The following is a 56,805-nucleotide window of genomic DNA, read 5'->3' as shown; positions in this document are numbered from 1 at the left end:
GCAGGAGGGACGGGGCGGCACCGCTCCGTATGGATGGACGTGAAGCGATACTTCCGTGGGCCGGTCATGTGGATCGTGCTGGCCGTCCTCGCCGTGGTCGTGTTGATGCAGGTCGTCGGCTCGTCCGGCGGCTACAAGACGGTGGACACCGGCGAGGTCGTCCAGGCGATCAACGAGAACAAAGTCGAGTCGGCCAAACTGACCACCGGCGACGAGCAGATCATCAAGGTCCAGCTCAAGGACGGCGAAGAGGTCAAGGACAGCTCGAAGATCCAGGCGAGCTACATCGGTGACCAGGGCGTCACCATCGCCAACACGCTGCAGGACAAGTTCCAGAACGAGCAGATCCCGGACGGCTACACCGTCTCGCCGTCCAAGCAGAACGCGTTCGTGGGCATTCTGCTGTCGCTGCTCCCCTTCGTCCTCATCGTGGTCGTCTTCCTGTTCCTGATGAACCAGATGCAGGGCGGCGGCTCCCGCGTCATGAACTTCGGCAAGTCCAAGGCGAAGCTCATCACCAAGGACACGCCGAAGACGACGTTCTCCGACGTCGCCGGATCGGACGAGGCGGTCGAGGAACTCCACGAGATCAAGGAGTTCCTGCAGGAGCCGGCCAAGTTCCAGGCCGTCGGGGCCAAGATCCCCAAGGGTGTGCTGCTGTACGGCCCGCCCGGCACCGGCAAGACCCTGCTCGCGCGCGCCGTCGCGGGCGAGGCCGGCGTCCCCTTCTACTCGATCTCGGGTTCCGACTTCGTCGAGATGTTCGTCGGTGTCGGTGCCTCCCGGGTCCGTGACCTCTTCGAGCAGGCCAAGGCCAACGCTCCGGCGATCGTCTTCGTCGACGAGATCGACGCGGTCGGCCGCCATCGCGGCGCCGGCCTCGGCGGCGGTCACGACGAACGTGAGCAGACCCTGAACCAGCTCCTCGTCGAGATGGACGGCTTCGACGTGAAGGGCGGCGTGATCCTCATCGCCGCCACGAACCGGCCCGACATCCTCGACCCGGCTCTGCTGCGCCCCGGCCGGTTCGACCGGCAGATCGCGGTCGACCGCCCGGACATGCAGGGCAGGCTGGAGATCCTCAAGGTCCACCAGAAGGGCAAGCCGGTCGCCCCGGACGTCGACCTGTCGGCCGTCGCCCGCCGCACCCCCGGCATGACGGGTGCCGACCTGGCCAACGTGCTGAACGAGGCCGCGCTCCTGACCGCGCGCAGCGACCAGAAGCTGATCGACAACCACATGCTGGACGAGGCGATCGACCGAGTGGTCGCGGGCCCGCAGAAGCGGAGCCGGATCATGTCGGACAAGGAGAAGAAGATCACCGCGTACCACGAGGGCGGACACGCCCTGGTCGCGGCGGCCTCACCGAACTCCGACCCCGTTCACAAGATCACGATCCTGTCCAGAGGCCGCGCCCTCGGCTACACGATGGTGCTGCCGGACGAGGACAAGTACTCCACCACACGCAACGAGATGCTGGACCAGCTGGCCTACATGCTGGGCGGCCGCGCGGCCGAGGAGCTCGTCTTCCACGACCCGACCACCGGTGCGGCCAACGACATCGAGAAGGCCACCGGCCTGGCCCGCGCGATGGTCACGCAGTACGGCATGACCGAGCGTCTCGGCGCGATCAAGTTCGGCGGCGACAACTCCGAGCCGTTCCTCGGACGTGAGATGGCTCACCAGCGCGACTACTCGGAAGAGATCGCCGCGCTGGTCGACGAAGAGGTCAAGAAGCTCATCGAGACCGCGCACAACGAGGCGTGGGAGATCCTGGTCGAGAACCGCGACGTGCTCGACAACCTGGTCCTCGCACTCCTCGAGCGGGAGACGCTGGGCAAGGAGGAGATCGCCGAGGTCTTCGCCTCGATCGTCAAGCGTCCGCCCAGGCCCGCCTGGACCGGATCCTCCCGCCGTACGCCGTCCACCCGCCCGCCGGTGCTCTCCCCCAAGGAGCTGGCACTGACGAACGGGGCGAACGGCGCGACGCCGGCCATCTCCACCGTGAAGAGCACTGCGGCGGAGCCCGCCCCGGCGCCCGAGCCGATCCCGGAGGACCGCCCCGAGAGCTGACCGGCTCTCCCGGCGGCCTTACCGGGCCCGGAATGTATGCCGCGCCCCCCTGGTTCTAGCCTGGGGGGCGCGGTTTTTTTGTGTATCCGCAGTGGAGAGCGCGTGCATCAGGTCCGACACGCGCGCAGGCACAGGAACGAGGCACCCCATGACCGACCCGGTGACGCTGGACGGCGAGGCCACGATCGGCGAGTTCGACGAGAAACGAGCCGAGAACGCCGTCCGCGAACTGCTGATCGCGGTCGGCGAGGACCCGGACCGGGAGGGCCTGCGGGAGACGCCGGGCCGGGTGGCACGGGCGTACCAGGAGATGTTCGCGGGCCTGCGGCAGAAGGCCGAGGACGTGCTGACCACGACCTTCGACCTCGGCCACGACGAGATGGTGCTCGTGAAGGACATCGAGGTGTACTCCACCTGTGAGCACCATCTGGTGCCGTTCCGCGGGGTGGCCCATGTCGGTTACATCCCGGCCACCAGCGGAAAGATCACGGGGCTGTCCAAGCTGGCCCGGCTCGTGGACGTCTACGCCCGGCGCCCGCAGGTGCAGGAACGACTCACCACCCAGATCGCGGAGTCCCTGATGGAGATCCTGGAGCCGCGCGGGGTGATCGTGGTGATCGAGTGCGAGCACATGTGCATGTCGATGCGGGGCATCCGCAAGCCCGGCGCGAAGACCCTCACGTCGGCCGTGCGCGGGCAGCTGCGGGACGCGGCGACGCGCAACGAGGCGATGAGCCTCATCATGGCGCGCTGAGAGCGCGCTGAGCGGGCGTCAGGCGGCCGGGGCGGTGCCCCTGCCGTTGTGGTCGTCGTCGTCCTCCGGGAGCTTGCAGACGCGCTCCAGGAAGAGGGCCGCCCCTATGACGGCGACTCCCGCCAGGACCGAGAAACCGGCGTAGAAGGCCTGGTCGCGGCGGGCGGGGATGTCGAGGGACTCCAGGAGGAAGACGCCCGTGCCGCCGTACATCCCGGCGACGAGGGCGGCGACCAGGGCACTGGCCTGGCCGAAGACGACCGCGCGGGCCGCCATCATCGGGTCGACGCCCTTGGCGTCGGGGCGGCGCTCGCGCTGGTCCTTGAGACGGGCGCGCAGGGAGAGCGCCGTGGCCGTGAGGACCACGGCGATCAGGGCGAGGACGACGGGCGCCGCCAGCGGGACGCTCGGCAGGGTGCCGAGGGAGTTCCAGAGGCGGGCGCCGGCCCAGGACAGGATCCCGGCCACGACGAAGACGCCGGCCAGCACCCTGATGCGCAGCTCTCTCACGGTGTCCCTTCGGTTCCCCCGGTGCCCGGGTGTGCGGTCCTGTCGACCTTAACGGCTACTCGGGCAGCCGGAGTTCCAGGTCGCTGCGGGAGGTGACGCCCTCGTGGGTGACCGCGGCGAGCAGGGTGGCGACGGGGCCGCGTCCGGGGAGTTCGGCCTCCGGGTCGACGTCGTGCCACGGGGCCAGCACGAAGGCGCGTTCGTGGGCGCGGGGGTGGGGGAGGGTCAGCTGCGGGTCGTCGGAGAGGAGGTCCGCGTAGGAGACGATGTCCACGTCCAGGGTGCGCGGGCCCCAGTGCTCGTCCCGCACCCGGTGGAAGGCCTCCTCGACCGCGTGGGCCCGCTCCAGCAGGGAGGACGGGGGCAGGGTGGTCCTGAGGACCACGACCGCGTTGAAGTACGAGGGCTGGCTGCCGGGCTCGACTCCCCACGGCTCCGTCTCGTACACGGGCGAGACCGCCTTGACCCGGACGCCGGGGGTGTCCTCGAGAGCGTCGACGGCCCCCTGGAGGGTTTCCAGCCGGTTGCCGAGGTTGGCGCCCAGGGAGACGACGGCCCGCTTCGGGTTGTGCAGGGTGGTGTCGGCGGCGTCGACCTGCTCGACCACGGAGGCGGGGACGGGCTGGACGGTCGGGTCGGTGTGGCCCGGGGTGGACGGCCTGGTCATGCGCGGCTCCGGATGATGGTGATGGTCACGTCGTCGAAAGGCACGGTGATCGGAGCGTCCGGCTTGTGGACGCGGACCTCGACCTCCTGGACCACGTCGTGCTTGAGGCAGACCTGTGCGATGCGTTCGGCGAGCGTCTCGATGAGGTTGACGGGCTCGCCCTGGACGACCGCCACGACCTCCTCCGCCACGATGCCGTAGTGCACGGTCTTCGTCAGGTCGTCGTCGGTCGCGGCCGGCCGGGTGTCCAGGCCGAGGACCAGGTCCACGATGAAGGTCTGGCCTTCCTCGCGTTCCTTGGGGAACACACCGTGGTGCCCACGGGCCTTCAGGCCGTGCAGCGCGACACGATCCACACGAATCCACTCCTGTCAGTCGTCGGTCCGGCCGGTCGGTGCCGTGTGCGGACGGCACCCCTGTCCCGGTCGAATCTACCCGCGGGTGCCGTCCGGGCGGGTCCCGAGGCGGGCGGGTCGGTCCGGGCCGGGAGGTTTCACCGTGCGTTTCCCCCGGGAAGGCCCGGGGCTCACGGACGGGTAGCGGCCCCTACCCGCACGGGGGTGATGCCAATCGCCCTCCGGGGACGGGAGAAGAGGACGGGGGCCGCGGCCGGCCCGTTCGCTCAGGAGGGGGCCCCGGTGTCGTCGGGGGTTTCGGAGTCGTCGGTCTCGTCGTTCTCGGCGAGGACGGGAGAGGCGTGGTGGGACCAGAGCTTCCAGCCCCCGGGAGTGCGCCGGTAGATGTTGGTGGCGACGACCAGCTGGCCCAGCAGGGGGCCGAGTTCCTCGCCGGCCTTCGGGGCGGGGCCGCCGCTGAGGATGTTCTCGGTGCAGGTCACGACGGCGGTGTCGCCGGTGACGGAGACGTGCACGTCGGTGAGGAAGAACTGGATGTAGTCGGTGTTCGCCATGATCAGGGCGTACGACCGGAGCACCTCGCCGCGTCCCGTGAGCACCGGCCAGCCGGGGTGCACGCAGGAGATCACTCCGGCGTCCGCCGGGTCGTGGTAGGTCTCGTCGATGCCCAGGTCGGCCGGGGTCAGCCAGAGCGACGCGACCTCTTCGAAGTCACCCTGCTCGAGCGCCTCGTAGAAGGCGGCGTTGGTGGCTTCGACCTGCTCGACATCGGTGTGCGGGGCGCTCAACGGGTTCCCTCTGAGCCGTGTGCTGCGCCGTGTGCGCCGGGTACGGGGGGTGCGCCGTCCGGGGTGCGGGCCAGTTCGACGGCGCGGGCGACGCGTACGGCGTCCGCGGTGGCGCGCACCGCGTGCACGCGGACCGCCCAGGCGCCGCCCTGGGCGGCGAGCGCGGAGACGGCGGCGGTGGCCGCGTCGCGTTCCCGGGCGGGCGGGGGCGCGCCGTCGGGACCGGCCAGGACGTGACCGAGGAACCTCTTGCGGGACGCGGCGACGAGCAGCGGGTGGCCGAGCGCCCGGAGGCGGTCGAGCCGGGCCAGGAGGGCGAGGTCGTGGTCGGCGCCCTTGGAGAAGCCGAGCCCGGGGTCGACGATCACGCGGCCGGGGGCGATGCCGCCCTCCAGCACGGCGTCCACGCGGGCGCGGAGTTCGTCGACGACCTCGGTGACGACGTCGCCGTAGGTGCCCTGCACGTTGCCGCCCTCCAGCAGGCCGCGCCAGTGCATGACGACGAAGGGGGCGCCGGCGTCGGCGACCACGGGGATCATGCCGGGGTCGGAGAGACCGCCGCTCACGTCGTTGACGAGCGCGGCGCCCGCCGCGAGGGACTGCTCCGCGACGGAGGCGCGCATGGTGTCGACGGAGATCGTGACGCCCTCGGAGGCGAGGCCCCGGACCACGGGTATGACGCGTTTGAGTTCCTCGGCCTCGTCGACACGCGTGGCACCGGGGCGGGTGGACTCGCCGCCGACATCGATCAGGTCGGCACCCTGGGCGACCAGGTCGAGGCCGTGCTTGACGGCGGTCGTCGTGTCGAACCAGCGGCCACCGTCGGAGAAGGAGTCGGGCGTCACGTTCACGACGCCCATGACCGCGCAGCGGTCCCAGTGGGGGAGGCCCGAGACGTGAAGGTGTCCGCTGCTGTTGCTCATATGTTCAGCGTAGGCGTTGGGCGGGGCGGGGGAGTACCTGGACCAGGGGGCACCGACGGAGGCCGGCTCCGAGGTCTCGTAGCCCGGGGTCCGGAGTCCGTAGCCCGGAGTCCGTGGCCGGGAATCGGGAGCCGGGGAGTCGGGAGCCCGTGGCCGGGAGCCGGGAGCCGGGAGCCGGGAGTCCGTAGCCCGGGGCCGTAGCCCGGGGCCGTAGCCCGGGGCCGTGGCCCGGACTGTGGTCCGGTATTTCCGGCAAGGGTGGGACGGGCGGCGGGTGTATCGCGATCCCGCCGGTCGTCCGCGAAAGCGGCGGGGCGATTCGGGCGCCTCGGGATGTGCCCCGGGACGCGCCCCGGGATGCGCCCCGGGCGCGACTTCCTCACCCGGAAGCAGGTTTTCCGGGCGGGAGCCGGAGGGGGACCGGCGGGTGCCGAAGGAGCGGTGCGGGCCGGGGCCGGGGCGGGCCCGGCAGCCGGTGCGGGAGGCGGCCCGGGGCGTACCGGAAGCGGCTTACCGCCCGAAAATGATCTTGATAATTGCGGCGCGGGTCTATTCACGGTTCGGTGGAGTTCCCTGACGCCCTGTGAAAGCCCCGGTGCTGCTTTGTTTTTTTACGGGGCGGGGCTCCATCATTCGCCTACGCGCGGTAAGTTTCTGGCCATGTCACGTGGACGTCACCGCCATTCCCCGCCCCTGCACAGGATGTTGCCCCCGTCGGCGATCGCAGGCGTCTCGCTCGTCTGCGCCCTGGCTCCCTGGGTGTTCACACAACCGATGACGCTTCGCCTCCTGGCCGCCGCGGCGGCGGCCACGGCGGTCCTCGGTGCGGTCGTGATGCGGCACTGGGACGCCCAGGCCGGCAAGCAGGTCGCCGAACTCACGCGCGCGCGGGCCAGTGACGAGTGGCGTTTCGAGGAACGGGTCGCCGAACTGGAGTCCGACCTCGACGAGTCGCGCGAGCTGCGCGTCAAGCTGGAGCAGCGGTTGCGCGCCAAGCGCGCGGAGCTCGCCGGACTGCGCAACGAGCACGCGGCACTGCTCAGGCGGTACGCCGCGGCGGAGACCGACCGGGCGACCGTCCTGGAGGAGCGCCGGGTGCTCGAGATCGAGGCGGCGGTTCCGGCCCGCGCGTTGACGGCGGGGCCGTCGGCCGCCGGGACCGGTGGCGGGCCCGACGACAAGGCGACCGTGCCGGCGGCCAGGACCGGGGGCGGGACCGGAACCGGGGGCGGGACGACGACCGGGCCCGAGGCAACCGCGGACGGTGAGGAGGAGGCCGGCCGGACCACGGCTTCCCGGGCCTTCTCGCAGGCGGGGGCCACACTGTTCCTGCGGGCCGACGAGGCACTGGCACGGCTCGCCGGCCACGGTGCGGGCGACGCGGACGGAGCCGGCGACGACCGTCCCGTGCGGGACGTCGCCGGTGCCGGCGCCGCGGCCGGGGAGGTCGCCACGGAGGCCGTGGAGACCTCGGCCGGCGATGTGCCGGCCGACGCCGGCACCCCCCGGGGCGGCCCCCTGGCCGAGGGCGGTCCCGCACCGGCCGAGGGCGACACCCGGCCCCGTCACACCGCCGGCTCCCTCCGGAGCGGTGGCACCCGCAGCGGCAGCACCCCCGAGGACGACGGCCCCGGGCCCACCACGGCGGGGAAGCCGGAGCAGTCGCCGGAGGACGAGGCCCAGGGGCGGCCCGAGGCGGTCGCCGAGGACGGGAGCGCGACCGCCTCCCCCGGCCCGGACACCGGCACCACGCCCGAGCAGTCGGGCCGGCCGGCCGAGTCCGCGGAGTCCGCCCCGTCGGCCCCGCCCGGAAGTTCCGTGCGGAGGCCCTCCGGACACTTCACCGTGCCGACCGCGGTCGCGGTGGTACCGCAGACGGAGCCCGTGCGGCGCCCGGTGTCCGACGGCACCTTCGACTTCTTCGGTACGCAGAAGGAGGCGGAGGACGACGCCGACGCGGCCGAGGAGGAGGCGCCGGCCTCCCGCACGGCCCAGGACGAGCCGGAGTTCGGGCCGGCCGGCGAGGCGCGGGGCGCCGGCCGGGTCATCGACCTGACGGCGCACGACGAGCCGGAGCCCGCGGACGGGGAGACCGCGGACGGGGAGACCGGGGCCGGGGCCGGAACCGGGACGCGGACCGAGACCGGCACGAAGGGGCTGCGCAGCGCGGTCTCCTGACGGAGGGCGGCGAGAGCACACGGCACCACGACGTGGCCACGCGAACGGGGTCCCGCACGGAGGACGTGCGGGACCCCGTTCGCGTGGCAGGGCAAGGCCGGGCCGGGCCTCCGAGCGCCCGGTGGCCGGGTCAGGCCATCCACCGGTCCGGGCGGGCGTCCCGGCGGCCGGTCCGGGACCGTTCGGCCTGGGCCCGCAGCAGCTCCGCCGCCTCGCCGGTGTCCCGGAGCCGGGCCACCACGGACTTGTTGGCCCCGGTGTCCACATGGACGTCCGCGAGGCCCCTGGCGCGCTGCCAGGGCCCCTGGACCAGCCGTACGCTCTGCACCTTGGCGTGCGGCACCAGGGCGACGGTCCGGGTCAGCCGGCCGTGCCGGGCGGTGAACACGGTGTCGGTGACGGCGAGTCCGTAGCCGCGCCACCACACCGGCACGCACCACCGCGCGCGCCGCGGCGGCCGGGACAGTTCCGCGTGCGACGGCACCCCGACGCCGGGCAGCACCCGCGCGACGACGGACTCGGCGATCTCGCGCGGGGCGACCGGCAGCAGCAGGGAGTTGGACGAGCCCGCCACATCGAGTTCCACCCGTACCCAGCCCCGGCGCCGCCACAGCAGCGGCTCCACGATCCGCACGGTCTGCACCCGCCCCGGCGGCACTGTCTCGTGGGCCCGGTCGAGGAGTCCGTGGTCGATGCGCAGCCCGTCGGGCGACTCGCCCAGCGTCCAGTCGTACTCGGAGACGAACCGGCCGACGCTGCTCGCGCCCGCCGCGCCGAGCAGCGGCACGGCGGTGGCGAGGATCGTCCACAGGCTGTCGGTGACCATCCACAGCGGCGGCAGCACGACGGCGGCGACGATCAGCCACACCCAGGTCGTGCCGGTCAGCACGAGGGACAGGGCGAGGACGCCGGGCGGCACGCGCAACAGCTGCCGGGACGGTGCCTCGCCCACCTCGTGCGCCGTCTCGGGCGCGAAACCGGCCGCTCGCGCGAGCAGTTCGGCCCGCAGCGCGCGGGCGTGGTCGGCCCCCAGGAAGGCCAGCTCGTCCTTCTTGTCGGTCCCGATGACGTCGAGTTTGAGCTTCGACACGCCCGCGACCCGCGCGAGCAGCGGCTGGGTGACGTCGATGGCCTGGATCCGCTCCAGCCGGATGTGCGCGGTGCGCCGGAAGAGCAGACCGGTGCGGATGCGCAGTTCGCTGTCGGTCACCGCGAAGTGGGTGAACCACCAGGTCAGGAAGCCGTAGAGGGCGGCGGCCGGGATCAGGACGCCGATACCGACGAGCAGGGTGGTCGTCGTCAGCCGGGTCAGCTGGCGCTGCGCCTGGTCCGGGTCGTGCAGCGCCCACCCGATGACGACCGCGACGGGCGCCCACGCCCGCCTGAGCGGTGTGACGGGGTGCAGCCGGCGCTCGATCACGGGCCGCCGCCCGCGTACCTCCCCGGGGGCCTCCTGGGCGGTCACAGCCCCGCCGATCGGGCCTCGCCCAGCTCCGTGAGCCGGTCGCGCAGTCGTTCGGCCTCGGCCGGGACGAGGCCGGGGATGGTGGCGTCGGTCGCCGCGGCCGCCGTGTGCAACTGCACGCTGGCCAGTCCGAAGTGCCGTTCGACGGGTCCGGACGTGACCTCGACCAGCTGCATCCGCCCGTACGGCACGACCGTCTCCTGACGCCACAGGACGCCCCGGCTGATCAGCAGGTCGTCGGAGCGCTCGGCGTACCGCCAGGAACGCCAGTTGCGCTCCAGCATCACCCAGCCCCAGACCGTCACGGCCAGCGGCAGCAGGGCGAAGGCAGCCCAGCCGGGCCCGGCCAGCAGACCCGGGACCAGCCCGGCGGCCAGGGTGAGCAGTCCCAGCCACACCACCAGCATCAGTCGGCGCACCTTCAGCAGCCCCGGCGGCAGCGCGATCCACCGCGGCTCGTCACCGGGGGCCGCCGGCGCGCCGACGGTCACCGCCTCGGCGGCCGTGGTCGCCGCCTCGGCGGCCGTGGTCGCCGCCTCGGCGGGCTGTTCCGGCTGTCGCGGTCCCGCTGTACCCGTGTCGTGCGGGTTGCCCGTCTCCATGGCCCCAGCGTACGTAGGGGAGACTGTGTTCATGACTCCTACGACGGAGACCATGGTCGGCATCGGCGGCGCCGCGGAGAGCACCGACATGGTGCTCAACATCGGGCCCCAGCATCCGTCCACGCACGGCGTGCTGCGGCTGAAGCTGGTTCTGGACGGCGAACTGATCACCAGCGCGGAGCCCGTGATCGGCTATATGCACCGGGGCGCGGAGAAGCTGTTCGAAGCGCGGGACTACCGGCAGATCATCATGCTGGCCAACCGCCACGACTGGCTGTCGGCGTTCTCCAACGAGCTGGGCGTGGTCCTCGCCGTGGAGCGGATGCTCGGCATGGAGGTCCCCGAGCGCGCGGTGTGGCTGCGCACACTGCTCGCGGAGCTGAACCGGGTGCTCAACCACCTGATGTTCCTCGGCTCCTATCCGCTGGAACTCGGCGGCATCACCCCGATGTTCTACGCCTTCACGGAGCGCGAGGAACTCCAGCACGTGATGGAGGAGGTCTCCGGCGGGCGCATGCACTACATGTTCAACCGCGTGGGCGGCCTCAAGGAGGACCTTCCGGCGGGATGGACCACACGCGCGCGCGGCGCCGTCGCCGACGTGCGCTCCCGCATGGACCGCTTCGACGACCTGGTGCTCGGCAACGAGATCTTCCGCGGCCGCACGCGCGGTGTCGGCGTCCTGTCGCCGAAGGCCGTGCACGCGTACGGCGTGAGCGGGCCGATCGCCCGTGCCTCCGGCGTCGATCTCGACCTGCGCCGCGACGAGCCGTACCTCGCCTACGGAGAGCTGGCGGACGTCCTGAAGGTCGTGACCCGTGAGGAGGGTGACTGCCTCGCCCGCTTCGAATGCCTCCTGGAGCAGACGTACCACGCCCTCGACCTCGCCGAGGCCTGCCTCGACCGGCTCGCCGACCTGCCCCCCGGCCCCGTCAACCAGCGGCTCCCCAAGGTGCTCAAGGCGCCCGAGGGGCACACGTACGCGTGGACCGAGAACCCGCTCGGCATCAACGGGTACTACCTGGTCAGCAAGGGCGAGAAGACGCCGTACCGGCTGAAGCTGCGCTCGGCGTCCTACAACAACGTCCAGGCGCTCACCGAACTGCTGCCGGGGACGCTGGTCTCGGACATGGTGGCGATCCTGGGGTCGATGTTCTTCGTCGTGGGGGACATCGACAAGTAGGCGACGAGGAGTCGACGAGGAGTGGTCGACGAGCGGGGGAGCGGGGCGTGGGAACGGGGAGCCGCAGGGGGTCAGACGGGGCCCGGGGCCGCGAGCACGTCCGGGACCCCGACCGGCTGCAGCAGCCACCCGAAGTCGCCGAGTCCGCCCGGCGCGACGAGTTCGGCGGCCTCCGAGGCGGCCGCCAGGGCCCGCACGTAGCCGGCGGGGTCGGTGGACGCGAGGGCGAGCGGTGGGCGCGAGCCGGTGAGACCCAGGGCGCGCAGGGCGGCCCGCTGCGGGATCAGGCGTGCGCCGGGGAGCGCGCAGGCTGCCGCGCAGGCGTCCAGGGCGACGTGCGCGGTGATGTCGCACGACCCGTCCGGCACGGGTGCCGTCTCCCGCCCCTCCCGGAATCCCGTCAGCGTCCCGAACGGCGGGCGCGCGTCCGCCGTGTGCGCGTAGTCCACGGCGACGGCGAGCCCGCGCGCCAGCACCCCGACCGCCGACGCCCAGGCCAGGTCCCGGGGCAGTCCGATCTCCGCCCGCAGCCCCACTCCGCTCGCGGCCTCGGCGGCGGCCTCCGGGCCGGCCTCCCCGACCGCCACGGCCTCCTCGCCGCCCCGCGCGGATCGTTCGGCCGTCAGCGGCCACCACCGGGCGAGCCACTCCGCCTCCGGGCCCGTGACCGGCGGTCCGAGCCGCTCCGTTCCGTCGTCGGCCACCAGGACCAGGTGCAAGACGCCCGCCGGGCCGACCTCGGCGACCTCCAGCGGCACGTTGTCCAGCCACTCGTTGGCGAACAACAGCCCCGTGATCCGCTCCGGTGGCTCGGCCCGCCACTCGATCCGCCGGTCGAGACCGCCGGGACGGCCGGCGAGTTCGACGGCGTACGGACGCGTGCGTGCCGCCACGTCGGCGGGCAGTGCGGCGAGCACACCGGCGGCGAGTTCGCCCCGGCCCGCCGCCATGTCCACGAAATCGAGCACCGCGGGCCGGCCCAGCGCCTCGTCGACCCGGCACAGCAGACGCGCCACGGCCCCCGCGAACAGCGGGGAGGCGTGCACCGACGTACGGAAGTGCCCGGCGGGGCCCTCCGGCCTGCGGTAGAAGCCGTCCGGCCCGTACAGAGCCGCCCGGGTCGCCGCCCGCCACCCGCGCGGGCCGCCGTGCGCCCCCGCCGTCGTCGCCGTCGTCATCGGCCCAGGCTACGTGTGAGGTCGTGCCGGGCCTCCACCTTGCGGAGTACGTGTGCGGACCGGGGATCGACCCTCCGGTTGACCCCTGCACGCACGGGGCTTCCCTACGCTGGGTCACGTGCAGCGCCTCTACGATTTTCTCCGCAGACACCCGGCATGGGTCGACGGCTTCTGGGCCCTCGTCCTGTTCGGGATTTCGGTGGTCAGCGGACCGGCCGTGGAGGAGGCCGAGGGGACCGCTCCGACGGCCGTGGCCGTGCCGGTCATGCTGCTGCTGTCGCTGGTCGTCGCGCTGCGCCGCCGGATGCCGGAGCGGATGCTGGTCCTGGCCGTCGCGGTGGGCATCCTCCAGGTGGTCCTGGACATGGCACCGGTGCCGGCCGACTTCGCGATGCTGGTGATCGCCTACACGGTCGCGGCCGTCGGGGCCCGCTGGGCGTCCCGTCTCGCGCTGGGTGCCGGTCTGTGCGCGGCGCCGGTCGCGCAGGCACGCTGGCCGCTCGACGACGTGAGCGTGGCGGGCAACATCGCCATGGTGATATTCCAGACCGTGCCCTTCGTCCTCGCCTGGGTGCTCGGTGACTCCATACGCACCCGGCGTGCCTACTTCGCCCAGCTCGAGGAGCGCGCCGCGCGGCTCGAGAAGGAGCGCGAGGCACAGGCGAAGGTCGCGGTCGCCGCCGAACGCGCCCGCATCGCGCGCGAACTGCACGACGTGGTCGCGCACAACGTGTCGGTGATGGTGGTGCAGGCCGACGGCGCCGCCTACGTCCTCGACGCGGCCCCCGACCAGGCGAAGAAGGCCCTGGAGACGATCTCCTCCACCGGCCGCCAGGCGCTGGCCGAGATGCGCCGCCTGCTCGGCGTGCTGCGCACCGGAGAGCACCAGGAGGCCGGGGAGTACGTACCGCAGCCCGACGTGCGGCAGATCGAGGACCTCGTCGAGCAGTGCCGGGGGTCCGGACTGCCGGTGGACTTCAAAATCGAGGGCACCCCGCGCCCGCTGCCCAGCGGCCTCGAGCTCACCGCGTACCGCATCGTGCAGGAGGCGCTCACCAACACCCGCAAGCACGGGGGGCCCAACACGGGCGCCAGCGTGCGCCTGGTGTACTTCGACGACGGCCTCGGCCTGCTCGTCGAGGACGACGGCAAGGGCGCCCCGCACGAGCTGTACGAGGAGGGCGGGTTCGACGGCCAGGGCCACGGTCTGATCGGCATGCGCGAGCGGGTCGGTATGGTCGGCGGCACCCTGGACGCGGGTCCGCGGCCCGGCGGAGGATTCCGGATCAGTGTCCTGCTGCCCCTCAAACCCGTTCACTGACACCTGAACGCTTGCGCACGCCCTTTATTGACACCTGTAACACCTTCTGAGACGGAAGAGGCCCCGATGGCGATCCGCGTGATGCTCGTCGACGACCAGGTGCTGCTGCGCACCGGGTTCCGGATGGTGCTCGACGCCCAGCCGGACATGGAGGTCGTGGCGGAGGCGGGCGACGGCGTGGAGGCCCTCCAGGTGCTGCGGTCCACCGCCGTCGACGTGGTGCTCATGGACGTCCGGATGCCGAAGCTGGACGGGGTGGAGACCACCCGCCGGATCTGCGCGGACACCGACCCGCCGAAGGTGCTGATCCTGACCACCTTCGACCTCGACGAGTACGCCTTCTCCGGCCTGAAGGCGGGAGCCTGCGGCTTCATGCTCAAGGACGTGCCGCCCGGCGAACTGCTCGCCGCGATCCGCGCGGTGCACAGCGGCGACGCCGTGGTCGCCCCGTCCACCACCCGCCGGCTCCTGGACCGCTTCGCCCCCATGCTGCCGAGCACCACCGAGCAGCCCCGGCACAAGGAACTGGAGCGGCTCACCGGGCGGGAACGGGAGGTCATGGTGCTGGTCGCGCAGGGCCTGTCCAACGGTGAGATCGCGGCCCGCCTGGTGCTGTCGGAGGCGACCGTGAAGACCCACGTGGGCCGCATCCTGACCAAGCTGGGACTGCGGGACCGGGTGCAGGTGGTGGTCCTCGCCTACGAGACGGGACTGGTCCGGGCCGGCGGGCAGGACTGACCCTGCCCACAGGGCTGACCGGGAGTCCCCGCGCCGGTAGGGTCTGCGCATGCTGCTCTGGATCAACGGCCCCTTCGGGGGCGGCAAGACGCAGACCGCGTACGAGGTGCGGCATCGTCTCCCGGGCAGTGTCGTCTGCGATCCGGAGCACGCCGGATTCGGGCTGCGCCGCATGCTGCCGCCCGAACTGCGGGGGGACTTCCGGGAACTGTCCTCCTGGCGGCAGGGTGTCGTCGAGGTCCTCGACCTCGCGCTGACCCGGCACGACGGCGTCGTGATCGCGCCCATGACGGTCACGGACTCCCGCTGTTTCGCCGAAACCGTCGGCCGGCTGCGCGAACGCGGCCACGAAGTCCACCACTTCACCCTCCTCGCCGAACGGGAGACGGTGCTGAGGCGGCTGCGTGAACGCGGCCTCGGGCGCCTCCTGCGCCGCGTCGTCGGAAGGAAAGCGGACCCGAGCCGGGACAGTTGGGCCGTGGACCGGCTCGACCACTGTCTGGAGCGGCTCGCCGGGCCGGAGTTCACCGAGCACCTGTGGACGGACCACACGACCGTCCCGAAGACGGCGGACCGCATCGCCGTACTGGCCGGGCTGGAGCTGTCCCCCCACCAGGGGGGACAGCTCCGGACCCGGCTGCGGCAGGCGCGTGTCGGCGTCCGGCACATCCGCTTCGACTGAGGCGCCGTCGTCCGCGGACCGGCCGCGTCCGGCCGGGGACGGTGAAGGGGGCCGACGCCCCCACGACGTGTTCCCGGCCCCTCACGCCCTCACGGCTTCGTCAGCCGTCAGCCGTCAGCCGTCAGTCGTCGTGCGAAGTCCGAGGCCGCGGCCCGCACGTCGTCGGCCGCCCACTCCAGGGCCGCGGCCCGCACGTACACCTCCGTGGACGACAGGCCCGGCCCCTTCGAGCCCCAGTGGTTGGCGAACAGGACGGTCCCCGTCTCCTCGGCCGCCCGGATCGCCGCCTCCGCGACGACACCGGCGTCGTACGGCAGCCAGACCTGGAAGTCGTGGGTGTGCGGCACCTCGGGGTGGACGCGGAACCAGGGCAGCCCTCCCGCCTCCAGGCCCTCGCGCAGCGCGGCGGCCACCACGCGCGCGTGGGTGACGTACTCGGGCAGCCGGGGCAGCTCTCGCTCCAGGCCGATCAGCGCCGACAGCGCGGTCGGGAACTGCTGGAAGACGTTGCCGCCGTACCGGTGCCGCCAGGCCTTCGCCTCCTCGGTCAGCGTCGCCGGACCGGCGAGCGCCGCGCCGCCGAAGCCGTCGAGGGACTTGTAGAACGACACGTAGACGCTGTCCGCCAGGGCGGCGATCTCCTCCAGTGGACGGCCGAAGTGCGTCGTGCACTCCCACAGCCGGGCCCCGTCGAAGTGGACCACGGCCTCGCGTTCCCGCGCGGCGTCCACCACCTCGGTCAGCTCCTCCCAGGTGGGCAGTACGAAACCGGCGTCCCGGAGGGGAAGTTCCAGCATCAGCGCGCCGAAGGGCTCGTCGAAGTCCCGCACCTCGGCGGCGGTCGGCATCCGGGGCTCGCTGGTCACCCGCACCGGACGCAGGCCGCCGACCCGGCTGAACGCGTTCCGTTCATGGACCTCGGGGTGGCTGAGTCCGTGCAGCGCGACCACGGGGCTGCCGCTGCGGCCCGCCCAGCAGCGCAGGGCCACCTGCTGGGCCATCGTCCCGGTCGGGAAGAACGCGGCGGCCTCGGTGCCCAGGAGCCCGGCGACCCGCTCCTCCAGCGCCTCGACGACGCCGCCGCCGTAGAGGTCGGCCGTCTCGTCCAGGTCGTACACGCTGCCCGCCGCCTCCAGCAGGGCCAGCCGCTCCCGGAGCGGCCCGAGGAAACCGAGGCGCGCGAGCACGCGCGGGGCGCTGCGCCAGGCGGCGACCCGCCGCTCCCGGAGCTTTTGACCCGGTTCCCGGTCTGTCTCCAGGTCCAGGTCCGGGTCCGGGTCCGGTCCAGGTCCCGGTCCCGGCCCGGTCCGCCGTCCGTCCTGTGCTGCGGTGCGGTTCTCCGCCGTATCGCCCATGCCCGGGATCATCCCGCGTACGGGCGGGTCCGGGCACCCGGGTTTTCCCTGCGGGACCCACACCCTGTGGACACGCACCGTGGACAAGTGTGCGCCCGGGAGCCGCCCGCGTTTCGCGTTAACATGACGAGAAATCGTCCGGTACCCCGAGCGGACTGGAACGGGAAGGCCGTCGCCGCGTGAACACAAGCCCACAGCCGGATCCCAGGGACCGCCCCGCGCGGCTCAGCGTCGGTGTGGTCGGCGCCGGGCGCGTCGGCCCGGCCCTGGCCGCGTCCCTGCGGCTCGCCGGACACCGTCCGGTGGCCGTGTCCGCCGTGTCCGCCGCCTCCCGAGGGCGCGCCGGGCAACTGCTCCCCGACGTGCCGGTGGTCACGCCCGCCGAGGTGCTGGCGCGGGCCGAACTGGTGCTGCTGACCGTCCCGGACGACGCGCTGCCGGGGCTGGTGGCCGGGCTCGCCGAGACGGGTGCGGTACGGCCGGGCCAGCTCCTCGTGCACACCTCCGGCCGGTACGGCGCGAAGGTGCTGGACCCCGCCCTGCGGGCCGGCGCGCTGCCGCTGGCCCTGCACCCGGCGATGACGTTCACCGGCACCCCCGTCGACGTGCAGCGGCTCGCCGGATGCTCCTTCGGCGTCACCGCGCCGGAGGAACTGCGGTTGGCCGCCGAGGCCCTGGTGATCGAGATGGGCGGCGAACCGGAGTGGATCGCCGAGCAGAACCGCCCCCTCTACCACGCGGCCCTCGCCCTGGGCGCCAACCATCTGGTCACCCTGGTCGCCCAGTCCCTGGAGCTGCTGCGCACCGCCGGGGTCGGGGCCCCCGACCGGATGCTCGGCCCGCTGCTCGGCGCCGCCCTGGACAACGCCCTGCGCTCCGGCGACGCGGCCCTCACCGGCCCCGTCGCGCGCGGTGACGCCGGCACCGTCTCCGCCCATGTCACCGAGCTGCGCCGGCACGCCCCGCAGACCGTCGCCGGCTATCTGGCGATGGCCCGCGCGACCGCCGACCGCGCCCTCGCCCACGGCCTGCTGAAGCCGGAACTCGCCGAGGACCTCCTCGAGGTACTCGCCGACGGGACGACGGGCACCACCGGCGAAACGGGCACCACCGGCGACGGCGAAGGGAACCCCCGATGACCACCACCCTGCTGCGCACCGCCGACGACCTGCACGCACGCACGCGCACGGGCCGCCGCGCCGTCGTGATGACCATGGGCGCCCTGCACGAGGGCCACGCCACCCTGATCCGCGCCGCGCGCGACCTCGCGGGCCCCGCGGGCGAGGTCGTGGTCACCGTCTTCGTCAACCCGCTGCAGTTCGGCGAGGGCGAGGACCTCGACCGGTACCCGCGCACCCTGGACGCCGACCTCGGGCTCGCCGGGCAGGCGGGCGCGGACGTGGTCTTCGCCCCGTCGGCCGACGAGGTCTATCCGGGCGGCGAGCCCCAGGTCCGGGTCAGCGCCGGTCCCATGGGCGAACGTCTGGAGGGCGCCGCCCGCCCCGGTCACTTCGACGGCATGCTCACCGTCGTCGCCAAACTGCTGCACCTCACCCGTCCCGACGTCGCCCTGTACGGCCAGAAGGACGCCCAGCAGCTCGCGCTGATCCGTCGCATGGTGCGCGACCTGGACTTCGGCGTCGACATCGTCGGTGTCCCCACCGTCCGCGAGGCCGACGGGCTGGCCCTCTCCAGCCGCAACCGCTACCTCTCCGCCCCGGAGCGGCGCACCGCGCTCGCCCTGTCCGGCGCCCTGTTCGCCGGACGGGACCGGCACGCCGCGCAGGAGGCGCTGCACGCGCGGGCCCGCGAAGTGCCCGCCACGCGTGCGCGTGCCGAGGCGCTGAGCGCGCTCGGGGAGCCCCGCGCGGCGGCCGACGCGCACGCCGTCGCCTCGGCCGGCGGCCCCGGCGCCGTCCGCGCCGCCGCCCGCCAGATCCTCGACGCGGCCGCCCGCCTCACCCCGCCGCTCACCCTGGACTACCTGGCTCTGGTCGACCCCTCGGACTTCACCGAGATCGGCGACGGCTTCGCCGGCGAGGCCGTCCTCGCCGTGGCCGCCCGGGTCGGCACCACCCGCCTGATCGACAACATCCCCCTGACCTTCGGCACCCTCGGAGCCTCCTCGTGACCAGCACCGGCATACGACTGCACGCCCCCGCGCCCGGGTGGTCCATCGAGGCGGACGTCGTGGTCGTCGGCTCGGGCGTGGCCGGACTGACCGCCGCGCTGCGCTGCGAGGCCGCCGGGCTGGCCACGGTCGTCGTGACCAAGGCCCGGCTCGACGACGGTTCCACCCGTTGGGCCCAGGGCGGCATCGCCGCGGCCCTCGGCGAGGGCGACACCCCCGAACAGCACCGGGACGACACCCTGGTCGCCGGGGCGGGCCTGTGCGACGAGGAGGCGGTCCGCCTCCTCGTCACCGAGGGCCCCGACGCCGTACGCCGTCTCATCGCCACCGGCGCCCACTTCGACGAGTCCGAGGAGGGCAGCCTGGAACTCACCCGCGAGGGCGGTCACCACCGCCGGCGCATCGCGCACGCGGGCGGGGACGCCACCGGCGCGGAGATCTCCCGCGCCCTGGTCGAGGCCGTACGGGCGGTCAGGAGGGGGGAGCGCGAAACGCTCTCGGGCAAGGGCGGCGACGGGCGACGGGCGGGACTGCGCACGATCGAGAACGCGCTCGTCCTTGACCTGCTGACCGACGCCGAAGGGCGCAGCGCGGGCGTGACCCTGCACGTCATGGGGGAGGGCCAGCACGACGGCGTGGGAGCCGTGCACGCTCCCGCGGTGGTGCTCGCCACCGGCGGCATGGGGCAGGTCTTCAGCGCGACCACGAACCCCTCCGTCTCGACCGGCGACGGGGTGGCCCTGGCCCTGCGCGCGGGTGCCGAGGTCAGCGACCTCGAGTTCGTGCAGTTCCACCCGACCGTCCTGTTCCTCGGCCCGGACGCGGAGGGCCAGCAGCCCCTGGTCTCCGAGGCGGTACGCGGCGAGGGCGCCCACCTGGTCGACGCCGACGGCGTGCGCTTCATGGTGGGGCAGCACGAGCTCGCCGAGCTCGCCCCGCGGGACATCGTCGCCAAGGGCATCATGCGCCGGATGCGGGAGCGGGACGCCGAGCACATGTACCTCGACGCCCGGCACTTCGGCGCCGACATGTGGGAGCACCGTTTCCCGACGATCCTCGCCGCCTGCCGCGCCCACGGCATCGACCCGGTCACCGAGCCCGTCCCGGTCGCCCCCGCCGCCCACTACGCCTCCGGCGGGGTCCGCACCGACTCCCACGGCCGCACCACCGTCCCCGGCCTCTACGCCTGCGGGGAGGTCGCCTGCACCGGCGTGCACGGAGCCAACCGGCTCGCCTCCAACTCGCTCCTGGAGGGCCTGGTCTACGCGGAGCGCATCGCCGCCGACATCGCCGCGAGCCGCACCGGGAACGCCCTCCGCGCAGGTGCGCCGCAGCCCCTCCCGGACGCCGAGCGCCCCGGGCACCCCCTCCTTCCCGCGGAGGCCCGCTTCACCATCCAGCGGATCATGACCGGGGGAGCCGGGGTCCTGCGCTCCGCCGCATCCCTCGAGCAGGCCGCCGACGGGCTCCAGCGGCTGCACGCCGACGCCCGTGACGCCCTCGACGAGCAGGGCAAGACCGCCGAGCCCGGCGTCGACACCTGGGAGGCGACGAACCTCCTGTGCGTCGCCCGCGTCCTGGTCGCCGCCGCGCTGCGGCGCGAGGAGACCCGGGGCTGCCACTGGCGCGAGGACCGGCCCGAGCGCGACGACGCCGCCTGGCGCCGCCACATCGTCGTACGGCTGAACCCGGACCGCACGCTGGCGGCGCACACCACCGACGCCACGGACTTCCCCCCGACTCTCCCCGACGCCCCGAACGCCCCGAACCTCCCGCCCCAGGCCCCTCAGGAGCAGTGACAGCAGTGACCACACCAGACCTTCCCCTCGCCCCGTCCGGCGGCTGCGGCGACGGCTGCGCCTGCGGCGCGGACGGCGACGAGAGCTACGACGAGACCTACCTGGAGTGCGGCCTCGACCCCGCGCTCGCCCAGCTCCTGGCCGACGCCGGTCTGGACCCGGTGGAGGTCGAGGACATCGCCCACGTCGCCCTCCAGGAGGACCTCGCCCACGGCGTGGACGTGACGACGGTCGCGACCATCCCCGAGGACGCCGTCGCCACCGCCGACTTCACCGCGCGGGAGGCGGGTGTCGTGGCGGGCCTCAGGGTCGCCGAGGCGGTCGTCTCGGTGGTCTGCACGGCGGAGTTCGAGGTCGAGCGGCACGTGGAGGACGGAGACCGGGTGGAAGCCGGCGACAAGCTCCTCTCCGTCACCACCCGCACCCGCGACCTCCTCACGGCGGAGCGCAGCGCCCTGAACCTCCTGTGCCGCCTCTCGGGTGTCGCGACGGCCACGCGCGCGTGGGCGGACGTCCTGGAGGGAACGAAGGCCGAGGTCCGCGACACCCGCAAGACCACTCCGGGCCTGCGCTCCCTGGAGAAGTTCGCCGTGCGCTGCGGCGGCGGCGTCAACCACCGCATGTCGCTCTCCGACGCCGCCCTGGTCAAGGACAACCACGTGGTCGCCGCGGGTGGTGTCGCCCAGGCCTTCCAGGCCGTCCGGGAACGCTTCCCCGAGGTGCCGATCGAGGTCGAGGTCGACACCCTGCACCAGCTCCGCGAGGTCCTGGACGCGGGCGCCGACCTGATCCTGCTGGACAACTTCACCCCCGGCGAGTGCGAGGAGGCGGTGGCTCTCGTCGCCGGCCGCGCCGCCCTGGAGGCGTCCGGCCGGCTCACCCTCGACAACGCCAGGGCGTACGCCGACACGGGGGTCGACTACCTCGCCGTGGGCGCCCTCACCCACTCCTCGCCGATCCTGGACATCGGCCTGGACCTGCGAGCGGCTGAGTAGGGGCCGGCCATGCTGCTGACGATCGACGTGGGCAACACGCACACCACCCTGGGCCTGTTCGACGGCGAGGACATCGTCGAGCACTGGCGGATCTCCACGGACGCGCGCCGCACCGCCGACGAGCTCGCCGTCCTCCTCCAGGGCCTGATGGGCACGCACCCCCTGCTCGGCGACGCACTGGGCGACGGCATCGACGGCATCGCCATCTGCGCGACCGTCCCCTCCGTCCTGCACGAACTCCGCGAGGTGACCCGCCGCTACTACGGCGACGTCCCCGCGGTCCTGGTCGAGCCGGGCGTCAAGACCGGCGTGCCGATCCTCACCGACAACCCCAAGGAAGTCGGCGCGGACCGCATCATCAACGCGGTCGCCGCCGTCGACCTCTACGGGGGGCCGGCCGTCGTCGTCGACTTCGGCACCGCCACCACCTTCGACGCGGTCAGCGCGCGCGGGGAGTACGTCGGCGGCGTCATCGCCCCCGGCATCGAGATCTCCGTCGAGGCGCTCGGCGTCCGCGGTGCGCAGCTCCGCAAGATCGAGGTGGCCCGGCCCCGGAGCGTGATCGGCAAGAACACGGTCGAGGCGATGCAGTCCGGCATCATCTACGGCTTCGCCGGCCAGGTCGACGGCGTCGTCCGCCGGATGGCCCGCGAGCTCTCCGACGACCCCGACGAGGTGACCGTCATCGCGACCGGCGGACTCGCGCCGACGGTCCTGGGTGAGAGCACCGTCATCGACGAGCACGAGCCCTGGCTGACCCTGGTCGGCCTGCGCCTGGTCTACGAACGGAACGCGTCGCGGCTGTAGCGCCTCCCGGGCGCGGCGCTCCGGGACCGGGGCCGGGACGCGGGTGGGGCCCCGGTCCCGGGCCGTACGGGGGCGACCGGCCTGCGCAACGCCCCGTGGAGCGGGCCGGGGCCCGTGGGCCCGCGCCCTGCGGCCCCGGGTGCTCCGGCCGCGGGTGCTCCCGCCGCGGACCGTGACACATTCCCGGAAAGCGCCACGGGCCGCGGAGCCGGTCCGCGGCCCCCACCCGGGTGGACCCGCACGCCGTACCCGCACGCCACACCCGCACGCTATGCGTTGTTTGTCCGATTAGCGCGTATCGTCGCCTTATGCCCACGCCCTACGGATCCCGCGGCGGCATGGCGTTCGGTGCGCAGGAGCTGCGTGTGCTCCGCCGCGCCCTCGCCCTCGCCCTGCACCCCACGTCCGCCTCGGCCGAAGACGTCCAGGACTGCCTCCGCCTCGCCGAATCCCTCGACGAGGCGACGCGGGAGAGTGTCCGGCTGCGCGCCTTCCTGGTAGCCGACCTCGGCCGCTACCGCGCAGCCCTCCCCGGCACCGTCGTCGGCTACCTCAGGCTTCTGGAGGAGGCGCTGGGCGCCGGTTACCGTCCCGACGCCGACGACCTCGCCGCCCTCCGGGCGCTGCGCGGCAACCCCGCCGCCGCCGCTCTCCTGGACCGCTGCCGGCTCCTCGCGGAGGAGGACGTACGCGCCCGCCTCGCCGGCCGTACCGTCCGAGTGGGCTCCGTGGGCTCCGTGGGCTCCGCGGGGTCCCTGTCCGGCGGCCCGTCCACCGGCCCGCTGCCCAAGGGCCCCCTGTCCGTCGTCCCCGCCTCCCGCACCCGCCTCCTCGCCCTGCCGGGCGGCCAGGCCGCCGAGGACCCGGAGGGGGAGCCGGAGCGCAAGCCGTCCGCTCCCCGGCCCGAACCCGCGCGGGACCCCGCCGCCCCCGCACCCGGCCGTCCGAAGCCGGGCCGCCCCGTCCCCACCCCGGGCGAGGTCTTCCCCCGCCGCAAGCCGGCCCCGCCCCCGCAGGGCCGGCGGCTCGCCGCGGGCTGAGAGGCCTGCCGCGGAGCCGCCGCCCGCCCGTCCGCCGCACGCCCACCCCCGCCCGGCCGTCGGCCGGGCCCTGGCTACCCTGGATCCATGGACTATGTCTCCGCGCTCCTGCCCCCGGCCGTCATGGCCGTCCTCTTCATCGGCGTGATCCGGGTGATCGTGAAGACCCAGGGCGGCGCCAACAAGACCAAGGAGGACGCCGCCGTGGACGCGGCCCTGGCCCGCGCGGAGGCGCCCCGGCAGGCCCCCGCCAAGACCGAGGCCTGACCGGCGGCCGTCAGGCGGCTGTCCGGCCGTCCGCTGCTCGGCCGGCCGCGGGCGGCACGGAGGCGGACCCGGCGTACGGATCGAGCGCGGCCGAGTGCGAGTCGTGTGCCCTTTTTGTTCGCCTTCGCTGCCCTTCGTGCATGATCGGCACGCCGTGGTGCGGATTTCACACTATTGTTACGAGGTGTGCCTCGCCCATTGGGAGAACTCGAAGACGCGGTCATGACGCGGGTGTGGAAGTGGAACCGCCCGGTCACTGTCAGGGAAGTCCTCGAAGATCTGCAGAAGGAACGGTCCATCGCCTACACCACGGTGATGACCGTTCTGGACAATCTCCATCAGAAGGGCTGGGTGCGCCGCCAGGCGGAAGGCCGGGCCTACCGGTATGAGGCGGTCTCCACCCGTGCCGCGTACGCCGCCGCGCTGATGAACGAGGCCTGGTCGCAGAGCGACAACGCCGCCGCCGCACTCGTCGCCTTCTTCGGGATGATGAGCGAGGAACAGCGCCAGGCCCTCACGGATGCCGTACGCGTCACACCCCTTCCGGAAACCACGGAACAACGCCGGCCGGCGGAACAGCCGGGAGCGGCGGAACAGCCTGGAGCGGCGGAAGGGCCTGGAGCGGCCGAACAGGCCGGATCGCCCGAACAACCCCCGCCCGCGGAACCCTCCGTCGAGAACCCCGCCTCGGCCGAGGGACCGCGCGGGCGATAGCGTCCGCTCATGTCAGCAGACAGCCCGGATGTCCCCGCAAAAGCCATCACCGTCCGACGGGCCCGCACCGGCGATGTCCCCGCCGTGCGCCGCCTCCTCGACGCCTACGCCCACAAGGGCATCCTGCTCGACAAAGCAACGGTGACGCTTTACGAGGCCATCCAGGAGTTCTGGATCGCGGAACGGGACGACAACGGGGAGGTCGTCGGCTGCGGCGCGCTGCACGTGATGTGGGAAGACCTCGCGGAAGTCCGCACTCTCGCGGTGAAGCCCGGGCTGAAGGGCGCCGGTGTGGGGCATCGCTTGATGGAGAAGTTGCTGCAGACCGCCCGTCGGCTCGGTGTTCGCCGTGTTTTCTGCCTGACCTTCGAAGTCGAGTTCTTCGGCAAGCACGGCTTCGTGGAGATCGGTGAGACGCCCGTCGACACCGATGTGTACGCCGAGCTGCTGCGTTCCTATGACGAGGGTGTCGCGGAGTTCCTCGGTCTCGAACGAGTGAAACCGAACACCCTGGGCAACAGCCGGATGCTTCTGCATCTGTGATCGTCCGCGTTCCGTACCCGGCACCTTGCGGCGGAGCCCCTCGGCGGGCGACGCCATGGCATATTCCGCACCCGCTTCCGTAGGCGCTTCGCCGCCGCGGGCCTTGCCCGGTGCCCTATGTCCGAAACGCGCACGTTTCCGGACCGTGCGCGGGCAGCGTGTCACTCCCCGGGGTTTGTGTTTTTCCGGCAAAAGCGGTTTGCTTTCCGACGTACTGCAGTAGTGGATATAACAGGGGACGGCGATACGGCGGACGCCGGTACACCCAGGCCCTGACGTTATCGACGAAAGGAAATCCGGTGGCACAGAAGGTTCAGGTCCTTCTTGTCGACGACCTCGACGGCGGCGAAGCGGACGAGACCGTGACGTTCGCGTTGGACGGCAAGACATACGAGATCGATCTCACCACCGCCAATGCGGACAAGCTCCGTGGCCTTCTCGAGCCTTACGTGAAGGGCGGCCGTCGTACGGGAGGCCGTGCTTCGGGCGGGCGTGGAAAGGCGCGTGCCGCTTCCGGCGGCGGCCAGGACACCGCGGCGATCCGCGCCTGGGCGAAGGAGAACGGCCACGAGGTCAACGACCGCGGCCGGGTCCCCGCGGCCATTCGCGAGGCCTACGAGCAGGCCAACGGCTGACTGTCGGCCCGTCCCGCCTCGCGCACCCCGGCCGGCGGCCGGGCGCGGGCGCGCAGGAGCCGGATCCGGTGGCACTGTGTGGCCGCCGTGTTCACCAGTCGTACGAGATCGGGGGCGCCCGCACGGCCCCCCGTCGCCGACAGTGTCGGCAGCGAGGCCTCGACCTCGCGCCCCGGCTCGGGGGGCCGCAGCCACACGGCGGCCCCCTGTGCACCGGGGTGGTCCGGTGGGAGCGGCCGGACGGCACCGCGGCCGACGGGCCCCGGGGGCGGCGGAGCGTCGATGAACCCGCCCGCGCCGACCGCGGCCAGGTCGAGGGCCAGCGTGCCCCACTCCAGCCAGGCGAGCAGCCCCGGCAGTTCCTCCGCGCTGCCCGCGGCCACCAGCAGCCGCATCCGGCCTCCCTGCAGGGCCACCGGCCCCGGGAGCTCCAGACGCTCCAGTGCCGCACGGCCGGCTTCGGCGGGGACGTCCAGGACGTCGAAGCGCACTCCCACCGGGAGGCGCACCGGGGGACCGGGCAGCGTCGGCCACCCTTGTTCGTCCTCGTACCAACGCCGGACGGGGTCACCCGGACTGCCCGGACTGCCCGGACTGCCCGGACTGCTCGGATCACCCGGATCACCCGGACCGCCTGTCTCGTTCGCCCCGGCCGGATCCCGCGCTCCGGTCGGCCGAGGTCGGCCCGGGGCCTCCTCGGCCGGGGCGACGGAACGGTGCGCGGGGGCGGACGGATCCGAGGCGACGGGGAGGGTGGAGGGAGCGGTGCCGGCCATGCCAGGCGCAACCGCCGTAAGACCGTTGGGGTTACGCTGAGTTCTCACTTGCATGCGAAGAGTCTCGAACACGGAGGCGTGCGCGGACCGGGGGAGGCGCGAGGTTGTTCGCCCGTAGCGGAGGGAACTCCTGTATTCGGCATGGACTGTCGGTCGCAGCGGGTAAGACATCCCTAGTGGGAGGGGGGCGACACACGGGGTGGCACATCTCGCGTTCGCCATCGGCGTACTGGCGATAGGGGTAACCGCCTGGTCTGCGGGAACATCGTCTCGCACCATCGGGTTGGAGCATATGTCGGCGTTCGGGGTCAGGAGGCCATCGACGGTGTCGGCAGTTGGAATGAGCGGTCCCCGCTTGCGGGACTAAGCTGCGGAAGGACAGGGAGGGGAAGTTCCCCCCACTGCCTGACCGCTCTGAGGAGCGATTAACGATGTTCGAGAGGTTCACCGACCGCGCGCGGCGGGTTGTCGTCCTGGCTCAGGAAGAAGCCCGGATGCTCAACCACAACTACATCGGCACTGAGCACATTCTCCTGGGCCTGATCCACGAGGGTGAGGGTGTCGCCGCCAAGGCCCTTGAGAGCCTCGGGATTTCGCTCGAGGCGGTCCGCCAGCAGGTGGAGGAGATCATCGGACAGGGCCAGCAGGCCCCGTCGGGTCACATCCCCTTCACCCCCCGTGCCAAGAAGGTGCTCGAGCTGTCGCTCCGCGAGGCGCTGCAGCTGGGTCACAACTACATCGGCACGGAGCACATCCTGCTCGGCCTGATCCGTGAGGGCGAGGGCGTCGCCGCCCAGGTCCTGGTCAAGCTGGGCGCAGATCTGAACCGCGTGCGGCAGCAGGTCATCCAGCTGCTCTCCGGTTACCAGGGCAAGGAGACCGCCACCGCCGGCGGTCCTGCCGAGGGCACCCCCTCCACGTCCCTGGTCCTCGACCAGTTCGGCCGGAACCTCACCCAGGCCGCCCGTGAGTCCAAGCTCGACCCGGTCATCGGGCGCGAGAAGGAGATCGAGCGGGTCATGCAGGTGCTGTCCCGCCGCACCAAGAACAACCCGGTGCTGATCGGTGAGCCCGGCGTCGGCAAGACCGCCGTCGTCGAGGGCCTCGCCCAGGCCATCGTCAAGGGCGAGGTGCCCGAGACCCTCAAGGACAAGCACCTCTACACCCTGGACCTCGGCGCCCTGGTCGCGGGCTCCCGCTACCGCGGTGACTTCGAGGAGCGCCTGAAGAAGGTGCTCAAGGAGATCCGCACCCGCGGCGACATCATCCTGTTCATCGACGAGCTGCACACGCTGGTCGGTGCGGGAGCCGCCGAGGGCGCCATCGACGCGGCCTCCATCCTGAAGCCGATGCTGGCGCGTGGTGAGCTCCAGACCATCGGCGCGACCACGCTGGACGAGTACCGCAAGCACCTGGAGAAGGACGCGGCCCTCGAGCGCCGCTTCCAGCCGATCCAGGTCGCCGAGCCGTCGCTGCCGCACACCATCGAGATCCTCAAGGGTCTGCGCGACCGGTACGAGGCGCACCACCGTGTCTCGATCACCGACGAGGCGCTGGTGCAGGCCGCCACCCTGGCCGACCGGTACATCTCGGACCGCTTCCTCCCGGACAAGGCGATCGACCTGATCGACGAGGCCGGCTCGAGGATGCGCATCCGCCGGATGACCGCGCCGCCGGACCTGCGCGAGTTCGACGAGAAGATCGCCGGTGTCCGCCGGGACAAGGAGTCCGCGATCGACTCGCAGGACTTCGAGAAGGCCGCCTCCCTGCGCGACAAGGAGAAGCAGCTCCTCGCCGCCAAGGCCAAGCGGGAGAAGGAGTGGAAGGCCGGCGACATGGACGTCGTCGCCGAGGTCGACGGCGACCTGATCGCCGAGGTCCTCGCCACGGCCACCGGCATCCCGGTCTTCAAGCTGACCGAGGAGGAGTCCTCGCGCCTGCTGCGCATGGAGGACGAACTCCACAAGCGGGTCATCGGCCAGAAGGACGCCGTCAAGGCGCTGTCGAAGGCGATCCGCCGTACGCGTGCCGGTCTGAAGGACCCGAAGCGTCCCGGTGGCTCGTTCATCTTCGCCGGCCCGTCCGGCGTCGGTAAGACCGAGCTGTCCAAGGCCCTCGCCGAGTTCCTGTTCGGTGACGAGGACGCGCTGATCTCCCTCGACATGTCGGAGTTCAGCGAGAAGCACACGGTCTCGCGCCTCTTCGGTTCGCCCCCCGGCTACGTGGGCTACGAGGAGGGCGGTCAGCTGACGGAGAAGGTGCGCCGCAAGCCGTTCTCGGTCGTCCTCTTCGACGAGGTCGAGAAGGCCCACCCGGACATCTTCAACTCGCTGCTGCAGATCCTGGAGGACGGTCGCCTGACCGACTCCCAGGGCCGGGTCGTGGACTTCAAGAACACGGTCATCATCATGACGACCAACCTCGGCACCCGGGACATCTCCAAGGGCTTCAACCTGGGCTTCGCCGCCGCCGGCGACAAGAAGTCCAACTACGAGCGCATGAAGAACAAGGTGTCGGACGAGCTGAAGCAGCACTTCCGTCCCGAGTTCCTCAACCGTGTCGACGACGTGGTCGTGTTCCCGCAGCTGTCCCAGGAGGACATCCTCGCGATCGTCGACCTGATGATCGAGAAGGTGGACGAGCGACTGAAGGACCGGGACATGGGCATCGAGCTCTCCCAGTCCGCCAAGGAGCTGCTGTCCACGAGGGGCTACGACCCCGTGCTGGGCGCCCGGCCGCTGCGCCGGACCATCCAGCGCGAGATCGAGGACTCGCTGTCGGAGAAGATCCTCTTCGGTGAGCTGCGTCCCGGCCACATCGTGGTCGTGGACACCGAGGGCGAGGGCGAGAGCGCGACCTTCACCTTCCGCGGTGAGGAGAAGGCGGCCCTGCCCGACGTCCCGCCGATCGAGCAGGCGGCCGGCGGAGCCGGTCCGAACCTCAGCAAGGAGGCGTAAGCGCCTCAGCGCGTAACGCGTCAGCGTCACGGCAGCCGAAAGGGGCCGGTGCCCGGGAGGGCACCGGCCCCTTTCGCATGTCGTGTCCCGGGTTACGAGAGCTGGCCGTCGTAGTCCGGCAGCTTGTAGGTCCTCTCGGCGTGGCCGCCCGAGAGGTCGGTGTCGTTGTTGCCGATGTTGGCGATGATCGTGTAGCCCTTCGACTCGATGTCGACGCGCTTGGCCGTCTTGTACGCGGCCACGTTCCGGAACAGGTCGGTGAGGCTGCGGACGTACAACCCGGCGGACTCGTATCCGGCGTGGTCGAGGTTGTACTCGGTGAAGGCCTCGATGATGCCCGGCCGGGCGGTCACGAAGAACACCGCGACCCCGCGCTCCTGGGCGTACTGCGCGACCTCCAGGACCGGCTCGTTGGCCGGTGCCGGGAAGCTGAAGCCGAAGTCGGACTCCAGGGCGGTGTTGTCGATGTCGAGGACGATCGCCTGCTTCTCGCCCGGCCGCGGGTTCGCGATCCGCTGCTGCAACTGCGGCAGGGCCTGATCCATGACCGCCTGGCAGTCCCGCTGCCAGGTGTCGTAGTCGACGTCTGCGGAGGCTGCCGTGGCCGTCACGGCGGCCGTCGCGGAGGGGCCGGTGTCGGTCGCTGCCTGGGCGGGGACGGCCAGGGACACCAGGGCCGCGGTGGAGACGGCGGTGACCGATGCGCGGCGCAGCCAGGGGCGTCGGCTTCTCATGTGGTGGGGGGTCCTCTCGGGCTCGTAACGCTGCCAACGGGGCGATGTGTCGTGTGCATGTTCGTGGTGGAGGGTGACGCGGGGTGAACCGTAGGGTTACCGCGCGGTAGGCAGCTAGAGAGGCGCACGCCACATTTATGGAATGTCCGAACCCCGCCCCCGGTGACATGCTCCACAGGCGTTTCGTCCGGTACTAGCCGGAATAGTGGCGAAGTGTCGAAACGCAAAACGGACATTTGATGTGAAACCTCGATCGGTCGACCTCGAATGGGGCTTTCGTCCGGTACGGGCGGGGTGTCAAGAGACATCCATCTCACTGGGGAAGTACGAAGGTCTGTCGTAGATAACCCTTTTTGTGCCTTTGTGGGCGGAGGGGTTACCAAGGGATGGCCACTTCGGAGCGGACCTGTTCGCCCGGTGGTTTTCCTTTGCTCCCTTCCTCGCGAGGTTCAGATGTCCCAGCGCGTCACGCCCCGTTCCTTCCTCACGTCCCACCTCCGCACCCGTGCGGCCGTCATGGCCGCCGGTATGGGAGTCACGGCCGTCGTGGGAGCCGGGATCGCGGCCGCCGCCGACACCACGGCCGTCGGCAGCGGCACCGCCAAGGCCGTGCAGGCTCAGGCGGACGCCCAGGCCGAGGCCGCGAAGACCGAGGCAGCCGAGAAAAAGAAGGCAGCCGCGGCGAAGAAGTCCGCCGCGGCGAAGAAGTCCGCCGCGGCGAAGAAGTCCGCCGCGGCGAAGAAGGCCGCGAAGGCCGAGAAGCCGGCTCAGCCCGCCAAGAAGAAGGCTTCCTGGGTCGACCCGGTGAAGAAGTACAAGATCTCCGCGAGCTACGCCCAGGCCGGCGGCATGTGGCAGTCCGCCCACAGCGGGCAGGACTACGCGGTCCCGAACGGCACCAAGGTCATGGCCGTGCACGGCGGCACGGTCGCCAAGGCGGGCGGCAACGGCGCCGGTGACGGCCCGGCCTACGGCAACGCCGTGGTCATCAACCACGGCAACGGGACGTACTCCCAGTACGCCCACCTCTCCGAGGTGAACGTGCGGCCCGGTCAGGTCGTCAAGACCGGCCAGAAGATCGCCGCGTCCGGCAACACCGGCAACTCCAGCGGTCCCCACCTGCACTTCGAGGTCCGGACCAGCCCGAACTACGGCTCCGCGATCGACCCGGTCAAGTTCCTGCGCGGCAAGGGCGTGCAGTTCTGAGGACTCCGGCCCGGCAACCGGGTCCCGGCTCCGGGCCCCCCGGCCGGACATCCTAGGGAAGTGCCGGATAACTCCCGGTGTTCGTCGGCGCGTGTTCCGGCAGCCCCCCCCCGCCCCCCCCCCCCCCGGGCGGGGGCCCCCCCCCCCCCCCCCCCGACCGCACGGTGCGGAAGGTCAGCCGCGCCCCCAGCACCCGGGCCTGCCCGGCCGCGATGGTCAGTCCCAGACCGTGGCCGCGTCCGGCCCGGTCCGTGCTGCCGGTGCGGAACCGGCTCGGTCCCTCGGCGAGCAGGTCCGCGGGGAAGCCGGGCCCGTGGTCGCGGACCCGGACGACCCGCCCCTCGACGGAGACCTCGACGGGCGGCCTGCCGTGCCGGGAGGCGTTGGCCAGCAGGTTGAACAGCACCCGCTCCAGGCGCCGCGGGTCGGTGGTGACCTCCGACTCGTGCACCACGCGCACCGCGACGTCCGGGTCCTTCGCCGCGACCCGCCGGGCGACGAACTCGCCCAGCAGGATGTCCTGCAGCTCGGCCCGCTCGGACGCGCCGTCCAGCCGGGCCACCTCCAGGACGTCCTCGACCAGGGTGCGCATGGCCTTCGCCCGGTCCAGCACCAGCTCGGTGGGCCGGCCGGGCGGCAGCAGTTCGGCGGCGGTCAGCAGACCGGTGACCGGGGTGCGCAGTTCGTGCGCGATGTCGGCGGTGACCCGGCGTTCGGCCTCCAGCCGCTGACGCAGTGCGTCCGCCATCGCGTCCACCGCGCTGGCCAGGTCGTCGGTCTCGTCCCGGACGACCCCGCCGATGGCCTCGCGCACCCGGACCTCCGTCTCCCCCTTGGCGACCCGGTTGGCGGCGCTCGCCGCCTTGCGCAGCCGGCGGGACAGGTGCCCGCCGATCAGCACCCCGAGCGCGCTGCCGCCCAGGACGACCGCGATGGAGCCGATCACCAGGGCCTGGTCGAGGTCCTTGAGGATGTCCGAGCTGCGGTCCGTGAAGCCTGAGTGCAGGGACATCACGTGGCCGTTCTTCAGTGGTACGGCCGCCCAGATGTCCGGCGCCCCGCCCGGCCGGTCGGCCACGTAGGTGGCCCGCCGGCCCTCCCTCACCTTCGCCCGCAGCTCCGCCGGCAGTTCGGGGTCGTCGACCTTGGTGTTGGGGAAGTTCAGCCGCCCGGACAGTTCGTAGTTGCGCTGGGCGATCATGATGCGCTCGTCGGCGAGATCGCGCGCGTTGTCCAGCATCGACACCCGGGCCGCGTTGTGCACGACCAGGCTCAGCGCGACCGCCACCAGCGCGCCGACCAGGGCGATGGCGGCGCTGAGCTTCCATCTCAACCCGGTGAGGACACCCGCCCGCTCGAGCCCCGCGCCCACCAGTCGTCCGACGTGTCGCCGCATGTCCCTGCTCAGGCCTTCAGCTTGTAGCCGAAGCCGCGGACCGTCTCGATGCGGTCCTGGCCGATCTTCCCGCGCAGCCGCTGCACATGGACGTCGACGACACGGGTGTCGCCGCCCCACCCGTACTCCCACACACGTTCGAGCAGTCGGTCGCGGGAGAGGACGGTGCCCGGCGCCGAGGAGAACTCCAGCAGCAGCCGCATCTCGGTCGGGGTCAGCGCCACCGGGCTCCCGGCCCGCCGCACCTCCATGCCCACGGTGTCGATCTCCAGTTCGCCGAAGGCCAGCGCGCCGGCAAGGGCCCCGGCCTCCGCTTCCTCCCGGCTGCCGTTCACCCGGTCGAACCGGCGCAGCACCGCCCGGATCCGGGCGACCAGGACGGCACCGTCGAACGGTTTGGTCACGTAGTCGTCGGCGCCCGCCTCCAGTCCCAGGACCACGTCGATGGCGTCCGCCCGCGCCGACAACATGATCACCGGCACCATCGACTCGTCGCGGATGCTCCGGCACAGGCTGACGCCGTCGAGGCCGGGCACCATGACGTCGAGCAGCGCGATGTCCGGCCGGTCGGCGCGGAACGCCTCCAGGCCCGACAGCCCGTCGGGCATCGCGGTGACCGCGAAGCCGTCCCGCTCCAGGGCGAGTTGGGTGGCCTCACGGATGACGTCGTCGTCCTCGACGAACAGGACGTGGGTCTGGTCTGCCATCCCGGTGATCTCAGCTCTCAGTTCTCGTGCTCGGTGCTCGGTACTCGGTGCTCGGTACTCGGTGATCAGTGCTCGGCGTCTGTGCGGTCTCTGTGCGGTGTCGGACCGGTGGAAGGGTTCCGCCCCGCCCACCGGACGGACGCGGGGGCCGCGCGGAGGGTTCATCCCCTTCATCGGATCACGCGGCCAGCCGGTTCACGCCGCGCGCCCTCACCTGTGGTTCGGAACCCGCGTGCCGGTGCCGGATATCAGCTGTCCGGCACCGGGGTCGGCTCCGTGCCGGACACCTTGCCGTAGTCGTTGTGGGTGCGGAACTCCTCGGCGAACCGGCCCGCGGTCCAGCGGTAGGTGATCACGTTCTCGCCGGACGGGCTCGACACCGGGTCGCCCCGGTCGTACACCTGCATCGTCACCACCAGGTCCCCGCGGTCGATCTCCGCGTACACGGGGGGCTCCTCGGTCTGGAACACGTTCACGTACGCACCGCCTCGGTCGCGGTACACGTACGAACCGACGCCCACCGCGTCTCCGCAGGTCAGCACGTTGACGACGACGTCGTTCGAGGTGCCCCCGGTGAGGTTGCCGTAGCTCACGTCGACGGGGTACTCGTCACCCACACACGGCTCCAGCTCCCGCTTGACCGCCGCCGAGACGGCCGGGTCCTCCTTGATCAGCCGCACCGCGTCCACCCGGCCCCCGGCCCCGGTCGAGGCCTCCGCCCGCGAAGGCGCGGGCAGGGAGGAGGACGAGGAGGTGGGCAGCGGGCTGACCACCGAGTCCGCGTGCGCGGGGCCCTCGTCACGGGCGCCGGTGCCGCCCGTACCGCAGGCGGTGACGAAAAGGGCGAGGGCGACGAGCACGGACGTCGCCGTGGTCGCCGCCTGGGCGGTTCTCCGGACCCGCGTGGGTCCCGCGCCGGTCAGGCCGCGCAACGCTCCCGCTCCTCACGCTCCAGCGCGCGTGCGTCCAGCTCGCGGGCTTCCAGCTCCTCGCGGAGCCGGGCGAGCGCCCGGTGCAGCGTGCTCTTGACCGTTCCGGCCGACATGCCGAGTGCGGCGGCCGTCTCCTCCGTGGACATCTGCTCCCAGTGTCGCAGCACCACCACGCTGCGCTGCTTGGGGGCGAGCACCTTCAGGACATCCATCAGGAGGGCGCGGTCGGCGTGCTGCTCGGTGGCGTCGTCCACGCAGGCGTCCGGGAGCTGCTCGGTGGGCACCTCCTCCAGCTTGCGGGCGCGCCACCACTCGGTCCGGGTGTTGATCATGACGCGGCGCAGGTAGGCGTCGGCCAGCCGCTTGTCGGCGATCCCGTCCCAGCGCCCGTACGTCCGGGCCAGTGCGGTCTGCAGCAGGTCCTGCGCGTCGACGGGGTCCGGCACCAGACGGCGGGCGCTGCGCAGCAGCGCGTCCTGCCGGGTGCGGACGTACTCCTCGAACCCGAGCACCTCGCCCTGCGCCATGGTGAACCGCCTTCCGCTCCCCGTACCGGCCCGCCCGTGCGGCCCGGTCCACTGCCGTGATCCGTGGTGGTCGCGCCCCGGTGCGCTGTGCGCTGCGTCCTGTTCTCGCGTGCGGGGCACGGGAACGAAGGTACGGAGGCGTTGTCACGGCACTGTGCGGAGCAGCCTGCGGCCTGCCCTCGGCTCTCCGACGGTTGTGTAACGGAAGTAGGAACGAGGTAAAGCGGTGGGGGGTTTGGGCGGCTTACGGGGAGATGCGTGTCGTCCGGGCGGGAACGCGGAACAGTCGAGCCGGAGCCGGAGCCGGAGCCGGAGCCAGGCCGGAGCCAGGCCGGAGCCGGGCCGGTGGCGGTCAGGTCAGCGGCAGCCGGTAGAGCCCGCCGGGCAGCGGTTCGACCAGACCGTCGGCGACCAGGCCGTCCAGTGCGCGGGCGCGCTGCACCGGCTCCTGCCACACCCGGTCCAGGGCCGCCTGCGGTACGGGACCGTGCGCCTCCCGGAGCACGGCCAGCAACCGCCCGCGGACCTGACGGTCCGTGCCGGCGTACGTCTGCCCCCGGCGCGGCGGGCCGTCGTGCGCCGGCTTGTCCGCGAGCCGCCAGGCGCACTGCGCGGCGATGGGGCAGCGATGGCACGACTCGTTCTTCGCCGTGCACACCAGGGCCCCCAGCTCCATGGAGGCGGCGGCCCACCGCGCGGCGGTCGACTCGTCCTCGGGCAGCAGTGCTCGGGCGAGCCGGCGCTCGGCAGCCGTGGTGGCGTTCGGCGGGTACTGGACACCGGTCACCGCACGGGCGAACACCCGGCGCACGTTGGTGTCCAGCACGGCGTGCCGCTGCCCGTACGCGAACGACGCCACGGCGGCGGCCGTGTACTCGCCGATGCCGGGCAGCGCCAAGAGCTGCGCGTGGTCGGCGGGTACGTCGCCACCGTGCCGTTCCGTTATGGCGGCCGCGGCGCCGTGCAGCCGCAGCGCACGACGCGGGTAGCCGAGCCGGCCCCAGGCGCGGACGGCCTCACCGGGCGCCTCGGCGGCGAGGTCGGCGGGGCGCGGCCAGCGGGCCAGCCACTGCTCGTAGACGGGCAGGACCCGGTTCACCGGGGTCTGCTGGAGCATGAACTCGCTGACCATCACCCCCCATGCGCCGGCCTCCGGGCGCCGCCACGGCAGATCCCGGGCGTGCTCGTCGAACCAGTCGATGACGGGGGAGTGGAGCGCCGCTCCGGGGGCACGCTCGGACGAGGGGTCGGCGGTGTCGTCGGGCTGGGGCTTCGTGAGAGCAGTCATGGCCTCTCGATCCTGCCATGACCACCGCCGCGAACGGCGTCACCGCCACCCCGTCGTGCCGCCTGACGGTCCGATCCATGGCCAGAGCTGCAAGGGACGCGATCGCGAACACGGAGGTGCCGGAGCGCGGAGCCCGCGGCGGCCGGGCTGCCCTGAACCCCTCGGTCACGGACCGTGAGATGGGCGTCCCCGTGATCACACTCCGCGACTCTCGCGTGTCGTGCCTGACGAAGAGCGGGAACGGGCGGCGGTTTCCGGGATGATGATCCGGAAAAGTTGGGCTCTCAGCGGCGGGTGGGACCAGCGAAGGCCCGGATTTCTCGTACAGTTTGCGCCGTGGGATCTCTGCGCAATCCGGTCGGGCCGCTTCCCTCCTCCATCTACTGGCGTAGGAGGGCCGTACTGCTGTCCTTGCTCGGCGTGTTGGCGTTGCTGGTCACCTGGGTCGTCGTCTCCGGCGGCGGGGACGACGGCGGGCACGACAACGGGGCCAACGGCAAGAATCCCACGCCCTCCACCATCACCCCGGGTCCGTCGAGTTCGGGGCCGGCGATCAGCCAGGCGCCGGGCGGCCGTGACGAGTCCGGTGACGAGGACTCGGGAGGCTCCTCGTCCGGCAGGGGCACGGGGGAGGGGGACGACGGGGCGAACGGCGACCCCGGTGACTCCGGTGGTTCGGACTCCGGTGGTTCGGACGGGGATGGTTCGGACGGGGATGGTCCGGACGGGGACGGGGGCGGCGAGGCCGGGGGCGGTTCCGGGGGCGGTACGGCGGGGGTCGGTGCGAGCGATGCGCTGCCGGCCGGCTCCGGGCTCCCCAACTGCACGGCGACCGCCGTCAAGTTCAGCCTGAGCAGCGTCCGCAACTCCTACGAGCCCGACGGGACGCCCACTTTCCGACTGACCGCGCGGAACATCTCCGGCAGCGACTGCAAGGTCGACCTCGGTCCGAAGAGCACGGTGCTGACGATCACTCAGGCGACCGCCGACGACACGTACTGGGCGTCGGACGACTGCCCCAAGGGCGCGGGGCGCCTGGTGTTCCGGGTGCCCGCGGACGACAGCATCACGTACACCGTGAAGTGGGACCGCAAGCCGAGCGCCCCGCAGTGCGCGACGCCGCCGGCCGGGGCGGCCGGGGCGGGTACGTACCTGGTCGAGGCGAAGACACCGGGATTCACGAAGGTGCAGACCTCCTTCGTGCTGAAGAGCGCCTGACACCCGTCCGAGCCGAAGTCGCGGGGCCGGCACGGCCCGCCGGCAGGCCGGAGGCCGTGCCACAGGTCCCGGGGCCTGTGGCGAAAGGGGTGCCTGCCGCGCGGCGCCCGGTACGCGCTCCCGCCGTACCGGACGAGAGCCCGGGCACGCCCGCCCGGTACGAGGGCTTCCGGGCGGCACGCCCCGAGCACGCTCCCCCGAGCTCTCGGCTTCGCCCGAGCGGGGTCCATGACGCCGCGCGGCCGCCTCTCGGGCGACGACGCTTCCGCTCCCACGCCCTAGACGTACCGTTCCAGGATCGAGCTCTCCGCCAGCCGCGACAGGCCCTCCCGGACGCTGCGGGCGCGGGCCTCGCCGACGCCGTCCACCGCCTGGAGGTCGTCCACGCTGGCGGCCAGCAGCTTCTGCAGGCCGCCGAAGTGCTCCACCAGACGGTCGATGATCGCGCCGGGCAGCCTCGGCACCTTGGCGAGGAGCCGGAAGCCGCGCGGGGACACGGCCGAGTCCAGGGTCTCGGGGGAGCCGGTGTAGCCCAGGGCCCGGGCGACCGTGGGCAGGTCCAGCAGTTCCGCCTGGGGAAGACCGTTCAGGTCGTGCAGGGCCTGGTCGACCGTGCGGGAGCGCTTGGCGGTGGGCTCGGGCACGTAGTCCCGCACGACCAGCTCGCGCTCCGGCTCCACCCCCGCGATCAACTCGTCCAGCTGAAGGGAGAGGAGGCGGCCGTCGGTGCCCAGTTCCACCACGTATTCGGCGATTTCGGTGGCGATGCGGCGCACCATCTCCAGCCGCTGTGCGACCGCCGAGACGTCCCGCACGGTCACCAGGTCCTCGATCTCCAGTGCCGACAGCGTGCCGGCGACCTCGTCGAGACGGAGCTTGTAGCGCTCCAGCGTCGCGAGTGCCTGGTTGGCGCGGGACAGGATCGCCGCCGAGTCCTCCAGGACGCGGCGGTGGCCGTCGACGTAGAGCGCGATCAGGCGCATCGACTGGGAGACCGAGACGACCGGAAAGCCGACCTGCCTGGAGACCCGGTCGGCGGTGCGGTGCCGCGTGCCCGTCTCCTCGGTCGGGATCGTCGGGTCCGGCACCAGCTGGACGCCCGCCCGCAGGATCTTCGACAGGTCGGACGACAGGACTATGCCGCCGTCGAGCTTGCACAGCTCGCGCAGCCGGGTCGCGGTGAACTCGACGTCCAGGACGAAACCGCCGCTGCACAGTGTCTCGACGATCTTGTCGGAACCGAGCACGATGAGGCCGCCGGTGTTGCCCCTGAGGACCCGCTCCAGGCCGTCACGCAGGGCGGTACCGGGCGCCACGGCGCTCAGCGAGGCGCGCATCAGGCGATCGGAGCCGGTACTCCCGCCGGACTTTCCGGGAGTTGCTGCCCGGTCGTTGGCTGCCACTGCACTCCTCCGGTCGCGGTGTCTGGGGCGCCCCTGTCCGGGGTCTCCCGCTTGGATCATGCCCCGCTCCCTGTCCGGCCTGGTCCGAACGGGAGATCCCCACGCACTCGGTTCGTACGGACGGGCGAGACCAGGGCAAAGTCTACCGGCGGTCCTCCTCGTCCCGTGGGGCGTCCCGGCGAGGCGAACGCGGAAGGACGCGCAGAGCATCCCCTATGTCCGCGACTTCCAGAACCTTCATGCCTGACGGGATCTTGCCCGGATCGCCCGGCACGAGCGCGTGCGTGAAGCCCAGACGGTGTGCTTCGGAGAGCCTGCGCTGCACCCCCGTCACCCGTCTGACCTCGCCCGCGAGGCCGACCTCGCCGATCGCGACCAGGTTCTTGGGCAACGGGGTGTCACTCGCCGCCGACGCCAGGGCCAGCGCGATCGCCAGATCCGCCGCCGGCTCGGAGAGCCGTACCCCGCCGACCGTCGCGGAGTAGATGTCCCGCTTGCCCAAGGCGCTGATGCGGCCGCGCTGTTCCAGCACGGCGAGCATCATCGAGACGCGCGAGGTCTCCAGCCCGGACGTGGTGCGGCGGGGGGAGGGGATCTGCGAGTCGACGGTGAGCGCCTGCACTTCCGCGACCAAGGGGCGGCGGCCCTCCAGCGTCACCGTCAGACAGGTGCCCGGCACCGGCTCCGCGCGGCGGGTCAGGAACAGCCCGCTGGGGTCGGCCAGGCCCGTGATGCCCTCGTCGTGCAGTTCGAAGCAGCCCACCTCGTCGGTGGTGCCGTAGCGGTTCTTGACGCCTCGGACCAGACGCAGGCGCGCGTGCCGGTCGCCCTCGAAGTGCAGGACGACGTCCACCAGATGCTCCAGCAGGCGCGGGCCCGCGATCGCGCCGTCCTTGGTGACATGGCCCACCAGCAGCGTGGACATCCCGCGCTCCTTCGAGGCGCGGATCAGCGCGCCCGCCACCTCCCGCACCTGGGCCATGCCGCCCGGTGCGCCGTCGAGCTCCGGGGAGGCGACCGTCTGCACCGAGTCGAGGATCAGCAGGGACGGCTTCACCGCGTCCAGATGGCCGAGGACGGCGGACAGATCCGTCTCGGCGGCGAGATACAGGTGGTCGTCGATGGCGTGGATCCGGTCGGCGCGCAGCCGGACCTGGCTCGCCGACTCCTCGCCCGTGACATAGAGCGTGCGGTGCTCGTCGCTCGCCGACTTGGCGGCGACGTCCAGCAGGAGTGTGGACTTGCCGACACCCGGCTCGCCCGCGACGAGCACCACCGCGCCGGGGACCAGCCCGCCGCCGAGCACCCGGTCCAGCTCGGGGACGCCGGTGGAACGGGCCGTGGCCTGCCGGCCGTCGACCTGGCCGATGGGCACGGCGGAGGTGGTGACCCGCCCCGGCGCCGTCGTACGGACCGCGGGCACGCCGTACTCCTCGACCGTCCCCCAGGCCTGGCACTCGGGGCAGCGGCCGAGCCACTTCGCCGTCTGCCAGCCGCACTCGGTGCAGCGGTAGGACGGTCGGTCCTTGGTGGTCTTGGAACGGGCAGCCATGGTGGGAACCGTAGCGCCCGGCACTGACAGTCCGGCGCCCGGAGTCCGGTGACCGGCCCGGTCGCCGCGCCCGGGGCCGGGTCGATCGCCCCGCCCCGTCCGTGGAGCGAAGGGTTTCCGTCCTCGATTGAGGGATCGTTTCACCCGTACGGATTAAAAGTGCGCAGGGCTCCGGAAGGTGCCGCCCCCGGCCGCCTACGGTCGCCGAATGACGAGCAGTGGCCCGGAGATCCCGACCCGCACGACCGGCGCACACCGGGCGCACCGGGAGGTGCGCGACCGCGGGGCCGCGCGCGCGCTGGCACACCGGCCGTCCACCTGCCACGAACCGTATCTGGACGGCCTGTTCACCTACTGCCTGTCGGTGCTGTGCGACCACGACGCGGCGACCGCCGCCCTGGCCGACGCCCTCACGCTCGCGGAGCGCCGCGGCCGGCACGTCCCGGAGGCGCCCGGGGACCGCAGGGCGTGGCTGTACGCGCTGGCCCGCTGGGCCTGCCTGCGCAAGCTGGCCGAGGCCCGGCAGAAACACCAGGTCACCCACGTGGTGGGCCGGACCGGCCGGCAGCGGGCGGCGCGGACCGCCGCCGCCCCTGTCGTCTCCGAGGAGGTGCGGGAGCAGCGCCGCCGTGACCTGTCCCTGCTCGCCTGGCCGGAGGCCGCGGGCACCACGCCGCAGCAGCGCGAGGCGCTCGAACTCGCCGTCCGGCACCACCTCGGGGCCCACGAGGTCGCCGCCGTGCTCGGCATGCAACCGGGCGCAGCCCGCGAGCTCCTCGCCTCCGCCGCCTGCGAGGTCGAGCGCACCCGCGCGGCGCTCGCCGTCGTCGAGACCGGCGCCTGCCGGGGAGTGGCGCATCTCACCGGCGACAGCCGGCTCGTCCTCAGCAGCGCACTGCGCCGCGAACTCGTCCGGCACGTCGACGACTGCCCGCACTGCCGCCGCACCGCAGGCCGCGCCATCCCCGGCCGCTGGCCCGGCAACTGCGTCACCCCCGACGCCCTGCCCGTCCTTCCGGCCCCCGGAGCGGCCCTGCGCACCGCCCTCGCGCACCATCCGCGCGCGCGGCGCGGCGTGCCGCGCTTCGACCGGCGCGGCTTCCCGATGGACCCCAAGGACCGCGTCGCCCGCCGGGACCGGCTGCGCGCGCGTGCGGTCACCACGACCGTCGTCGCCACCGTCGTCGCCGCGCCCGTGCTCGCGCTGTACGCCGCCCACCGGAGCACCCCTGTCGGCGAGGCCCGGGACGGCCGGTCGGCCTCCGCGCGGGAGGACGACTCGCCCGTCCGCCTCGACGGCCCGGGCGGCTACGAGAACACCGGCAACGCGGGCACGCGGCCCCGGGGCCCCTTCGGCAGGGACGGCAAGAGCGGCAGGAGCGGCGAGAACCGCGGGAACGGCAGGGCGGACGTGTCCGTGGAGGTCGTCGGGGTCGCCGGCGTCGGCCACCAGGGTGCCTCCGTGCTGGTCGTCACCGCCGGTCACGGCGGCGACACCACACTGATCACGCTCACCGCGGGCGCCGCGCCGGTCCACTGGTCCGCGTCGGCGGGGGCGCCCTGGCTCTACCTGAGCCAGTCGTCGGGAACGCTCCGGGCGGGACAGTCACTGACGGTCAGGGTGCACGTCGACCAGTTGCGCGAGCCGTCCGGCCGCTGGAGCGCGCGGGTGGCGTTCTCGCCCACCGGCGCCGTGGTGACCATCGACGGCCACGGCGACGCCTCCGGCCCGTCCTTCCCGGACCCCCCGCTCCCCGGTCACTCCGAAGGCGCCGGCAGTCCCGGCGGCCCCGGCAGTCCGGGAACGGTGCACCCCGGTCCCCCGGGCAATCCGAGCCCGAGCCCGAGCCCCGGAGACCCGGGCGGCCCTGCGCCGTCGTCCCCGGCACCGACGCCCGCGGCACCGCCCCCCTCGGAGCCCGCCCCGAGCGACCCGCCCCCGTCACCCGGCCCGGCGCCGACGGAACCGGCGCCCGGAGGCCCGGCAGTCCCCGCCCGCCCGGCGGACACGAGGCCCCCGCCCACCGGGGACGAGAGGGACGACGCCGGTGGTGACAGGGGCGGCGGCGACGCTCCGAGTCCGTCCGCGTCGTGACCGGCGTGGCTTTCGCGCCCGTGACCGGTGGCCCGTGTCCCGCGCGTCGGCGGGTGGATCAGGCGGGATCCGCCGGATGCGGTGCCAGCAGCGGGAGCTGCGAGGCCAGCCGCTCCTCGCACAGCTCGGCCAGCCGGTCGTAACCGGCCTTGCCCATCAGCTCGGTCAGCTCCGCCCGGTAGGACACGTACACGGGGTCGCCCGCGCCGTGCGCCGAGGTCGCCGACGTGCACCACCAGTGCAGGTCGTGACCGCCCGGGCCCCAGCCCCGGCGGTCGTACTCGCCGATCGACACCTGCAGTACGCGCGTGTCGTCGGGCCGGTCGATCCAGTCGTAGGTCCGCCGGACGGGCAGCTGCCAGCACACGTCCGGCTTGGTCTCCAGCGGCTCGCGGCCCTCCCGTACGGCGAGGATGTGCAGCGAACAGCCCATGCCGCCGGCGAAGCCCGGCCGGTTCTGGAAGATGCACGAGCCCTCGAAGGGGCGCGTCTGGCGGTCGCCGTCCTCGTCCTCGAAGACCCAGCCGCCCCGGGTGCCCTCGTCGTGGTGCTGCCAGATGTCCGGCGTGAGCCTCGCCACATGCGCCGCGACCCGCTTCTCGTCGTCCTCGTCCGAGAAATGCGCCCCCAGGGTGCAGCATCCGTCGTCCGCACGGCCCGCCTGGATGCCCTGGCAACCGCTGCCGAAGACACAGTTCCAGCGAGAGGTCAGCCACGTCAGATCGCAGCGGAACACCTGCTCCTCGTCCGCCGGATCGGGGAACTCCACCCACGCCCGGGCGAAGTCGAGACCCTTCTCGTCGTTCGGCGGCACCCCTGGCGGGCCGCCGACCGATTGGGCGGTCTTGGCCTGTTCGGTCTTCTTGTCCGTCTTCTCGGCCTTCGCCTTTTTCGTCTTTGGCACCCGTCCAGGGTAAGTCGCCCGGATCACCGTCCCGTACCGGACCAAGTGCTCCGGAGCAGGGTTCCGGCCGTGCGACGGGCAGTAGCGTTCCGCACATGAGACTCGGTGTCCTCGACGTGGGTTCGAACACGGTGCATCTGCTGGTGGTGGACGCGCACCCCGGCGCGTGTCCACTGCCCGCGTACTCCCACAAGGCGGAGCTGCGCCTGGCCCAGCTGCTGGACGCCGACGGCGCGATCGGCCCCGGCGGTCTGGACCGGGTGGTCCGGGTCATCCGCGACGCGCTCCGGGCCGCCGAGGACAAGGGCGTCGAGGAACTGCTGCCGTTCGCGACCTCGGCGGTGCGCGACGCCCGCAACGCCGGTGAGGTCCTGGAACGCGTGCGGAGGGAGACCGGAGTCGAACTCCAGGTCCTCACCGGCCCGGAGGAGGCCCGGCTGACCTTCCTCGCCGCCCGCCGCTGGTTCGGCTGGTCGGCGGGAAAGCTGCTGGTCATCGACATCGGCGGTGGCTCACTGGAGATCGCCTTCGGTATGGACGAGGAACCCGACGCCGCGGTGTCGCTGCCGCTGGGCGCCGGCCGCCTCACGGGCACCCGGCTGCCCGGCGACCCGCCGGCGCCGGACGACGTCCGGGCGCTGCGCCGGCACGTCCGCACGGAGATCGCCCGTACGGTCGGCGAGTTCAGCCGCCTCGGCCCGCCGGACCACGTGGTGGCCACCTCCAAGACCTTCAAGCAGCTCGCCCGCATCGCGGGAGCCGCCCGCTCCGCCGAGGGCCCGTACGTCCCGCGCGAGCTGAAGCGCCAGTCACTGGAGGGGTGGGTGTCGAGGCTGTCCGCGATGACCACCGCCGAGCGCGCCGAGCTGCCGGGTGTCTCCGAGGCGCGCGCGGGCCAGCTGGTCGCCGGGGCGCTGGTCGCGGAGGCCGCGATGGACCTGTTCAGGGTGGAGTCCGTGGAGGTCTGCCCCTGGGCGCTGCGCGAGGGCGTCATCCTGCGCCGCCTGGACCACATGGGGCCCGCGTAGGGGCATTCCGTGCGAGGGGGCGGCGTACCGGCGCGAGGTGGACACCCACCGCGCGGGGCCGGCGGGCCGGAGCCTTCGCCGGTGTGCGGTGGGTCGGGCCGTGTGGCGGTGGCCGGTGGGTCGGGCCGTGCGGTGGGTCGGGCCGTGTGGCGGTGGCCGGTGGGTCGGGCCGTGCGGTGGGCCGGGCCGTGCGGCGGTGTGCGGTGGGCTCGATCACACGGCGGCCGTCCGGGCCAGGGGTCCGTCGGACGGCCGAAGCGCCCCGTGCCCTGCGGACACGTGGCCGCGGCCACGCCGGACGGACCCCGGCCGAAGCCCGCCGTCCACGTCCCGCCCGTCGAACACACCCCGTACGCTGTCCCTCGTGGCAGATCCAGCGGTGCGCATCCCGGATGCGAAGGTCGCTCTGTCGACGGCCTCCGTCTATCCGGAGTCGACGGCGACGGCCTTCGAGATCGCCGCACGCCTCGGGTACGACGGTGTCGAGGTCATGGTGTGGACCGATCCGGTCAGCCAGGACATCGAGGCGCTGCGCCGGCTCAGCGACTACCACCGCATTCCCGTCCTCGCCGTGCACGCCCCCTGCCTGCTCATCACGCAGCGCGTGTGGTCCACCGACCCCTGGACCAAGCTCCAGCGGGCCCGTTCCGCCGCCGAGAGGCTCGGCGCCGCCACGGTCGTCGTCCATCCGCCGTTCCGCTGGCAGCGCCAGTACGCCCGTGACTTCGTCGACGGAATCTGGCGGATGGCGGACGAGACGGACGTGCGGTTCGCCGTCGAGAACATGTACCCGTGGCGCTACCGCGACCGCGAGATGCTCGCCTACGCCCCCGACTGGGACGTCACCAAGGACGACTACCGCCACTTCACGATGGATCTCAGCCACGCCTCGACATCCCGCACCGACACCCTCGGGATGCTCGACCGCATGGGCGACCGCCTCGGTCACCTCCACCTCGCCGACGGCCGGGGCTCGGCCAAGGACGAGCACCTCGTGCCCGGCCGCGGTGACCAGCCCTGCGCCGAGGTGCTGGAGCGCCTCGCCCTTGGCGGTTTCGACGGACATGTCGTCGTCGAGGTCAACACCCGCCGCGCCATGTCCGGCGCCGAGCGCGAGGCCGACCTGGCGGAGGCGCTGGCGTTCACCCGTCTGCACCTGGCGTCGGCGGCCTCGGCGCTGCGGACGCCGCGCCGATGACCGGCGTCGGCGTGCCCGGCGGCCAGGAGGTGTCTCCCGGCGGCCCGGACGCGCCAGGCCCTGTCCCGTCCCCTGGCGGCAAGGTCACCGCCCCCCGGCGCCGCGGCCGGCCCCCGCGCACGGAGTCGGCCGGCACCCGTGACCGCATCCTGGACGCGGCCCGCGAGGAGTTCTCCGAACGGGGGTACGACAAGACATCCGTACGGGGTATCGCCAAGTCGGCCGGGGTCGACTCCGCGCTCGTGCACCACTACTTCGGCACCAAGGAGCAGGTGTTCGAGGCGGCCGTCGAGGTCGCCTTCGCCCCGGCGCTCGAGGGCCGCCAGGCGGTCCTCGACGCTCCGTTGGAGGAGGTCGGGGAGCGGATGACCCGGATGATCCTCGGGTTGTGGGAGAACCCGGTGACCCGGGCCCCGCTGCTCGCGATCATCCGGTCCGCCGTGAACAACGAGACCGCCGCCGGTGTCTTCCGCCGCCTGGTCGCCGGTCAGCTGCTGCGCCGTATCGCGGGGCAGCTGGACCTGCCGGACGCGGAGCTGAGGGCCGAACTCGCCGCCGCCCAGCTGGTCGGGATCGCGATGATCCGGTACGTGATGAAGGTGGAACCGCTGGCCTCGGCCGACCCCGAGCAGATCATCGGACGGGTGGCGCCGGTGGTCCAGGGCCACCTCACCGGCCGCTGACGCACCGCGCCCCATCCCCGTACCGCAGTTCCCGTCCCGCGGTCCTCGTGTCACCCTCGCACTGAGATGCGTATCCCGCATGGCGGACACCCCGTCCCGCCCACTGGATGACGGGCGTACGCTCGACGACAGCCAGAAGTCCCTGACACGGCACCCCGAGAAGGTCTGAAGGAGCGAGCGACGATGCCCGAGCTGAGGTCCCGCACAGTCACCCACGGCCGCAACATGGCGGGCGCGCGCGCCCTGATGCGCGCCTCCGGTGTACCGGGTGCGGACATCGGCCGGAAGCCGATCATCGCCGTCGCCAACAGCTTCACGGAGTTCGTCCCCGGCCACACCCACCTCGCGCCGGTCGGCCGGATCGTCAGCGAGGCGGTCGTCGCGGCCGGCGGCATCCCGCGCGAGTTCAACACGATCGCCGTCGACGACGGCATCGCGATGGGCCACGGCGGCATGCTGTACTCACTGCCCTCCCGCGACCTGATCGCGGACAGCGTGGAGTACATGGTCGAGGCCCACTGCGCGGACGCCCTGATCTGCATCTCCAACTGCGACAAGATCACCCCGGGCATGCTCAACGCCGCCCTGCGGCTGAACATCCCGACGGTCTTCGTCTCCGGCGGCCCGATGGAGGCCGGCCGGGCGACGCTGGTCGACGGCACGGTCCGCACGCTGGACCTGATCGACGCGATGGTGGACGCCGCCAACGACAAGATCTCCGACGCCGACGTCCTGCGCATCGAGGAGAACGCCTGTCCGACCTGCGGCTCCTGCTCCGGCATGTTCACCGCCAACTCGATGAACTGCCTCACCGAGGCCATCGGCCTGTCCCTCCCGGGCAACGGCTCGGTCCTCGCCACCCACACGGCCCGCAGGGCGCTCTACGAGAACGCCGCCCGCACGGTCATGGACATCACCCGCCGCTACTACGAGCAGGACGACGACACGGTCCTGCCCCGCAGCGTCGCCACCGTCGCCGCGTTCGAGAACGCGATGGCGCTGGACATCGCCATGGGCGGTTCCACCAACACCATCCTGCACCTGCTGGCCGCCGCCCAGGAGGCGGAGGTGCCCTTCGGCCTGACCGAGATCGACGCCCTCTCGCGCCGCGTCCCCTGCCTCGCGAAGGTCGCGCCGAACGTCGCCAAGAGCCGTACGTACTACATGGAGGACGTGCACCGCGCGGGCGGCATCCCCGCCCTGCTCGGCGAACTGCACCGCGCGGGCCTGCTGCACGAGGACGTGCACTCCGTCCACAGCCCCACCCTGGCCGACTGGCTGAAGACCTGGGACATCCGCGGCGGCTCCCCGTCCCCCCAGGCCGTGGAGATGTGGCACGCCGCCCCCGGCTGCGTGCGCTCCGCCGAGGCGTTCTCCCAGTCCGAGCGCTGGGACACCCTCGACGAGGACGCCGAGGGCGGCTGCATCCGCTCCGCCGAGCACGCGTACTCCAAGGACGGCGGGCTGGCCGTGCTGCGCGGCAACCTCGCCGTGGACGGCTGCGTGGTCAAGACGGCCGGCGTCGACGAGTCGATCTGGACCTTCGAGGGCCCGGCGGTCGTCTGCGAGTCCCAGGACGAGGCCGTCGAGAAGATCCTCACCAAGCAGGTCAAGGAGGGCGACGTCGTCGTCATCCGCTATGAGGGCCCCAAGGGCGGCCCCGGTATGCAGGAGATGCTCTACCCGACGTCGTACCTGAAGAGCCGCGGTCTCGGAAAGGCCTGCGCCCTGATCACCGACGGCCGGTTCTCCGGCGGTACGTCCGGCCTCTCCATCGGCCACGCCTCCCCGGAGGCGGCCTCGGGCGGCACCATCGCCCTGGTCGAGGACGGGGACCGCGTCCGCATCGACATCCCGAACCGCTCGATCGAACTGCTGGTCGACGACGCCGAGCTGGCCCGCCGCGAGCAGGCCCTGGACGGTGCCTACGCCCCGAAGAACCGTGAGCGCAAGGTCTCGGCGGCGCTGAAGGCGTACGCGGCGATGGCCACCAGCGCCGACAAGGGCGCGGTGCGGGACGTGTCGAAGCTGGGCTGAACCGCCCGGCTCCCGCAGGGCCCACGGCGTCTACGGGGCCCACGGAGCCATGGTGTTCCGTGGGTCCTGCCGTGTTCCGCGGGTCCTACCAGTCCCTACCAGTCCCTACCAGTCCACCGGGTCGCCGGCGTCCACAGCGAAGACCGTGCCGTCGGGGGCGGTGGCGTGGACGTGGCCGTCGGCGATCACCGGTTCCGGGAGGGTGGCGGCCACGCGGTCGGGGCGGTCACCCATCCGGGGCGCCGTCTGCCCGGCCAGCCGCCCCTCGCGCGCGTCCACGGCGAGCAGCCGGCCGTCCGGCGCCGTGAAGTAGACGTGCCGCCCGTCCGCGACCGGCGCGGACCCGCGGGCGACACCCGTCTCCAGGCTCCACCGCTGCCGCAGCGCGGCCATGTCGACGGCCACCAGCCTGCCGCCGGTCCCCGTCAGATAGGCGACGCCCCCGTGCACCGTGCCGTGCCCCTGGGCCAGCGGTACGGGCAGTGTCACCCGGCGCGTCTGCCCGCTGCCCGGTGTGTAGCGGACCAGGGCCCGGGTGTCGCCGAGGACCGGGTCGTCGGAGGCGAGGACGACCGCCTCACCCGTGATGCCGACCGGCGTCAGCATCCCCTCCAGCCGGGCGTCCCAGCGCACCGCTCCGGACCGCGGATCGACCGCCGTGACCCGCGTGCTGGAACCGTCGTCCGACGTGCTCGCCACGTAGGCCAGCGGATCCCCCGCGAACGTGCGGAAGTACGGGGCGCCGTGCCCCGGCACCCGCCCGGTCCACAGCGCGTCGCCCGAGGCGCTGTCCATGCCGGTGACCGTGCCGTCGGCGCCGGTGAGCAGCAGCATGTCCCCGGCGCCGGTCAGGCCGTTGTACTCGGTGGTGTCCTGCCGCCACCGGGGCTTCCCCGAGGCCGGGTCGAGTGCCTCCGGGCCGCTGCCCGGCTCCAGGGCGGGCTGCACGAGCCCGCCCGAGACGACCGGCGGTCCGCTCACCGACGTCCGCGCGGCGGTGTGCCGCCACAGCAGGCGGCCGTCGTCGGGGTCGAGGGCGAACACCGACCCCGCCTGGGCACACACCAACCGTTCGGCCCCGTACGAGCACTGCGGGCTGCCCGGCCTGCCCGACGGCGCCGCCTCCCACGCCCGGAACGCGTCCGGTGTGGTCCGTGCGCCGGCGGTTCTCTGCCGGGCCGGGGACTCGTCGCCGAGCAACTGGACGGAGAAGAGCGTGCCGAACACGGCGAGGGCGAGCGCCCCGCCCCCGACCCGCCCCCGCTGCGGGCGGGGCGGCGGCGCGCCCCGCGGGGCCGCCGAGGGGCCGCCGCGGCGGCCGGGACCGGCGCCGGCGCCGGGGTCGGGTGCGGCGTCGGGGTCGGGTGTGGCGTCGGGACCGGGGTCGGGTGCGGCGGCGGGGTCGGCCCCGGTCCCGTTCCCGTCCTCCCCGTCGGGCACCTCACGGCGGTCGGCCACGGCGCCCGCCGGGTCCGCTTCCGGGTCCGTCCGCTGCGCCGGTATGAAGGCCTGGGCGGTCATGAAGGCCTGGGTGTCGTACGAGGCCGCGACGGACCGCAACTCCCGCATCAACGCGTCGGGGGTGGGCCGGTCCTCGGGTTCCTTGGCCAGGCAGCGCAGCACCAGAGGGGCGAGCCCGTCCGGCACGCCGGTCAGATCGGGATCGTCGTGCACCACCTGGTAGGCGACGACGTACGGGCTGTCGGAGTCGAAGGGGCCGCGCCCGGTGGCGGCGTGCACCAGGAGCGAGCCGAGCGCGAAGATGTCGGCGGAGGGACCCACTTCACGGGGACGCCGGAACTGCTCGGGCGCCATGAAGGGCGGAGTGCCGATCAGTTTCCCGGTCTCGGTCCTCAGTTCACTGTCCTTCGGCCGGGAGATGCCGAAATCTATGACCTTCGGCCCGTCCTCGGCGAGCAGTACGTTGCTGGGTTTCAGATCGCGGTGCACGACCCCGACCCGGTGGATGTCCCGCAGTCCCTCCGCGAGTCCGGCCATCAGCCTGCGCAACTGCGGTGGGGGCATCGGCCCGTTCCGCTTCACATGCTGGGCGAGCGTCGGGCCGGGGATGAAGAGCGTCGCCATCCAGGGCCGTTCGGCCTCCGGGTCGGCGTCGACGACCGGCGCGGTGAAGGCGCCGCTCACCCGCCGGGCCGCCGCGACCTCCTGCCGGAAACGCCCCCTGAACTCGCGGTCCCGTGCGAACTCGGCGTGCACGACCTTCACCGCGAGCTTCAGCCCGGACGTACTCCGGGCCAGATGCACCACGCCCATTCCGCCGGAGCCGAGGCATGACTCGAGACGGTAGTGACCGGCGTACTCGGGAAGTTCCGCTTCCGCGCCCGCTCCGACGTTCCGCTGTGGCGCCATGGGACCACCCCCGTGCTCTTCGTCCGCGTGTGCGCCGCACAGACCCTAGTCGATGGGACGTACGGGACCGAGGCGGCAGGCCGACGCGGGAGTTCAAGAAACGTACATGTGTGCGTGACGAGCATTCGGGGTATCAACGGGGCCCCATGGCAGGCATGGGGCGCACAACGGGGGAGGATTTCCATGACAGTCGACCATGTCGACCATGTCGGCCATGTCGGAGAAGGAGAGAAGGCCAAAGCGGCGAAGTCGGCCGCGGCGGCGGCCGTGCAGTACTACCCGGTCGCGCCGGGCTACCGGCTCAACGTCCGCAGCGGCCCGGGCACGAACTACGCCATCGTCCGCACCCTGCCCGTGGGCGCGCAGGTGCCGATCTTCTGCCAGAGTCCGGGCACGACCGTCACCGGCCCTTACGGCACGTCGAACATCTGGTGCAACATCGGCAGCGGCCAGTACGTCTCGGACGCCTACGTGAAGACCGGCAGCGACGGCTACGTGGCCCCGCGCTGCGGCTGATCCCGCCTGATCCCGCCCGGAGCCCGTGCGGGTGCCGGAGCCATAATCGAAGCGTGAGCGCAGAGAACGGCACCCCGGACCACCCCGCGGGCTCCTCGGGAACCCCCGTCGGCCCCCGCCCCGAGCCCATCCGCTTCTTCGGGACGACCTGGGTCGACCACGACAGCGGCTACCCGGCACGCCGCATCGGCGTCTCCGTCGGTTCGCTCGCCGCCGCGGCCGCCGCCTGCCTCGTTCTGCGCATCGCCTACCAGGGTCTCCGGATCGCCGAGGTCGGCGGTTTCGTCACCCTCCTCATGGTCGTGATGTTCACGGTCTGCAGTGCCCTCGCGTTCGGGCACACCTGGGAGGCGTTCAAGCGGCGCCCCGACCCGGACCGCCTGCGGTCCCTCCGTGGCCTGCTCACCATCGGCTTCATCGGCTCCCTCCTCGCCTACTTCTTCCGTTCCCTCGTCGAGGCCCCCGGCGAGAGGCTCCACCGCGAGGAGTACGAAACGGCCCGCACCCAGTACGAGAACCGGACGTCCCGCCGCTCCGGCAACCCCCGGAAGCGCCGCCGCCCGTAACCGCGCGTCGCCGGGCGGGCCGCCGCCGGCCCGCCCGGCCGCACCGAGCCGCACATGTCGCCGCTCCCGGTGCGCTCCCCGCCGCCTGCCTCCACCACCTCCTCGTCACCACGCGTTACCGCCACGCGCCCGCCGCCCCCGCGGCCGCGGGTCCCTTCGGCATGCCCGCCGGCCTGCTTGACGTGTCCTGCCTCCGAGAGCATTATTCATCACATGATGAATTACTCCTCCGGCCCCCCGTACCCGGACACAGGCAAGGGCGCCGACGCACACGGCCCCGCCGTCCGGGCCCGGGACCTCACCGTCGTCCGAGGCCCCCGCACCGTCCTGCGCGGCCTCGCCTTCACCGTCCCCCGCGGGCAGGTCACCGGCCTCCTCGGCCCCTCCGGCTGCGGCAAGTCGACCCTGATGCGGGCCATCGTCGGCACCCAGGCCAAGGTCACCGGCACACTGGACGTGCTCGGCCTCCCCGCGGGCCACCCCACCCTGCGCACCCGCGTCGGCTACGTCACCCAGGCCCCCTCGGTCTACGACGACCTGACGGTCCGGCAGAACCTCGATTACTTCGCCTCGATCCTCGACCCCGGCCTCCCCCACGCCCGAATTCGCTCGCGCGGGCGGACCTCCAACGCCGCAGACCGCCGCCGGGACAACGTCACCCGGGTCATCGCCGACGTGGACCTCACCACCCACGCCGACGCCCTCGCCGGCACCCTCTCCGGCGGCCAGCGCAGCCGCGTCTCCCTCGCCGTCGCCCTCCTCGGCACCCCCGAGCTCCTGGTCCTCGACGAACCCACGGTCGGTCTCGACCCCGTCCTGCGCCGGGACCTCTGGCAGCTCTTCCACGCCCTCGCCGCCGAACGGGGCGCCGGCCTGCTGATCTCCTCCCACGTCATGGACGAGGCCGAGCGCTGCGACCGTCTCCTGCTCATGCGCGCGGGCGAGATCCTCGCCGACGACACCCCCGACGCCCTGCGCACCGGCACCGGATCCGACACCGTCGAAGCGGCCTTCCTGCACCTGGTGGACGCGGCCGTCGCGGCAAGCAGCACGAAGGAGACCTCGTGATGAGCACCCCCCGTACGACGACGCTTCCCCCCACCGCGCCCCCTGCCGCGACGAGCGCCCTGAACGCCTCGCGCACCCTCTCCACCGCCGCCCGGGTCCTGCGCCAGCTCCGCCACGACCCGCGCACGATCGCGCTGATGCTGCTCGTCCCCTGCCTGATGCTGTTCCTGCTCCGCTACGTCTTCGACGCCAGCCCGCGCACCTTCGACACCATCGGCGCCTCGCTCCTCGGGATCTTCCCGCTGATCACGATGTTCCTGGTCACCTCGATCGCCACCCTGCGCGAGCGCACCTCCGGCACCCTCGAACGCCTCCTCTCCATGCCACTCGGCAAGGGCGACCTGATCGCCGGCTACGCCCTCGCCTTCGGCGCGATCGCGATCGTCCAGTCCGCCCTGGCCACCGCGCTGGCGGTCTGGTTCCTGGGACTCGACGTCCTCGGCAGCCCGTGGCTGCTGCTCCTGGTGGCCCTGCTCGACGCCCTCCTCGGCACAGCCCTCGGTCTCTTCGTCTCGGCCTTCGCGGCCTCGGAATTCCAGGCGGTGCAGTTCATGCCTGCAGTGATCTTCCCCCAGCTCCTGCTGTGCGGACTGTTCACCGCACGCGAGAACATGCACCCCGTCCTGGAGGCCGTCTCCGACGTCCTGCCCATGTCCTACGCCGTCGACGGCATGAACGAGGTCCTCCGGCACACGGACATGACCGCCGCCTTCGTACGCGACATCCTGATCGTCGCCGGCTGTGCCCTGCTGGTGCTCGGCCTCGGCGCGGCGACCCTCCGCCGCAGGACGGTCTGACGCGTCCCGGGCACCCACGTCCGCGCACCGTCCGCCCAGCGGACACCGCCCCGCGCCCGCGCCCTCCGAGTGCGAGGATGACCGGGACGACGCACCAGGACGACGCGCACCCCGGAGGTCATCCCCCGCCATGGTTCAGAAAGTCGCAGTCCTCGGCACCGGCAAGATCGGTGAAGCCCTGCTCAGCGGAATGATCCGCGCCGGCTGGGCCCCCGCCGACCTCCTGGTCACCACCCGCCGCCAGGAGCGGGCCGACGAACTCCGCGCCCGCCACGGAGTCACCCCGGTCTCCAACCCCGAAGCCGCCAAGACCGCCGACACCCTGATCCTCACGGTCAAACCGCAGGACATGGGAACCCTCCTCGACGAGCTGGCCCCGCACATCCCCGCCGACCGCCTGGTCATCAGCGGCGCCGCCGGTATCCCCACCTCCTTCTACGAGGACCGCCTCGCCGCCGGCACCCCGGTCGTCCGCGTCATGACGAACACCCCCGCCCTGGTCGACGAGGCCATGTCGGTCATCTCCGCCGGCAGCCACGCCACCCCGGAACACCTCGCCCACGCCGAGGAGATCTTCGGCTCCGTCGGCAAGACGCTCCGTGTCCCGGAGTCGCAGCAGGACGCCTGCACCGCCCTGTCCGGCTCCGGCCCGGCGTACTTCTACTACCTGGTCGAGGCCATGACGGACGCCGGCATCCTGCTCGGCCTGCCCCGCGACAAGGCCCACGACCTGATCGTCCAGTCCGCGATCGGCGCCGCGACCATGCTCCGCGACAGCGGCGAGCACCCCGTACGGCTCCGCGAGAACGTCACGTCCCCCGCCGGCACCACCATCAACGCCATCCGCGCACTCGAGAACCACGGCGTACGGGCCGCCCTCATCGCCGCCCTCGAAGCCGCCCGCGACCGCAGCCGCGAACTGGCTTCCGGCACCAAGGACTGAGGATCCGGGACCCGGGACCCGGATCCTCCCGGGGACGGTCGCGCCGCCCCCGGAACTCGAGGTCCTCGAACCCTGCTGCACGTCGACGACCACCAGGGCCGCGTTCTCCGCAACGTCCATGACTCGACCGTGTCGCCTTCCGCACCCCGCTTCCCAGAGGTGCGGACGCCATTCACCGACGACTCACCGCCGAGTGAGGCGGCCCGCGCTCCCCCCAGCCGCCGGGAGCAGACCGATGGCCCGATAAGCGGCATCCACGACCGGCCGTGCCCTGTCGCGAGCCCTTTCCGCGCCGTTCCGCAGCACCCCTTCCACATAACCGGGGTCCGCGCACAACTCCCTGTGCTTCTCCCGCAACGGCCTCAGCACCTCGACCACGGCCTCCGCGGTGTCCCTCTTCAGCGTCCCGTACGACTCGTACGCACCGCCGAGCGTCTCCGGGTCGCCGCCCGAGCACGCCGCGAGGATCTCCAGCAGATTCGCCACCCCGGGCCGCGCCTCGCGGTCGTACACGACGTCGGTACCGCTGTCGGTCACGGCCCGCATGACCTTCCTGCGCACCACGTCCGGCTCGTCCAGCAGATAGACGATCCCCGGCCCGACATCGTCGCTCTTCCCCATCTTCGACAGGGGGTCCTGCAGATTCATCACCCGCGCGGCCACCGCAGGATGCGTGGCCCGGGGCACGGTGAAGGTGTGCCCGTACCGCTGGTTGAACCGCACGGCCAGATCCCGCGTGAGTTCCACGTGCGGAGCCTGGTCGTCCCCCACCGGCACCTCGTCCGTCCCGTACGCCAGGATGTCCGCCGCCATCAGCACGGGATACGTCAGCAGCGACAGCCGCACACTGCCGCCCCGCCGCCGTTCCAGCGCGGCCTTCTCCTTGTACTGGATCATCCGCCGCATCTCGCCGTCGGTCGCCACGCACTCCAGTAGGTACGACAGACGGGCGTGCTCGTCGACATGGCTCTGCACGAACACGGTGCACAGCTCCGGATCCACCCCGGTGGCCAGCAGCAGCGTCGCCGCCTGCCGGCTCAGTCTGCACACCCGTGCCGGATCGTGGTCCACGGTCAGCGCGTGCAGGTCGACGACGCAGAACAACGCGTCCGCCCGGTGCTGGTCGACCGCAGCCCACCGCCGCATGGCCCCCAGGTAGTTCCCCAGCGTCAGATGCCCGGTCGGTTTGATCCCACTGAAAACCCGTGTCATCGCTTCCTGTCTCCGTCTCCTGGTCGGGACCGCCGCCCCGGCCGGCCGCCCCCGGAGTCCTGAGGGCCGAAGCCCTGGAGGGAGAAACGAAAACGGCCACCGAGGCGGCGGCCGTTGAGCGCATACGTACGACGGCCGCTGTCAGGCGGCCCACCAGGACTGGCTGTACGCAAGCGTCGTCGTCATGCGGGCCAGGTTACGCCCTGGAGACGGGGGCCGGGTGGCGATCGAGGGGGCGAGTTGACACGCCCTGCCGTGATCCGTACTGTTCCCCGAGTTGTCCGACGTGAGCACCGACTCCGGTCGGCCCCGGACAGCCATTCCGCAAGTACCGCACCTGATCGACGACAGTCCTCTGTCTGCCGTCGTCTCATTGCCATGTGTATTCGCGAAATGAGGAATCCGCACTCGAAAGGGTGCAGGCCCCCGATTAGCTCGGGAGCCGGGAATCCGCTAGAGTCTCACCTCGTCGGAACGGCCCAACAGCCGGAAAGACAAACCCCGCTGACCGGGGGTCAGATCGAAGGAAAAAGATCTGATAGAGTCGGAGCCGCCGGAAAGGGAAACGCGAAAGCGGAAACCCGGAAGGCGAAACCCCGAGGACATCGGATCGGAAAGATCTGATAGAGTCGGAAACGCAAGACCGAAGGGAAGCGCCCGGAGGAAAGCCCGAGAGGGTGAGTACAAAGGAAGCGTCCGTTCCTTGAGAACTCAACAGCGTGCCAAAAATCAACGCCAGATATGTTGATACCCCGTCTCCGGCCGTTCGGCCGGGACGAGGTTCCTTTGAAACAAACACAGCGAGGACGCTGTGAACGGCCGGGCTCATTCCGCCCGACCGTTCCGCTCTCGTGCGTGTCATTCCCGATCACGGGAAAACATTCACGGAGAGTTTGATCCTGGCTCAGGACGAACGCTGGCGGCGTGCTTAACACATGCAAGTCGAACGATGAACCACTTCGGTGGGGATTAGTGGCGAACGGGTGAG

At 72.4% G+C, this 56,805-nt stretch carries 51 protein-coding genes and 1 rRNA gene; 31 read left to right on the top strand and 21 right to left on the bottom strand.

Annotation, left to right across the window (positions count from 1 at the left end):
• Positions 1 to 33: 33 nt before the first annotated feature.
• Both ftsH and folE read left to right on the top strand, forming a co-directional pair.
• A complete protein-coding gene (gene ftsH, locus ORI94_RS31020; RefSeq protein WP_266081745.1) occupies positions 34 to 2,073 on the top strand; it encodes an ATP-dependent zinc metalloprotease FtsH in 2,040 nt (679 codons plus the stop codon).
• 148 nt (positions 2,074 to 2,221) lie between these two features.
• Positions 2,222 to 2,827, top strand: coding sequence for a GTP cyclohydrolase I FolE (gene folE, locus ORI94_RS31015; RefSeq protein WP_266081743.1), 606 nt, complete (start codon positions 2,222 to 2,224; stop codon positions 2,825 to 2,827).
• 18 nt (positions 2,828 to 2,845) lie between these two features.
• On the opposite strand, the gene ORI94_RS31010 is transcribed toward folE, so the two are convergent.
• From ORI94_RS31010 to folP, 5 genes are all read right to left on the bottom strand, one after another.
• Positions 2,846 to 3,337, bottom strand: coding sequence for a DUF3180 domain-containing protein (locus tag ORI94_RS31010; protein ID WP_266081741.1), 492 nt, complete (start codon positions 3,335 to 3,337; stop codon positions 2,846 to 2,848).
• 55 nt (positions 3,338 to 3,392) lie between these two features.
• Complete coding sequence (gene folK, locus ORI94_RS31005) at positions 3,393 to 4,004, bottom strand: 2-amino-4-hydroxy-6-hydroxymethyldihydropteridine diphosphokinase (protein ID WP_266081738.1); 612 nt, start codon at positions 4,002 to 4,004, stop codon at positions 3,393 to 3,395.
• Entirely contained in the window at positions 4,001 to 4,360 is a 360-nt protein-coding gene (folB, locus tag ORI94_RS31000; protein ID WP_266081736.1) for a dihydroneopterin aldolase, read from the bottom strand. The genes folK and folB overlap by 4 nt, the downstream gene beginning before the upstream one ends.
• Positions 4,361 to 4,626: 266 nt before the next feature.
• Positions 4,627 to 5,148, bottom strand: a complete 522-nt coding sequence (locus ORI94_RS30995; protein WP_266081734.1) for a nuclear transport factor 2 family protein — start codon at positions 5,146 to 5,148, stop codon at positions 4,627 to 4,629.
• On the bottom strand, positions 5,145 to 6,071 hold the full coding sequence (folP, locus tag ORI94_RS30990) for a dihydropteroate synthase (protein ID WP_266081731.1): 927 nt from the start codon (positions 6,069 to 6,071) through the stop codon (positions 5,145 to 5,147). Before folP ends, ORI94_RS30995 begins: the two co-directional genes overlap by 4 nt.
• 660 nt (positions 6,072 to 6,731) lie before the next feature.
• Between folP and ORI94_RS30985 the strand changes: the two genes are divergently transcribed.
• The gene (locus ORI94_RS30985; protein ID WP_266081729.1) at positions 6,732 to 8,249 is read left to right on the top strand and encodes a hypothetical protein; all 1,518 of its coding nucleotides are present in this window, start codon (positions 6,732 to 6,734) and stop codon (positions 8,247 to 8,249) included.
• 130 nt (positions 8,250 to 8,379) lie between these two features.
• On the opposite strand, the gene ORI94_RS30980 is transcribed toward ORI94_RS30985, so the two are convergent.
• Positions 8,380 to 9,714: a PH domain-containing protein gene (locus tag ORI94_RS30980; protein ID WP_266081727.1), complete on the bottom strand. Its 1,335-nt coding sequence runs from the start codon at positions 9,712 to 9,714 to the stop codon at positions 8,380 to 8,382.
• Positions 9,711 to 10,316, bottom strand: coding sequence for a PH domain-containing protein (locus tag ORI94_RS30975; protein ID WP_266081725.1), 606 nt, complete (start codon positions 10,314 to 10,316; stop codon positions 9,711 to 9,713). Before ORI94_RS30975 ends, ORI94_RS30980 begins: the two co-directional genes overlap by 4 nt.
• Before the next feature lie 31 nt (positions 10,317 to 10,347).
• Here ORI94_RS30975 and ORI94_RS30970 point away from each other — a divergent pair, with 31 nt between their 5' ends.
• A complete protein-coding gene (locus tag ORI94_RS30970) occupies positions 10,348 to 11,499 on the top strand; it encodes an NADH-quinone oxidoreductase subunit D (protein WP_266081723.1) in 1,152 nt (383 codons plus the stop codon).
• Positions 11,500 to 11,570: 71 nt separating this feature from the next.
• On the opposite strand, the gene ORI94_RS30965 is transcribed toward ORI94_RS30970, so the two are convergent.
• Entirely contained in the window at positions 11,571 to 12,677 is a 1,107-nt protein-coding gene (locus tag ORI94_RS30965) for an SAM-dependent methyltransferase (protein WP_266081721.1), read from the bottom strand.
• 118 nt (positions 12,678 to 12,795) lie between these two features.
• Here ORI94_RS30965 and ORI94_RS30960 point away from each other — a divergent pair, with 118 nt between their 5' ends.
• From ORI94_RS30960 to ORI94_RS30950, 3 genes are all read left to right on the top strand, one after another.
• The gene (locus ORI94_RS30960) at positions 12,796 to 13,998 is read left to right on the top strand and encodes a sensor histidine kinase (RefSeq protein WP_266081719.1); all 1,203 of its coding nucleotides are present in this window, start codon (positions 12,796 to 12,798) and stop codon (positions 13,996 to 13,998) included.
• Positions 13,999 to 14,064: 66 nt separating this feature from the next.
• Positions 14,065 to 14,736, top strand: a complete 672-nt coding sequence (locus ORI94_RS30955) for a response regulator transcription factor (RefSeq protein WP_266081717.1) — start codon at positions 14,065 to 14,067, stop codon at positions 14,734 to 14,736.
• A 49-nt stretch (positions 14,737 to 14,785) separates the two neighbouring features.
• The gene (locus ORI94_RS30950; protein ID WP_266081715.1) at positions 14,786 to 15,418 is read left to right on the top strand and encodes an AAA family ATPase; all 633 of its coding nucleotides are present in this window, start codon (positions 14,786 to 14,788) and stop codon (positions 15,416 to 15,418) included.
• 107 nt (positions 15,419 to 15,525) lie between these two features.
• On the opposite strand, the gene ORI94_RS30945 is transcribed toward ORI94_RS30950, so the two are convergent.
• Complete coding sequence (locus ORI94_RS30945) at positions 15,526 to 16,773, bottom strand: threonine aldolase family protein (RefSeq protein WP_266081713.1); 1,248 nt, start codon at positions 16,771 to 16,773, stop codon at positions 15,526 to 15,528.
• 179 nt (positions 16,774 to 16,952) lie between these two features.
• Here ORI94_RS30945 and ORI94_RS30940 point away from each other — a divergent pair, with 179 nt between their 5' ends.
• From ORI94_RS30940 to ORI94_RS30895, 10 genes are all read left to right on the top strand, one after another.
• A complete protein-coding gene (locus tag ORI94_RS30940) occupies positions 16,953 to 17,912 on the top strand; it encodes a Rossmann-like and DUF2520 domain-containing protein (RefSeq protein WP_266081711.1) in 960 nt (319 codons plus the stop codon).
• A complete protein-coding gene (gene panC, locus ORI94_RS30935) occupies positions 17,909 to 18,904 on the top strand; it encodes a pantoate--beta-alanine ligase (protein WP_266081710.1) in 996 nt (331 codons plus the stop codon). Before ORI94_RS30940 ends, panC begins: the two co-directional genes overlap by 4 nt.
• Positions 18,901 to 20,703 carry an L-aspartate oxidase gene (locus ORI94_RS30930; protein WP_266081708.1) on the top strand — a complete coding sequence of 601 codons (1,803 nt, stop codon included), beginning with the start codon at positions 18,901 to 18,903 and terminating at the stop codon, positions 20,701 to 20,703. The genes panC and ORI94_RS30930 overlap by 4 nt, the downstream gene beginning before the upstream one ends.
• Before the next feature lie 5 nt (positions 20,704 to 20,708).
• Positions 20,709 to 21,698, top strand: coding sequence for a carboxylating nicotinate-nucleotide diphosphorylase (gene nadC / locus ORI94_RS30925; RefSeq protein WP_266081706.1), 990 nt, complete (start codon positions 20,709 to 20,711; stop codon positions 21,696 to 21,698).
• 9 nt (positions 21,699 to 21,707) lie between these two features.
• The gene (locus ORI94_RS30920; protein WP_266081704.1) at positions 21,708 to 22,505 is read left to right on the top strand and encodes a type III pantothenate kinase; all 798 of its coding nucleotides are present in this window, start codon (positions 21,708 to 21,710) and stop codon (positions 22,503 to 22,505) included.
• Between the two features lie 338 nt (positions 22,506 to 22,843).
• Positions 22,844 to 23,545 (top strand): hypothetical protein, encoded by a 702-nt coding sequence (locus tag ORI94_RS30915; RefSeq protein ID WP_266081781.1) that lies wholly within the window; start codon positions 22,844 to 22,846, stop codon positions 23,543 to 23,545.
• Positions 23,546 to 23,632: 87 nt separating this feature from the next.
• Positions 23,633 to 23,812, top strand: a complete 180-nt coding sequence (locus tag ORI94_RS30910) for a hypothetical protein (RefSeq protein ID WP_042174289.1) — start codon at positions 23,633 to 23,635, stop codon at positions 23,810 to 23,812.
• A gap of 186 nt (positions 23,813 to 23,998) precedes the next feature.
• The gene (locus ORI94_RS30905) at positions 23,999 to 24,526 is read left to right on the top strand and encodes a BlaI/MecI/CopY family transcriptional regulator (RefSeq protein WP_266081701.1); all 528 of its coding nucleotides are present in this window, start codon (positions 23,999 to 24,001) and stop codon (positions 24,524 to 24,526) included.
• A gap of 9 nt (positions 24,527 to 24,535) precedes the next feature.
• Complete coding sequence (locus tag ORI94_RS30900; protein WP_266081699.1) at positions 24,536 to 25,069, top strand: amino-acid N-acetyltransferase; 534 nt, start codon at positions 24,536 to 24,538, stop codon at positions 25,067 to 25,069.
• A 299-nt stretch (positions 25,070 to 25,368) separates the two neighbouring features.
• On the top strand, positions 25,369 to 25,704 hold the full coding sequence (locus tag ORI94_RS30895) for a histone-like nucleoid-structuring protein Lsr2 (protein WP_042174292.1): 336 nt from the start codon (positions 25,369 to 25,371) through the stop codon (positions 25,702 to 25,704).
• Here ORI94_RS30895 and ORI94_RS30890 read toward each other — a convergent pair.
• A complete protein-coding gene (locus ORI94_RS30890; protein WP_416237931.1) occupies positions 25,683 to 26,480 on the bottom strand; it encodes an SCO3374 family protein in 798 nt (265 codons plus the stop codon). The two genes, ORI94_RS30895 and ORI94_RS30890, sit on opposite strands and share 22 nt — an antisense overlap.
• A 431-nt stretch (positions 26,481 to 26,911) precedes the next feature.
• On the opposite strand from ORI94_RS30890, the gene ORI94_RS30885 reads away from it, so the two are divergent.
• Positions 26,912 to 29,437: an ATP-dependent Clp protease ATP-binding subunit gene (locus tag ORI94_RS30885; RefSeq protein ID WP_266081696.1), complete on the top strand. Its 2,526-nt coding sequence runs from the start codon at positions 26,912 to 26,914 to the stop codon at positions 29,435 to 29,437.
• A gap of 92 nt (positions 29,438 to 29,529) precedes the next feature.
• Here the strand turns inward: ORI94_RS30885 and ORI94_RS30880 are convergent, their stop codons facing one another.
• The gene (locus tag ORI94_RS30880) at positions 29,530 to 30,171 is read right to left on the bottom strand and encodes an HAD family acid phosphatase (RefSeq protein ID WP_266081695.1); all 642 of its coding nucleotides are present in this window, start codon (positions 30,169 to 30,171) and stop codon (positions 29,530 to 29,532) included.
• Positions 30,172 to 30,624: 453 nt separating this feature from the next.
• On the opposite strand from ORI94_RS30880, the gene ORI94_RS30875 reads away from it, so the two are divergent.
• Positions 30,625 to 31,377 carry a M23 family metallopeptidase gene (locus tag ORI94_RS30875; RefSeq protein WP_266081693.1) on the top strand — a complete coding sequence of 251 codons (753 nt, stop codon included), beginning with the start codon at positions 30,625 to 30,627 and terminating at the stop codon, positions 31,375 to 31,377.
• A gap of 52 nt (positions 31,378 to 31,429) precedes the next feature.
• Here the strand turns inward: ORI94_RS30875 and cseC are convergent, their stop codons facing one another.
• The 5 genes from cseC to ORI94_RS30850 form a co-directional block, all read right to left on the bottom strand.
• Entirely contained in the window at positions 31,430 to 32,893 is a 1,464-nt protein-coding gene (gene cseC, locus ORI94_RS30870) for a two-component system sensor histidine kinase CseC (RefSeq protein WP_416237930.1), read from the bottom strand.
• The gene (gene cseB / locus ORI94_RS30865) at positions 32,782 to 33,480 is read right to left on the bottom strand and encodes a two-component system response regulator CseB (RefSeq protein ID WP_266081689.1); all 699 of its coding nucleotides are present in this window, start codon (positions 33,478 to 33,480) and stop codon (positions 32,782 to 32,784) included. The genes cseC and cseB overlap by 112 nt, the downstream gene beginning before the upstream one ends.
• A 248-nt stretch (positions 33,481 to 33,728) precedes the next feature.
• Entirely contained in the window at positions 33,729 to 34,412 is a 684-nt protein-coding gene (locus ORI94_RS30860; protein WP_266081687.1) for a hypothetical protein, read from the bottom strand.
• Positions 34,400 to 34,939 (bottom strand): SigE family RNA polymerase sigma factor, encoded by a 540-nt coding sequence (locus ORI94_RS30855; RefSeq protein ID WP_042174309.1) that lies wholly within the window; start codon positions 34,937 to 34,939, stop codon positions 34,400 to 34,402. Before ORI94_RS30855 ends, ORI94_RS30860 begins: the two co-directional genes overlap by 13 nt.
• A 352-nt stretch (positions 34,940 to 35,291) precedes the next feature.
• Complete coding sequence (locus tag ORI94_RS30850; RefSeq protein WP_266081686.1) at positions 35,292 to 36,227, bottom strand: A/G-specific adenine glycosylase; 936 nt, start codon at positions 36,225 to 36,227, stop codon at positions 35,292 to 35,294.
• Positions 36,228 to 36,563: 336 nt separating this feature from the next.
• On the opposite strand from ORI94_RS30850, the gene ORI94_RS30845 reads away from it, so the two are divergent.
• Entirely contained in the window at positions 36,564 to 37,445 is an 882-nt protein-coding gene (locus tag ORI94_RS30845) for a hypothetical protein (RefSeq protein WP_266081684.1), read from the top strand.
• Positions 37,446 to 37,723: 278 nt separating this feature from the next.
• Here ORI94_RS30845 and disA read toward each other — a convergent pair whose 3' ends face one another.
• Together disA and radA are read right to left on the bottom strand one after the other, a co-directional pair.
• Positions 37,724 to 38,848 (bottom strand): DNA integrity scanning diadenylate cyclase DisA, encoded by a 1,125-nt coding sequence (disA, locus tag ORI94_RS30840; protein WP_266081682.1) that lies wholly within the window; start codon positions 38,846 to 38,848, stop codon positions 37,724 to 37,726.
• A gap of 142 nt (positions 38,849 to 38,990) precedes the next feature.
• Positions 38,991 to 40,400 carry a DNA repair protein RadA gene (gene radA, locus ORI94_RS30835; protein WP_266081680.1) on the bottom strand — a complete coding sequence of 470 codons (1,410 nt, stop codon included), beginning with the start codon at positions 40,398 to 40,400 and terminating at the stop codon, positions 38,991 to 38,993.
• Between the two features lie 208 nt (positions 40,401 to 40,608).
• Between radA and ORI94_RS30830 the strand changes: the two genes are divergently transcribed.
• Complete coding sequence (locus ORI94_RS30830; RefSeq protein ID WP_266081678.1) at positions 40,609 to 42,495, top strand: BACON domain-containing protein; 1,887 nt, start codon at positions 40,609 to 40,611, stop codon at positions 42,493 to 42,495.
• 58 nt (positions 42,496 to 42,553) lie between these two features.
• On the opposite strand, the gene ORI94_RS30825 is transcribed toward ORI94_RS30830, so the two are convergent.
• Complete coding sequence (locus tag ORI94_RS30825) at positions 42,554 to 43,399, bottom strand: hypothetical protein (protein WP_266081676.1); 846 nt, start codon at positions 43,397 to 43,399, stop codon at positions 42,554 to 42,556.
• Between the two features lie 95 nt (positions 43,400 to 43,494).
• Here ORI94_RS30825 and ORI94_RS30820 point away from each other — a divergent pair, with 95 nt between their 5' ends.
• The 4 genes from ORI94_RS30820 to ilvD all read left to right on the top strand — a co-directional run bounded on the left by ORI94_RS30820 (position 43,495) and on the right by ilvD (position 48,345).
• Positions 43,495 to 44,427, top strand: coding sequence for a Ppx/GppA phosphatase family protein (locus tag ORI94_RS30820; protein WP_266081674.1), 933 nt, complete (start codon positions 43,495 to 43,497; stop codon positions 44,425 to 44,427).
• Positions 44,428 to 44,791: 364 nt separating this feature from the next.
• Entirely contained in the window at positions 44,792 to 45,625 is an 834-nt protein-coding gene (locus ORI94_RS30815; protein ID WP_266081672.1) for a sugar phosphate isomerase/epimerase family protein, read from the top strand.
• Complete coding sequence (locus ORI94_RS30810; RefSeq protein ID WP_266081670.1) at positions 45,622 to 46,308, top strand: TetR/AcrR family transcriptional regulator; 687 nt, start codon at positions 45,622 to 45,624, stop codon at positions 46,306 to 46,308. Before ORI94_RS30815 ends, ORI94_RS30810 begins: the two co-directional genes overlap by 4 nt.
• Before the next feature lie 183 nt (positions 46,309 to 46,491).
• Positions 46,492 to 48,345, top strand: coding sequence for a dihydroxy-acid dehydratase (gene ilvD, locus ORI94_RS30805; RefSeq protein WP_266081668.1), 1,854 nt, complete (start codon positions 46,492 to 46,494; stop codon positions 48,343 to 48,345).
• A gap of 105 nt (positions 48,346 to 48,450) precedes the next feature.
• Here the strand turns inward: ilvD and ORI94_RS30800 are convergent, their stop codons facing one another.
• Positions 48,451 to 50,715, bottom strand: coding sequence for a serine/threonine-protein kinase (locus ORI94_RS30800; protein ID WP_266081666.1), 2,265 nt, complete (start codon positions 50,713 to 50,715; stop codon positions 48,451 to 48,453).
• A 183-nt stretch (positions 50,716 to 50,898) separates the two neighbouring features.
• Between ORI94_RS30800 and ORI94_RS30795 the strand changes: the two genes are divergently transcribed.
• From ORI94_RS30795 to proC, 5 genes are all read left to right on the top strand, one after another.
• The gene (locus ORI94_RS30795; protein WP_266081665.1) at positions 50,899 to 51,231 is read left to right on the top strand and encodes an SH3 domain-containing protein; all 333 of its coding nucleotides are present in this window, start codon (positions 50,899 to 50,901) and stop codon (positions 51,229 to 51,231) included.
• Positions 51,232 to 51,284: 53 nt separating this feature from the next.
• Positions 51,285 to 51,797, top strand: coding sequence for an EamA/RhaT family transporter (locus ORI94_RS30790; RefSeq protein ID WP_266081663.1), 513 nt, complete (start codon positions 51,285 to 51,287; stop codon positions 51,795 to 51,797).
• 213 nt (positions 51,798 to 52,010) lie between these two features.
• Positions 52,011 to 52,865: an ABC transporter ATP-binding protein gene (locus tag ORI94_RS30785; RefSeq protein ID WP_266081661.1), complete on the top strand. Its 855-nt coding sequence runs from the start codon at positions 52,011 to 52,013 to the stop codon at positions 52,863 to 52,865.
• On the top strand, positions 52,865 to 53,662 hold the full coding sequence (locus ORI94_RS30780; RefSeq protein ID WP_266081659.1) for an ABC transporter permease: 798 nt from the start codon (positions 52,865 to 52,867) through the stop codon (positions 53,660 to 53,662). The genes ORI94_RS30785 and ORI94_RS30780 overlap by 1 nt, the downstream gene beginning before the upstream one ends.
• Before the next feature lie 130 nt (positions 53,663 to 53,792).
• The gene (gene proC / locus ORI94_RS30775) at positions 53,793 to 54,605 is read left to right on the top strand and encodes a pyrroline-5-carboxylate reductase (RefSeq protein WP_266081657.1); all 813 of its coding nucleotides are present in this window, start codon (positions 53,793 to 53,795) and stop codon (positions 54,603 to 54,605) included.
• 183 nt (positions 54,606 to 54,788) lie between these two features.
• Here proC and trpS read toward each other — a convergent pair whose 3' ends face one another.
• The gene (gene trpS / locus ORI94_RS30770) at positions 54,789 to 55,817 is read right to left on the bottom strand and encodes a tryptophan--tRNA ligase (protein WP_266081655.1); all 1,029 of its coding nucleotides are present in this window, start codon (positions 55,815 to 55,817) and stop codon (positions 54,789 to 54,791) included.
• A gap of 881 nt (positions 55,818 to 56,698) precedes the next feature.
• On the opposite strand from trpS, the gene ORI94_RS30765 reads away from it, so the two are divergent.
• Positions 56,699 to 56,805, top strand: a 16S ribosomal RNA gene (locus tag ORI94_RS30765); the annotation flags it as partial.

Origin of the sequence: Streptomyces sp. NEAU-W12 (genome assembly GCF_026242095.1) — a bacterium.
GTDB lineage: Bacteria > Actinomycetota > Actinomycetes > Streptomycetales > Streptomycetaceae > Streptomyces.
Note: the sequence above shows the minus strand (reverse complement) of the source record. Positions and strands in the feature narration are given on the sequence as shown.

Coding starts and splice junctions, on each gene's coding strand:
- ORI94_RS30955 (WP_266081717.1), top strand. CDS start 14,065: ATGGCGATCCGCGTGATGCTCGTCGACGACCAGGTGCTGCTGCGCACC.
- folK (WP_266081738.1), bottom strand. CDS start 4,004: ATGACCAGGCCGTCCACCCCGGGCCACACCGACCCGACCGTCCAGCCC.
- cseB (WP_266081689.1), bottom strand. CDS start 33,480: ATGGCAGACCAGACCCACGTCCTGTTCGTCGAGGACGACGACGTCATC.
- ORI94_RS30920 (WP_266081704.1), top strand. CDS start 21,708: ATGCTGCTGACGATCGACGTGGGCAACACGCACACCACCCTGGGCCTG.
- ORI94_RS30900 (WP_266081699.1), top strand. CDS start 24,536: ATGTCAGCAGACAGCCCGGATGTCCCCGCAAAAGCCATCACCGTCCGA.
- ORI94_RS30945 (WP_266081713.1), bottom strand. CDS start 16,773: ATGGGCGATACGGCGGAGAACCGCACCGCAGCACAGGACGGACGGCGG.
- ORI94_RS30910 (WP_042174289.1), top strand. CDS start 23,633: ATGGACTATGTCTCCGCGCTCCTGCCCCCGGCCGTCATGGCCGTCCTC.
- ORI94_RS30780 (WP_266081659.1), top strand. CDS start 52,865: ATGAGCACCCCCCGTACGACGACGCTTCCCCCCACCGCGCCCCCTGCC.
- ORI94_RS30950 (WP_266081715.1), top strand. CDS start 14,786: ATGCTGCTCTGGATCAACGGCCCCTTCGGGGGCGGCAAGACGCAGACC.
- ORI94_RS30810 (WP_266081670.1), top strand. CDS start 45,622: ATGACCGGCGTCGGCGTGCCCGGCGGCCAGGAGGTGTCTCCCGGCGGC.
- ORI94_RS30880 (WP_266081695.1), bottom strand. CDS start 30,171: ATGAGAAGCCGACGCCCCTGGCTGCGCCGCGCATCGGTCACCGCCGTC.
- ORI94_RS30890 (WP_416237931.1), bottom strand. CDS start 26,480: ATGGCCGGCACCGCTCCCTCCACCCTCCCCGTCGCCTCGGATCCGTCC.
- ORI94_RS30885 (WP_266081696.1), top strand. CDS start 26,912: ATGTTCGAGAGGTTCACCGACCGCGCGCGGCGGGTTGTCGTCCTGGCT.
- ORI94_RS30985 (WP_266081729.1), top strand. CDS start 6,732: ATGTCACGTGGACGTCACCGCCATTCCCCGCCCCTGCACAGGATGTTG.
- ORI94_RS30855 (WP_042174309.1), bottom strand. CDS start 34,939: ATGGCGCAGGGCGAGGTGCTCGGGTTCGAGGAGTACGTCCGCACCCGG.
- ORI94_RS30830 (WP_266081678.1), top strand. CDS start 40,609: ATGACGAGCAGTGGCCCGGAGATCCCGACCCGCACGACCGGCGCACAC.
- folE (WP_266081743.1), top strand. CDS start 2,222: ATGACCGACCCGGTGACGCTGGACGGCGAGGCCACGATCGGCGAGTTC.
- ORI94_RS30800 (WP_266081666.1), bottom strand. CDS start 50,715: ATGGCGCCACAGCGGAACGTCGGAGCGGGCGCGGAAGCGGAACTTCCC.
- ORI94_RS30785 (WP_266081661.1), top strand. CDS start 52,011: ATGATGAATTACTCCTCCGGCCCCCCGTACCCGGACACAGGCAAGGGC.
- ORI94_RS30975 (WP_266081725.1), bottom strand. CDS start 10,316: ATGGAGACGGGCAACCCGCACGACACGGGTACAGCGGGACCGCGACAG.
- ORI94_RS30795 (WP_266081665.1), top strand. CDS start 50,899: ATGACAGTCGACCATGTCGACCATGTCGGCCATGTCGGAGAAGGAGAG.
- ilvD (WP_266081668.1), top strand. CDS start 46,492: ATGCCCGAGCTGAGGTCCCGCACAGTCACCCACGGCCGCAACATGGCG.
- radA (WP_266081680.1), bottom strand. CDS start 40,400: ATGGCTGCCCGTTCCAAGACCACCAAGGACCGACCGTCCTACCGCTGC.
- proC (WP_266081657.1), top strand. CDS start 53,793: ATGGTTCAGAAAGTCGCAGTCCTCGGCACCGGCAAGATCGGTGAAGCC.
- folP (WP_266081731.1), bottom strand. CDS start 6,071: ATGAGCAACAGCAGCGGACACCTTCACGTCTCGGGCCTCCCCCACTGG.
- ORI94_RS30970 (WP_266081723.1), top strand. CDS start 10,348: ATGACTCCTACGACGGAGACCATGGTCGGCATCGGCGGCGCCGCGGAG.
- trpS (WP_266081655.1), bottom strand. CDS start 55,817: ATGACACGGGTTTTCAGTGGGATCAAACCGACCGGGCATCTGACGCTG.
- ORI94_RS30875 (WP_266081693.1), top strand. CDS start 30,625: ATGTCCCAGCGCGTCACGCCCCGTTCCTTCCTCACGTCCCACCTCCGC.
- ORI94_RS30850 (WP_266081686.1), bottom strand. CDS start 36,227: ATGACTGCTCTCACGAAGCCCCAGCCCGACGACACCGCCGACCCCTCG.
- ORI94_RS30965 (WP_266081721.1), bottom strand. CDS start 12,677: ATGACGACGGCGACGACGGCGGGGGCGCACGGCGGCCCGCGCGGGTGG.
- panC (WP_266081710.1), top strand. CDS start 17,909: ATGACCACCACCCTGCTGCGCACCGCCGACGACCTGCACGCACGCACG.
- ORI94_RS30915 (WP_266081781.1), top strand. CDS start 22,844: ATGGCGTTCGGTGCGCAGGAGCTGCGTGTGCTCCGCCGCGCCCTCGCC.
- ORI94_RS30820 (WP_266081674.1), top strand. CDS start 43,495: ATGAGACTCGGTGTCCTCGACGTGGGTTCGAACACGGTGCATCTGCTG.
- ftsH (WP_266081745.1), top strand. CDS start 34: ATGGACGTGAAGCGATACTTCCGTGGGCCGGTCATGTGGATCGTGCTG.